The 57,671-nt window shown below is 45.0% G+C and carries 52 protein-coding genes and 4 pseudogenes (2 of these 56 cut by a window edge); 6 read left to right on the top strand and 50 right to left on the bottom strand.

Translation table 11 applies throughout. From position 1 onward, the window contains the following. From C400_RS0115380 to C400_RS0115360, 5 genes are all read right to left on the bottom strand, one after another. A protein-coding gene (locus tag C400_RS0115380; protein WP_017427512.1) for a dihydrolipoamide acetyltransferase family protein crosses the window boundary here: on the bottom strand, window positions 1-466 show its beginning. 917 nt of this gene lie to the left of the window's left edge; the window shows 466 of its 1,383 coding nt (coding positions 1-466); its start codon is at window positions 464-466; its stop codon lies beyond the left edge, outside the window. Window positions 467-555: 89 nt separating this feature from the next. Further along, window positions 556-1,542: an alpha-ketoacid dehydrogenase subunit beta gene (locus C400_RS0115375; protein WP_016822271.1), complete on the bottom strand. Its 987-nt coding sequence runs from the start codon at window positions 1,540-1,542 to the stop codon at window positions 556-558. Between the two features lie 2 nt (window positions 1,543-1,544). Then, window positions 1,545-2,573, bottom strand: a complete 1,029-nt coding sequence (locus tag C400_RS0115370; RefSeq protein WP_013371751.1) for a thiamine pyrophosphate-dependent dehydrogenase E1 component subunit alpha — start codon at window positions 2,571-2,573, stop codon at window positions 1,545-1,547. Window positions 2,574-2,713: 140 nt separating this feature from the next. Continuing rightward, complete coding sequence (gene lpdA / locus C400_RS0115365) at window positions 2,714-4,135, bottom strand: dihydrolipoyl dehydrogenase (protein WP_017427511.1); 1,422 nt, start codon at window positions 4,133-4,135, stop codon at window positions 2,714-2,716. Window positions 4,136-4,256: 121 nt separating this feature from the next. Then, window positions 4,257-4,490 (bottom strand): hypothetical protein, encoded by a 234-nt coding sequence (locus tag C400_RS0115360; protein WP_017427510.1) that lies wholly within the window; start codon window positions 4,488-4,490, stop codon window positions 4,257-4,259. A 208-nt stretch (window positions 4,491-4,698) separates the two neighbouring features. Between C400_RS0115360 and C400_RS0115355 the strand changes: the two genes are divergently transcribed. Together C400_RS0115355 and C400_RS0115350 are read left to right on the top strand one after the other, a co-directional pair. Next, a complete protein-coding gene (locus tag C400_RS0115355) occupies window positions 4,699-5,295 on the top strand; it encodes a thymidine kinase (RefSeq protein ID WP_026065459.1) in 597 nt (198 codons plus the stop codon). Between the two features lie 164 nt (window positions 5,296-5,459). Next, window positions 5,460-6,236: a sporulation protein gene (locus C400_RS0115350; protein ID WP_017427508.1), complete on the top strand. Its 777-nt coding sequence runs from the start codon at window positions 5,460-5,462 to the stop codon at window positions 6,234-6,236. A gap of 113 nt (window positions 6,237-6,349) precedes the next feature. On the opposite strand, the gene C400_RS0115345 is transcribed toward C400_RS0115350, so the two are convergent. From C400_RS0115345 to C400_RS0115180, 33 genes and pseudogenes are all read right to left on the bottom strand, one after another. Continuing rightward, complete coding sequence (locus C400_RS0115345) at window positions 6,350-6,757, bottom strand: hypothetical protein (RefSeq protein WP_017427507.1); 408 nt, start codon at window positions 6,755-6,757, stop codon at window positions 6,350-6,352. A 358-nt stretch (window positions 6,758-7,115) separates the two neighbouring features. Next, window positions 7,116-7,661 carry a hypothetical protein gene (locus C400_RS0115340; protein ID WP_017427506.1) on the bottom strand — a complete coding sequence of 182 codons (546 nt, stop codon included), beginning with the start codon at window positions 7,659-7,661 and terminating at the stop codon, window positions 7,116-7,118. A gap of 127 nt (window positions 7,662-7,788) precedes the next feature. Continuing rightward, window positions 7,789-9,489 carry a methyl-accepting chemotaxis protein gene (locus tag C400_RS0115335; protein ID WP_017427505.1) on the bottom strand — a complete coding sequence of 567 codons (1,701 nt, stop codon included), beginning with the start codon at window positions 9,487-9,489 and terminating at the stop codon, window positions 7,789-7,791. A gap of 246 nt (window positions 9,490-9,735) precedes the next feature. After that, on the bottom strand, window positions 9,736-10,485 hold the full coding sequence (locus tag C400_RS0115330; protein WP_017427504.1) for a class I SAM-dependent methyltransferase: 750 nt from the start codon (window positions 10,483-10,485) through the stop codon (window positions 9,736-9,738). Window positions 10,486-11,045: 560 nt separating this feature from the next. Further along, window positions 11,046-11,849 carry a sporulation transcription factor Spo0A gene (gene spo0A, locus C400_RS0115325; RefSeq protein ID WP_013371763.1) on the bottom strand — a complete coding sequence of 268 codons (804 nt, stop codon included), beginning with the start codon at window positions 11,847-11,849 and terminating at the stop codon, window positions 11,046-11,048. 217 nt (window positions 11,850-12,066) lie between these two features. Continuing rightward, window positions 12,067-13,227 (bottom strand): SpoIVB peptidase, encoded by a 1,161-nt coding sequence (spoIVB, locus tag C400_RS0115320; protein ID WP_016822280.1) that lies wholly within the window; start codon window positions 13,225-13,227, stop codon window positions 12,067-12,069. A 123-nt stretch (window positions 13,228-13,350) separates the two neighbouring features. Beyond that, window positions 13,351-15,069: a DNA repair protein RecN gene (gene recN / locus C400_RS0115315; RefSeq protein WP_017427503.1), complete on the bottom strand. Its 1,719-nt coding sequence runs from the start codon at window positions 15,067-15,069 to the stop codon at window positions 13,351-13,353. Window positions 15,070-15,127: 58 nt separating this feature from the next. After that, entirely contained in the window at window positions 15,128-15,577 is a 450-nt protein-coding gene (gene ahrC, locus C400_RS0115310; protein ID WP_013371768.1) for a transcriptional regulator AhrC/ArgR, read from the bottom strand. A 16-nt stretch (window positions 15,578-15,593) separates the two neighbouring features. Further along, window positions 15,594-16,070, bottom strand: coding sequence for a hypothetical protein (locus C400_RS0115305; protein WP_016822282.1), 477 nt, complete (start codon window positions 16,068-16,070; stop codon window positions 15,594-15,596). 154 nt (window positions 16,071-16,224) lie between these two features. Next, a complete protein-coding gene (locus C400_RS0115300; RefSeq protein ID WP_016822283.1) occupies window positions 16,225-17,076 on the bottom strand; it encodes a TlyA family RNA methyltransferase in 852 nt (283 codons plus the stop codon). A gap of 75 nt (window positions 17,077-17,151) precedes the next feature. Then, window positions 17,152-19,049, bottom strand: a pseudogene (dxs, locus tag C400_RS0115295) (1-deoxy-D-xylulose-5-phosphate synthase). 107 nt (window positions 19,050-19,156) lie between these two features. Continuing rightward, window positions 19,157-20,080, bottom strand: coding sequence for a polyprenyl synthetase family protein (locus tag C400_RS0115290; protein ID WP_017427502.1), 924 nt, complete (start codon window positions 20,078-20,080; stop codon window positions 19,157-19,159). After that, window positions 20,052-20,312 (bottom strand): exodeoxyribonuclease VII small subunit, encoded by a 261-nt coding sequence (gene xseB, locus C400_RS0115285; protein ID WP_013371773.1) that lies wholly within the window; start codon window positions 20,310-20,312, stop codon window positions 20,052-20,054. Before xseB ends, C400_RS0115290 begins: the two co-directional genes overlap by 29 nt. Further along, window positions 20,302-21,614 (bottom strand): annotated as a pseudogene (gene xseA / locus C400_RS0115280) (exodeoxyribonuclease VII large subunit). The gene xseB and the pseudogene xseA overlap by 11 nt, the downstream one beginning before the upstream one ends. A gap of 66 nt (window positions 21,615-21,680) precedes the next feature. Next, entirely contained in the window at window positions 21,681-22,538 is an 858-nt protein-coding gene (gene folD, locus C400_RS0115275; protein WP_016822287.1) for a bifunctional methylenetetrahydrofolate dehydrogenase/methenyltetrahydrofolate cyclohydrolase FolD, read from the bottom strand. A 37-nt stretch (window positions 22,539-22,575) separates the two neighbouring features. Beyond that, the gene (gene nusB / locus C400_RS0115270) at window positions 22,576-23,025 is read right to left on the bottom strand and encodes a transcription antitermination factor NusB (RefSeq protein WP_016822288.1); all 450 of its coding nucleotides are present in this window, start codon (window positions 23,023-23,025) and stop codon (window positions 22,576-22,578) included. 136 nt (window positions 23,026-23,161) lie between these two features. Beyond that, window positions 23,162-23,395 (bottom strand): DUF2273 domain-containing protein, encoded by a 234-nt coding sequence (locus tag C400_RS0115260; protein WP_016822290.1) that lies wholly within the window; start codon window positions 23,393-23,395, stop codon window positions 23,162-23,164. A gap of 15 nt (window positions 23,396-23,410) precedes the next feature. Further along, the gene (gene amaP, locus C400_RS0115255) at window positions 23,411-23,950 is read right to left on the bottom strand and encodes an alkaline shock response membrane anchor protein AmaP (RefSeq protein WP_013371778.1); all 540 of its coding nucleotides are present in this window, start codon (window positions 23,948-23,950) and stop codon (window positions 23,411-23,413) included. A gap of 73 nt (window positions 23,951-24,023) precedes the next feature. After that, entirely contained in the window at window positions 24,024-24,437 is a 414-nt protein-coding gene (locus C400_RS0115250) for an Asp23/Gls24 family envelope stress response protein (RefSeq protein ID WP_013310820.1), read from the bottom strand. Window positions 24,438-24,562: 125 nt separating this feature from the next. Continuing rightward, entirely contained in the window at window positions 24,563-25,906 is a 1,344-nt protein-coding gene (gene accC, locus C400_RS0115245; protein WP_013371779.1) for an acetyl-CoA carboxylase biotin carboxylase subunit, read from the bottom strand. A gap of 60 nt (window positions 25,907-25,966) precedes the next feature. Further along, window positions 25,967-26,458: an acetyl-CoA carboxylase biotin carboxyl carrier protein gene (gene accB, locus C400_RS0115240; RefSeq protein WP_016822291.1), complete on the bottom strand. Its 492-nt coding sequence runs from the start codon at window positions 26,456-26,458 to the stop codon at window positions 25,967-25,969. Window positions 26,459-26,596: 138 nt separating this feature from the next. Further along, on the bottom strand, window positions 26,597-27,418 hold the full coding sequence (locus tag C400_RS0115235) for a SpoIIIAH-like family protein (protein ID WP_017427501.1): 822 nt from the start codon (window positions 27,416-27,418) through the stop codon (window positions 26,597-26,599). 62 nt (window positions 27,419-27,480) lie between these two features. After that, window positions 27,481-28,122, bottom strand: coding sequence for a stage III sporulation protein AG (gene spoIIIAG / locus C400_RS0115230; protein WP_017427500.1), 642 nt, complete (start codon window positions 28,120-28,122; stop codon window positions 27,481-27,483). A 16-nt stretch (window positions 28,123-28,138) separates the two neighbouring features. Beyond that, a complete protein-coding gene (gene spoIIIAF, locus C400_RS0115225; RefSeq protein WP_017427499.1) occupies window positions 28,139-28,906 on the bottom strand; it encodes a stage III sporulation protein AF in 768 nt (255 codons plus the stop codon). A 38-nt stretch (window positions 28,907-28,944) separates the two neighbouring features. Beyond that, a complete protein-coding gene (spoIIIAE, locus tag C400_RS0115220) occupies window positions 28,945-30,135 on the bottom strand; it encodes a stage III sporulation protein AE (protein WP_017427498.1) in 1,191 nt (396 codons plus the stop codon). 12 nt (window positions 30,136-30,147) lie between these two features. Then, on the bottom strand, window positions 30,148-30,537 hold the full coding sequence (gene spoIIIAD / locus C400_RS0115215; protein ID WP_013371785.1) for a stage III sporulation protein AD: 390 nt from the start codon (window positions 30,535-30,537) through the stop codon (window positions 30,148-30,150). A gap of 8 nt (window positions 30,538-30,545) precedes the next feature. Then, window positions 30,546-30,749 carry a stage III sporulation protein AC gene (gene spoIIIAC / locus C400_RS0115210; protein WP_010345636.1) on the bottom strand — a complete coding sequence of 68 codons (204 nt, stop codon included), beginning with the start codon at window positions 30,747-30,749 and terminating at the stop codon, window positions 30,546-30,548. 12 nt (window positions 30,750-30,761) lie between these two features. After that, window positions 30,762-31,280 carry a stage III sporulation protein SpoIIIAB gene (gene spoIIIAB / locus C400_RS27920; protein WP_013371786.1) on the bottom strand — a complete coding sequence of 173 codons (519 nt, stop codon included), beginning with the start codon at window positions 31,278-31,280 and terminating at the stop codon, window positions 30,762-30,764. Then, window positions 31,273-32,267: pseudogene (gene spoIIIAA, locus C400_RS27915) on the bottom strand (stage III sporulation protein AA). Before spoIIIAA ends, spoIIIAB begins: the two are co-directional and overlap by 8 nt. A gap of 391 nt (window positions 32,268-32,658) precedes the next feature. Continuing rightward, on the bottom strand, window positions 32,659-33,912 hold the full coding sequence (locus tag C400_RS0115195) for an aspartate kinase (protein ID WP_013371788.1): 1,254 nt from the start codon (window positions 33,910-33,912) through the stop codon (window positions 32,659-32,661). Between the two features lie 196 nt (window positions 33,913-34,108). Next, window positions 34,109-34,666 carry an elongation factor P gene (efp, locus tag C400_RS0115190; RefSeq protein ID WP_013371789.1) on the bottom strand — a complete coding sequence of 186 codons (558 nt, stop codon included), beginning with the start codon at window positions 34,664-34,666 and terminating at the stop codon, window positions 34,109-34,111. A 33-nt stretch (window positions 34,667-34,699) separates the two neighbouring features. Beyond that, window positions 34,700-35,773 (bottom strand): M24 family metallopeptidase, encoded by a 1,074-nt coding sequence (locus C400_RS0115185; RefSeq protein ID WP_017427496.1) that lies wholly within the window; start codon window positions 35,771-35,773, stop codon window positions 34,700-34,702. Window positions 35,774-35,847: 74 nt separating this feature from the next. After that, window positions 35,848-36,438 carry a YqhR family membrane protein gene (locus tag C400_RS0115180; protein WP_016822299.1) on the bottom strand — a complete coding sequence of 197 codons (591 nt, stop codon included), beginning with the start codon at window positions 36,436-36,438 and terminating at the stop codon, window positions 35,848-35,850. Between the two features lie 265 nt (window positions 36,439-36,703). Here C400_RS0115180 and C400_RS0115175 point away from each other — a divergent pair, with 265 nt between their 5' ends. From C400_RS0115175 to C400_RS0115165, 3 genes are all read left to right on the top strand, one after another. Beyond that, window positions 36,704-37,705 (top strand): ABC transporter substrate-binding protein, encoded by a 1,002-nt coding sequence (locus C400_RS0115175; RefSeq protein WP_017427495.1) that lies wholly within the window; start codon window positions 36,704-36,706, stop codon window positions 37,703-37,705. Between the two features lie 268 nt (window positions 37,706-37,973). Further along, window positions 37,974-38,966 carry a DUF1385 domain-containing protein gene (locus C400_RS0115170; RefSeq protein ID WP_017427494.1) on the top strand — a complete coding sequence of 331 codons (993 nt, stop codon included), beginning with the start codon at window positions 37,974-37,976 and terminating at the stop codon, window positions 38,964-38,966. 7 nt (window positions 38,967-38,973) lie between these two features. Beyond that, entirely contained in the window at window positions 38,974-39,294 is a 321-nt protein-coding gene (locus C400_RS0115165; RefSeq protein WP_017427493.1) for a hypothetical protein, read from the top strand. A gap of 119 nt (window positions 39,295-39,413) precedes the next feature. Here C400_RS0115165 and C400_RS0115160 read toward each other — a convergent pair whose 3' ends face one another. From C400_RS0115160 to mntR, 3 genes are all read right to left on the bottom strand, one after another. After that, window positions 39,414-40,403, bottom strand: coding sequence for a patatin-like phospholipase family protein (locus C400_RS0115160; RefSeq protein WP_016822303.1), 990 nt, complete (start codon window positions 40,401-40,403; stop codon window positions 39,414-39,416). Window positions 40,404-40,498: 95 nt separating this feature from the next. Continuing rightward, window positions 40,499-42,241, bottom strand: a complete 1,743-nt coding sequence (locus tag C400_RS0115155; protein ID WP_017427492.1) for a family 10 glycosylhydrolase — start codon at window positions 42,239-42,241, stop codon at window positions 40,499-40,501. Between the two features lie 137 nt (window positions 42,242-42,378). After that, complete coding sequence (gene mntR / locus C400_RS0115150; protein WP_007430946.1) at window positions 42,379-42,804, bottom strand: transcriptional regulator MntR; 426 nt, start codon at window positions 42,802-42,804, stop codon at window positions 42,379-42,381. Window positions 42,805-43,056: 252 nt separating this feature from the next. Here mntR and splB point away from each other — a divergent pair, with 252 nt between their 5' ends. Beyond that, on the top strand, window positions 43,057-44,121 hold the full coding sequence (splB, locus tag C400_RS0115145) for a spore photoproduct lyase (RefSeq protein ID WP_017427491.1): 1,065 nt from the start codon (window positions 43,057-43,059) through the stop codon (window positions 44,119-44,121). Here the strand turns inward: splB and C400_RS0115140 are convergent. From C400_RS0115140 to adhE, 9 genes and pseudogenes are all read right to left on the bottom strand, one after another. Continuing rightward, a pseudogene (locus tag C400_RS0115140) lies at window positions 44,114-44,831 on the bottom strand (cytochrome c biogenesis CcdA family protein). The gene splB and the pseudogene C400_RS0115140 sit on opposite strands and share 8 nt — an antisense overlap. Before the next feature lie 168 nt (window positions 44,832-44,999). Next, window positions 45,000-47,018, bottom strand: coding sequence for a methionine--tRNA ligase (metG, locus tag C400_RS0115135; protein WP_017427489.1), 2,019 nt, complete (start codon window positions 47,016-47,018; stop codon window positions 45,000-45,002). 412 nt (window positions 47,019-47,430) lie between these two features. Beyond that, window positions 47,431-47,721: a membrane protein insertion efficiency factor YidD gene (gene yidD, locus C400_RS0115125; RefSeq protein WP_016822308.1), complete on the bottom strand. Its 291-nt coding sequence runs from the start codon at window positions 47,719-47,721 to the stop codon at window positions 47,431-47,433. 1 nt (window position 47,722) lies between these two features. After that, window positions 47,723-48,214, bottom strand: a complete 492-nt coding sequence (locus C400_RS0115120; protein WP_016822309.1) for a Fur family transcriptional regulator — start codon at window positions 48,212-48,214, stop codon at window positions 47,723-47,725. A 255-nt stretch (window positions 48,215-48,469) separates the two neighbouring features. After that, window positions 48,470-50,689, bottom strand: coding sequence for a copper amine oxidase N-terminal domain-containing protein (locus C400_RS0115115; protein ID WP_017427488.1), 2,220 nt, complete (start codon window positions 50,687-50,689; stop codon window positions 48,470-48,472). A 487-nt stretch (window positions 50,690-51,176) separates the two neighbouring features. After that, a complete protein-coding gene (locus C400_RS0115110) occupies window positions 51,177-51,605 on the bottom strand; it encodes a hypothetical protein (RefSeq protein ID WP_017427487.1) in 429 nt (142 codons plus the stop codon). A gap of 502 nt (window positions 51,606-52,107) precedes the next feature. Beyond that, complete coding sequence (gene pflA / locus C400_RS0115105) at window positions 52,108-52,866, bottom strand: pyruvate formate-lyase-activating protein (RefSeq protein ID WP_016822311.1); 759 nt, start codon at window positions 52,864-52,866, stop codon at window positions 52,108-52,110. A gap of 65 nt (window positions 52,867-52,931) precedes the next feature. Further along, on the bottom strand, window positions 52,932-55,193 hold the full coding sequence (pflB, locus tag C400_RS0115100; protein ID WP_016822312.1) for a formate C-acetyltransferase: 2,262 nt from the start codon (window positions 55,191-55,193) through the stop codon (window positions 52,932-52,934). Window positions 55,194-55,520: 327 nt separating this feature from the next. Then, a protein-coding gene (gene adhE, locus C400_RS0115095; RefSeq protein WP_017427486.1) for a bifunctional acetaldehyde-CoA/alcohol dehydrogenase crosses the window boundary here: on the bottom strand, window positions 55,521-57,671 show its 3' portion. It continues 462 nt past the right edge of the window; the window shows 2,151 of its 2,613 coding nt (coding positions 463-2,613); the start codon falls outside the window, past its right edge; the stop codon is at window positions 55,521-55,523.

Here is a 57,671-nt window from a genome sequence, read left to right as displayed (position 1 = left end):
GCACGTCTTTGCGAGTAATTCTTCCGCCCCTGCCTGTTCCTGGCACTCTGCTTAAGTCCACATTGTGCTCAGCAGCCAGTGTTTGGACCGCTGGAGAAAAACGTCCTCGCATGGACTGATCCGATCCAACAACCTGCTGGGATTGTGCTTGCACGTTGCTTTGAGATGCTGATGCCGCAGGTGCCGCTCCTGTTGGTGCTGTAGGTGCAGCCGACTTCGTCTGGATACGGCAAATCAACTCGCCTACCGCTACCGTCTGACCTTCCTCCGCCAACAGGTCACCCATAATGCCATCCAATGTGGATGGGATTTCAGCGTTCACTTTATCTGTAATGACCTCGCAAATTGGCTCAAATTGCTCTACTGTGTCACCAGGTTGTTTGAGCCATTTGGCAATTGTTGCCGATACGAGTGATTCAGCCAATTGCGGCATGGTCACGTCGTTCCATTGTGTTTGGTCTGACATTTTTTTCAACTCCTTAACATCATAGAAGGGCGCGTTTTATCGCTGCCCCACTACTCTTTTGGAATACTTTCGCCCGAATCTGCTCTATATTAATACATGGCGAGACGGCGCATGGCTTCCTTCACTTTATCCTTGTTTAACATATAAAACTTCTCCATTGGTGGACTGATCGGCATGGCTGGCACATCAGGAGCGCACAGACGCTCAATCGGTGCATCCAGTTCGAACAGACACTCTTCATTAATAATAGCTGATACCTCGGCACCGATACCGCCCGTTTTGTTGTCCTCATGAACGATTAAGACCTTACCTGTATGTCGTGCAGCCTCGATAATGGCTTCGCGATCCAATGGCTGGAGTGTGCGCAAATCCACAACATGTGCGGTAATGCCCTCTTCCTTCTCCAATTCCTCAGCTGCCTGCATAACAAAATGCAATGGCTGGCTATAACCAATGACCGTAATATCGTCACCCTCACGCAGTAGATTAGCCTTGCCGATTGGAACGATATAATCATCCTCAGGCACTTCACCCTTAATCAGCTTGTAGGATTTTTTATTTTCAAAAAACAGCACTGGGTCAGGGTCACGAATGGCCGCTTTCAGCAATCCTTTGGCGTCATAAGGTGTAAATGGAGCAACAATTTTTAGACCCGGTGTACCAAAAAAGATAGATTCCGGACACTGAGAGTGATACAAACCACCAAAAATACCGCCACCGATAGGTGCGCGGATCACCACAGGGCAATTCCAATCGTTGTTGGAGCGGTAGCGGATTTTAGCCGCTTCACTAATAATCTGATTCGTCGCTGGCAGCATGAAGTCCGAATATTGCATTTCGGCAATCGGCTTCATTCCGTACATTGCTGCACCAATTGCAACCCCTGCAATCGCCGACTCTGCCAATGGTGTATCCATGACACGTTGCTCACCGAATTGGTCCATGAGCCCCTTAGTCGTTGTAAAAACACCGCCTTTTACGCCGACGTCCTCACCTAATACAAAAACCGTTTCATCCTGCTCCATTTCTTCCTTCATAGCAAGACGTATCGCATCAATATATTCCATCATCGCCATAATTACCGACCCTCCCCATCGCTATCAGCATACACATGCAGTAGCGTATCTTCGGGCTTAGGAAAAGGCGCATTATCTGCATATTCAATGGCTTCCTTGACTTCGAGCAGCAGTTCGGCCGACAGATCTGCATCTTTGGCCTCATCCCAAATGCCGCATTCAATCAAGTAACTCTTCATGCGGGCTACGCCGTCCTTGGCCCAGTTCTCATCCACTTCCTCCTTGGTCCGGTAAGCCAGATCATTATCCGAAGTGGAGTGAGGGGACAGACGGTACATCATGGCTTCGATTAGCGTAGGACCTTCACCGCGGACAGCACGTTCACGTGCTTCCTTCACTGCGGCATATACGGCTAGCGCATCATTACCATCGACACGAATACCAGGGAATCCGTAACCCAATGCTCGGTCACTTACCTTGCCTGCCAACTGCTTATGAATCGGAACCGATATCGCATATTGATTGTTCTCGCACATAATGATGACTGGCAGCTTCTGTACACCCGCAAAGTTACAGCCTTCGTGAAAATCCCCCTGATTGCTGGAGCCTTCCCCAAACGTAACAAACGATACAAAATCCTTTTTCTGCATCTTGGCGGCCAGCGCTACACCGACTGCATGTGGAACCTGTGTGGTCACTGGGCTGGAGCCTGTCACAATACGCAGTCGTTTACTACCAAAATGCCCCGGCATCTGGCGACCGCCGCTATTAGGGTCATCTGCCTTGGCAAATGCCGACAACATCAATTCGCGCGGTGTCATGCCGACTGCAAGCACGAATCCGTAATCCCGGTAATAGGGAAGGAAATAGTCCTTTTCCCGATCTAAAGCGAAAGCTGCACCAACTTGTGCCGCCTCCTGTCCAATGCCGGAAACGTGGAAATTAATTTTCCCTGCCCGTTGCAGGAGCATGTTGCGCTCGTCAAATCTTCTTGCGAGCAACATATATCTGTACATATCAATTACTTGTCCGTGAGTAAGTCCCAGCTGCTCATGTCTGAAGCCAGCGTCTACAGCGCCTTTAGAACTCATTGAGGCACCTCCTTAAATGTCAAACATCCTACTTTCAGCACCTAGTACCATCTTGTCTTAAAACCTGGTACTAAACTCTGACTAACCCCATTATAATCCTTTTCGCCCCAAAAAGAAAAGTACCGATTTATTTGAAACGTTTATATGCCTATCGCTTGTCCATCGACTGCCAGCATCGCTTCTCCCAAAATCTCCGACAACGTTGGATGCGGATGAATAAGCTGTCCGACTTCCCACGGCGTAGCATCCAGCAATTGCGCAAGAGCGGCCTCGCTGATCAGATCCGTTACATGCGTACCGATCATATGTACACCGAGAATATCATTGGTTTGCTGATCCGCCACCACTTTCACGAAGCCGTCTCGACTACCGTATACTAGCGATTTTCCGATAGCTTGGAAAGGGAACTTCCCTGTTTTCACCTGGTGTCCACGTTCACGGGCTTCCTGCTCCGTTAAGCCGACGCTTGCGGCTTCAGGACGTGTGTAAATACACCGCGGAATCATATAGTTGGGTACGCTGTGAAACTCTTCGCCCGCCAAATGATGAACTGCCTGCAAGCCTTCATGACTCGCGGCATGGGCCAGTTGTAAGCCGCCGATGCAATCCCCGATGGCGTAGATATGTGGCTCATTTGTCTGCAAATGCTCATTAACCGAGATAAAGCCACGCTCCACGCGGATATCCGTATTTTCCAACCCGATATTTTCGACATTCGCCTGACGACCTACAGAAATGAGCAGTTTGGAAGCACTGAGGGTTTCGGTTTCTTCACCTTTTTGCACGTCAATCTGTACGCCTTCCTCATCCTTGCCGTAGGTTTCAGCCAACACTTGTGCCCCCGTCAGCACCTTGACACCACGCTTGGTTAACAAGCGCTGCATTTCACGCGAAACGTCCTCGTCCTCCGTAGGAATAAGTCGATTCGCGGCCTCAACCACCGTAACCTCCACGCCAAAATCATTTAGCATGGAAGCCCATTCCACGCCAATGACCCCACCACCCACGATAATCAGGGATGCTGGCAGGTTCTCCATAGTCAATGCTTCGTCACTGCTCAGAATAAATTCGCCATCTGGCTCCAGTCCAGGTAGCACACGCGGACGTGATCCTGTTGCAATAATGAGGTGTGCCGGAACAATCGTCTCCATCTCACCATCTTCTAGTTCCACAGCCACTGCACCGCTTTTAGGAGAAAATATAGACGGTCCAATCACGCGTCCCTTACCGCTAAGCACCGTAATTTTATTTTTACGCATCAAAAATTGAACGCCCTGGTGTAGCTGCTCCACAACGGCTTCCTTACGTTCCTGAACCTTGGGAAATACAAGCTGTGCTCCCGATGTCTCAATACCATATTGCGCACTTTCTTTAATCGTTGCATACACTTCCGCACTGCGCAGCAAAGCCTTGCTCGGAATACAGCCACGGTGCAGACAGGTTCCGCCAAGCTTGTCCTTTTCGATGATAACCACTTCCTTGCCGAGCTGAGCTGCGCGAATTGCTGCTACATATCCTCCGGTTCCTCCACCCAAAATAGCAACATCACAATGTATAGTCATGTTTCTCCTCCATTAACATTGATTATATATAGCTTATTGTACTCTCTTTATTTCACTGTACAAAATATAGCGTTTAGGCATAGGCTGCAAATCATCTACCTAATCTAGATATCTCTCCATATCATTCATACAGCGCATCTCGTAATTTGGTAGACATTCTTGGACTTTGTGCTGATTTGGCTCGTAACGCCTTGCGGAACGATTCATTTTGCTTGTTCAGAAGATCTAGCTCTGTCTCCAGCTCAATGATTAGCTCCAGAGCTTGCGGGCTGATCAGTCCTTGTTCCAGTAATGCTCTTCTTTTGGCACTATAATCCGTGTTTTTTTCGTCCATGCCTTCCACTCTTCCCTTCATTCCACTACGCTTCACCATATCATGCCCGCGGCGGCAGAGCAATGACGACCCACATTTACGTTTTAAGAATAGACATACAAAAACATGTCGAAAAACAATATATTTTCTCTAGTCTGTATGTGGCTCGTTATGGTAATCTATAATGGCGTTTTCTTTCGGAGATGAAGATTTACAGCGTAATGTACATGTTAAGAGAGGGGAATTCGCTTTGCCTACAGGACGAATTACGATAATTACAGGCCCCATGTTCAGTGAAAAATCCGGCGAATTAATTCGCCGTTGTCAGAAACTAATCCAATACGGGCATCGCAAGGTGGTCGCTTACAAACCAGCTGAAGATAACCGTTATGCTGAGGACGAAATTGTAAGCCGGATCGGATATCGGCTTCCCGCTATCTCTATTCCAAGAAAACTTACGGATGAGCTCGTTCAGCATATTTTGCAAGAAACGAAAGATGCCGATGTGGTTGCCTTTGACGAAGTCCAGTTTTTCAGTCGACATATTATGTCGCTCATACAAGAGTTAGCTTATTGCGGAAAGCATGTCATTGCCGATGGGCTGAATCTGGATTACCGAGGCAAGGAGTTTGGCTATGTCGGTGGTCTGCTCGCTATGGCGGATGACATCGAAAAGCTGACTTCCTTCTGCGCTGTATGCGGCAGTTCGGAAGCAGTATTTACACAGCGTATGGTCAATGGAAAACCTTCCACTGTAGGACCTATCGTGATGATCGGTGACTCTGAGGCTTATGAGCCTCGTTGTCGTAAATGTTTTATACCTCCCCATAAAGTGAACTGCGATTAGTAAGCTACATGGGCAGCAAACTCCATGCGCCTACTTGTTTTCCATTACTTTTTTCTTGCATTTTTTTGGAACGGTTCAAACTATTTCCCCGTATATCCGTTAAGCTGTACAAGTTTTTATTTTTTTGTGCATAATAACTATAAGATTATCGGGGGGACGGAATGATGAGTTTCTTTAACAAGATCTTAGCAAGTGCAGGAATCGGTTCAGCCAAAGTCGATACGTTGGTGGATCAGACTGTATATGTGCCTGGAGAAGAACTTAGTGGCATCATACGTATCAAGGGCGGTAAAATTGATCAGGAAATCGGCAAAATTGATATTGAACTCAAGACTGAATATATCGTAGAGCACGATGATAAAAAAACCGTCACCACCTGCTGCATTGCGCGGATCAAGGTATCTGATGGCTTTCATCTAAAGCAAGGACAGGAGCTTGAAACTCCTTTTTCCTTTAGGTTGCCTTTGGAAACTCCTGTTACTCATGCCAAACAGCCTGTCTGGCTGGAAACAGCATTGGACATTGGCATGGCTTTGGACCCGACCGATCGTGATTCACTCAAAATCGAGCCACATCCTTATATGAGTACGGTGTTTGAGGCGGTTCATCTGTTAGGCTTTCGATTCCGTTCCTCCACCTGTGAACGTCACCCCAAGCTTGGACGCGGTGTTCCATTCGTGCAGGAGTTTGAGTTTACGCCTGGCTCGGAGTATGCACGGGATATCGAGGAGCTAGAGCTGATTATGCAGTTGGAACCCGAGGGTGTCCATGTGCTTGTAGAAGTAGATCGTAGAGGCAGAGGCTTGTCCGGTTGGCTGGAAAATGCCTTTGATATGGATGAGCGTCATGCCTGGTTAAGCTTAAGCCGGGAAGAACTATCCTATGGACCAGATCATATAGCTGATGCGCTAGAGGAATTGATTGACAGGCAAATTCGCTAACAATGTAGTAAAACACTAACAAAAAAACTCCTAACCAATTTACTTACATACGGTTGGGAGTTTTTATTAATTATAAGAATTATTTGATGATGGTTCTCCATAGTCTGTATAGACTAAAGTGGCAGCATATCCTGTCTTTCCGCCTTATGCTTACACTCTTTACATACCCCATACAGCGAACCATTATCATCGGCATAAAAGGTTAATTTTTCTTCTTTTTTACAAAAGGAGCATTTTTGTTTACTCGTGCTCTGAATGGAGTCAGACAGTCCAAATCCAGCTTGGGCCTGAATATCTGCCGCTTTTGTATTCGCGCGTGTACCCGAAGACACTTTAGACTTCATTTCATTGCCAGTGCGGGATTGTCGGGCGGGCTTACGAGGGCGAAATTCAACAACATTACTGCCCCGATGTTCATCCGATTGTTGTTGATTGCCGCTACGTCCACGCCATGCCATAACAATCCAACCCAACACCACCAACAACACGCCGACGATCACCCAAGTCAGACTATTCCACATGCTCTCATCCCCTCTTTGCTTTAGAATCTTTTGCATCCATACCACTAGCCCGTTCAATACGATGACTTAGCCTATAACATATGATTGTATATATCCGTGTATACAGCCTCTATGTTGGTCATTCGATTGCTACCCATGTAAAAATCTACCCTCCAGTGAAACATCCGACTCGCCTCTTAACGAGACATTGATCATGTTAGGTAAAACATGTTATGCCGAGGAGTAGTTTGAGCCTTTTTACAAATTGTACATCATCCTTTTGAAAAACGATAATATCCACTCTATGAACATCGTGCTCCTTATCATAATGCTTATGTACTTCCCGATGATGAGCACAAAAATGTCTCAGATGGCTAAATTACTCCCCTTGATAATAAAAATCAATGAATCTTTTCGTCAACGGATTAAATTTATCAAAACGTTTATGATGTGGTAAAAAGCCTGACTTATGTACTTGTTCTGCTAGTGTTTCTACATGTTCAAATCGCTTGAAAAAGGGCAACGCGAAAATGTAGATATCTGCCATAATCTCTTGGATCACTCGTTCTCTTTCTGCTTCTGTGGACACAAGGTAATCCCTGTTGCCCGTATATTTCTTGGTTAGAGCGATCAACTCACTGTGAAAACAAGCCCCTGTACTATACTTCTTTTTTATACTTTTGGATTCCACAGTAATGTAAACTTTTAATGCACTATATTGGGTCGCGCCGAAACAAATTTCAAATATAAATTCCTTGTTTTCTTTTTTCAAAACTTTTCTGCTTTTCAGATATTTAAAATCATTCAAAAATGGTGTAGCTATGATTTTGTCTATCGCTAACTGACGCAGGTCGCTTGCTTTAAGTTCAGTTTTATTGTCCATGATATCACTCCAACCCAAAAGAATTTCCCACCATTGTATCATATCTTTCCAATTACAGGCTCCGCATATCTCCATCTTTTAATCGCAAATATATTTATTAAAAAATGAATAGAAAAAGCCGCTCACAGTAGAGCGGCTTTTCCCCTGAAATATAGAACCGGTATACGATTTATACTTTAAATTTACCAATTTGTCCTTGTAGGTCTTCTGCCATTTTGGACAGGTTTCTTGCAGAGGAAGCAATTTCCTCCATCGATGCCAGTTGTTCTTGAGTCGCAGCAGATACGTGTTGCGTCCCAGCTGCAGCCTCTTCAGCAATGGCTGAAATTTGTCTAACAAAGCCAACAATCTCATCGGTACTTGCAGACATTTGCTCCGATCCAGCAGAGACCTCTTCAATTTCACTGGCCACTTTATTAACGGTTTCCTGAATAAGCTCAAAAGATGCACCCGCATTTTGTACGACTTCCCGACCTGTCATGACATCTCGCCCATTGGACGCTACCGCCTCAATAGCATGCGAGGTATCCTTTTGTATCAATCCCACCAGCTCCGTAATTTGTTGAGCAGAATGAGCCGATTGTTCAGCCAACTTACGCACTTCACCTGCAACTACAGCAAATCCGCTACCGTGATCTCCTGCGCGGGCTGCTTCAATGGCCGCGTTCAGGGCAAGAAGATTGGTCTGACTGGAAATATTGGTGATGACATCAATAATCTTCCCGATTTCATCTGAACGCTCTCCCAATCCAGCCATAAGATCAGCCAAGCTATTCATAGAGTCATTCACACTATTCATTTGGACAACAGCCTGCTGGATCATCTGATTACCTTCAGCTGATTTGTGAGCCGCATCCTGAGCTGATGCAAAAACATTTTGCGCACGGATTGCAATTTGTTCTACACCGATGGACATTTCCTCAATAGCCTGGGACGATTTGGTCACCATATCCACCTGGTCACCTGTCCCTGTAGCAACTTCTTGCACTGTTTCGGTGATTTGCGCAGTTGCTTGGCTATTTTGCTCTGCGCTGGCCGTCAATTCCTCCGAGGAAGTGATTACCAGCTCGGTCGTACTACTTACAGACTGAATCAGTTGACGAAGATTTGCAACCATCGTATTAAAAGAATGAGCCAAAATACTAATCTCATCCTTGCCTTTCACGACAATGGCTTCCCCAGTAAGATCACCGGACGCAATGCTTTCAGCAGCACGACTGATGCGCAAAATGGGCTTAGAAATAATTTGGGCTATAATGATCGCCATGATCAATGCTAGGATAACGGCTGCAATACTCAAAACGATAACTAATTGTCTGCCTGAAATAAAGTTGTCAACAGCTTCTTTCGTAATCAGTTTTGATCCATCTGCATTCAACTTAATGAGCTGACTGATCATATCGTTTGAACTATACCATAACTTATAGGATTCTTGGTGAAGGATGCTTGATTGAGTGTAATCATTAGCTCTCCCTGCTGCAATCATTTCTGGTAACTTAGTCAAATACTCCGTATAAGTTTTGGAGAATTGTTCATACATTTCACGTTCCTTAGGAGTAGCAATTAATTTTTCGTATGTTTTTCGGCCTTCTTCAACTTTCTTTAAAACCTTATCATATTCGGCCTGAACCTTCTCCATTTCCTCCGTGTCACGTTCTACAATAATGTTTAATGAGAGCCGCTCTACATCAGATATATCACCATTTAGTGTTCCGAGGATGGTCACACTTGGCATCCAATGGCTATCAATTTCCATTGAAGTATCGCCTAACTTTTTCATTCGCGAGATCGATACTGTACTAATCACAACCAACAGGATTATTACCGCAAGGAAACCCAATAACAATTTTGTTCGAATGTTAAATTTCATATATTCGCTCCTTGTTCTCTTTATAATAGATATTATATCGACAAGAATCGACACATTGTTTATATCAAAATTAAAGAGAATTTCAGAACTGTTTACAAAAGGAAAATTTCTCTTCGTGATCGTTATATAATGATTGACGCTTATTTTATAAACCGCGTGAGAGTATTATTTTTCGTCCATCCAATTCATCCGTTAAAGCATTGCAAGCAAAAAAGAGATATCCCAAAGCGGGTATCCCTTTATGTTTTACTTCCTAGCTATAATCATAAATCGTTCTGCATTTGTCCTAATTCCTTTTGGAGTTTGGTTGTCCAGAATGAATTGTTGGAGTATTTCAAAATCCATTTGTTTTTGTCCAAAGTCAGGAATAATGGGAGTGTGTTTTAAAAGGAAAACTAAGTCTGCAGGAGTCTGATAATATTCGGTTGCATTAAATTCGAATGACTGAATGTCGTTAAAGCCCGCTTCATTTAGTTCTGTAATACATTGAGTTTTCAACGAATCTTTCTTATTACCCAATGCCTGCCCTCTTCCAAACGCTTCTTTAATGTTTAATTTGTCATTTTCGCTTACTTGCTGTGTTAAAAATATACCACCCTTAACTAACACCTTAACTATTTCTTTTGCACAGAAGCACGAATGTCGAGAAGAGACTACATTAAAGAATTCCCTGGGAAAATTCAGATTTTCAGCATCCATCTGTAGAAAACGAACATTCGCTATATCAGATTTGATAGAGTTCTTTGTTGCCGTTTCAATCATTCCAGTAGATTGGTCAATCCCGACTAAAAGTAATGCAGAATTCGCCATTGCTAAAATAGCTTCCCCACCACCCGTGCCGATATCAAGCAATATGTCCGACTTCTCACACGTCTTTGATACTTCATTGTAGAAGTCCCATTTTACTCCTTCAGAGATATATTTCACATTACTGAAATCCCATCCGTTGGTTTTTCCAACCTTATCATAAAACTCTTTATATTCAATTGATTTCATTTTTATCCACCTTCAAATAAGATAATAAACTACAGAATGGCAAACCGAATTTATTCAAAATTTTAGTTTTGTAGTCAACAGGGTAGACTTCCCCCTTAACAGCTGGCACGCGTTTTTTTCCAGCCCGGAAACTAAATACTTCGAACAATATGGAAAGACATCCGATTCACCTCATTTGAAAGTTTGCTTTAATTATATTTCTAATCAGGCATACCAATCAAGAATGATTCGTCGCTAAACTTCTTTGCCCCCTTCTCCTATATGGAGTAGCGTATATCCACTAGAATTAAAGCCCTCCTTAGTGTTAGAGACTTAGTTTAAGGGTAGCAGACAGCAGTACAGGTAGAGGCAAATAGATTGTTAGGTTAAAATTCAAAATTGTTCGTAAAAAAATACCGCTTATTTATCGGTCTGGATGAACCAATAAACAAGCGGTATTTGCTGGTTTTACAATTCAAAAGTTTATTCGTTAAGGACAGTTGTTTTGGAGATGACTAACCATCCCTTCATTTTAACATTGACAAATCTCAAAGCGGAATCCATTAATCATCCTGATCCTTTCAGGACACCTTATTCTCAATCCGCAATTTGTCTGCGACCATCGCTATAAATTCTGAGTTCGTTGGTTTGGACTTGCTGATATTAATAGTGTAGCCGAACAGGTGAGAGATGCTGTCGATATTTCCACGGGTCCATGCTACCTCAATAGCATGACGAATGGCGCGTTCTACGCGGGATGCCGTCGTTTTGAACTTTTCGGCAATTGCCGGATATAGGGTTTTGGTGATGGCTCCCAAAATTTCGATATTATTGTACACCATCGTAATGGCTTCGCGTAGATATTGATAGCCCTTGATGTGAGCTGGTACACCAATCTCATGGATGATAGCCGTGATGCTGGCATCCAGGTTTTTCGTCTTACCCATAGGCACAACGTTGGACCGCATAGATGAAACGGTTACCGGGCTGTTGCTGACTAATTGCGGTCCTACCAATTGGCGTATACGGTTAGCAAGCACTTCCATATCAAACGGCTTCAAAATATAATAAGATGCCCCGAGTTGAACGGCCCTTTGTGTAATATTTTCTTGACCGAATGCAGTCAGCATAATGATTTTCGGTTGTGGAGTCAGGTTCATTTCTCTCAAACGCTCCAATACACCGAGACCATCCAGATGAGGCATAATAATATCTAAAATAAGTACATCAGGTATGTTGCGGGATTCTGCGATGCGTTGGAGTACTTCTTCACCATTGAAGGCGATTCCTGTAACTTCCATATCCTCCTGATCGGAAATATATTCAGCAAGCAAATTCGTAAATTCCCGGTTGTCGTCAGCCAACAATACCTCAATTTTTTGCAATGTACTTCCTCCTTAGTGAGTGTTATTCCATTGGGACATCTGTTTGCATTAAATAAATATTTCTTGTCGGAGTATATGATTTCGACATCGAATTATGAATTCCTTCTGTCGAAAATTATTTTTATTTATTTTTTTTATAAATTCAATTATAATTGAATTTTTATCTTGCAAATCTGAGTTATTCCTCTCCTTTTCGACAAAAAAAATCTTAAGGCCACTAGCTCGCCTTAAGATTAGAGGATGACTTCAAGCTCAATTTATTATGCATGATTCCTGCGTCACGCAACATCCATTCGATAAAACATCCGTAACCTGATTTAGGATCATTAACAAATACATGCGTTACAGCTCCGATCAGCTTACCATTTTGGATAATCGGACTACCACTCATTCCTTGCACGATTCCGCCGGTCTTATCTAATAGCTTTGGATCTACAACCCGAATCACAAGCCCTTTGGTTGCTGGTTTATCCTGCTGAGAAATGTGTACAATTTCTGCCTGAAAACGCTGAATTTGTTGACCTTCCAGTACAGTCAAAATTTCTGCTGGTCCTTCTTTTACTTCATTCGCAAGTCCCACCGGAATGGGCGTCGAATACAATCCATTTTGCGGCTCATCTGACATTTTCCCAAATATTCCAAAGCTCGTATTTCGTTCAATATTTCCTAAGATCCGATGATCCTTGAGAAAATGAGCACGTTTCTCTCCGGGTTCCCCACTCTGGCTTTTCGCAATTGACGTCACATTGGATTGCACAATCTCTCCGCTGCCCACGACAATGGGAGTTTGAGTATTCATATCAGTAATTACATGACCCAAGGCCCCGTAAACCCCCTGATCCGGTGCATAAAACGTTAATGTACCTACGCCTGCAGCCGAGTCTCTAATATATAACCCGAGCCGCCACGCTTTATCCTCTTGATCATATGCTGGGGTTAACTTAGTGGAGATCGTCTGTTCGCCTCGACAAAGCGTGATGTCAAGCGGCTTTTTGTTTTTACCTGCCTCGTCCACGGCTTCCGCTACCCTGGCGAGACTATTGAGGGGTTTGCCGTTCATGTGTGTAATACGGTCCCCTAGACGAATACCAGCTGTCTCACCAGGTGACACCTTACGATCATTGCTTTCCTGAATGATATGGTGACCAACGACAAGCACTCCTGAAGATTTTACTTTGACCCCGATCGTCTGGCCCCCTGGGTATACTTTCAAATCGGGAACCACGCTTTCCTGGGTTGTTTTCATGCTTTTAGAGCCGAACAAATCCAAAGAAGCTTGTAGAGGCAGCGCTGCTTGCACATGCTGAGCGTTACCGAGAGAACACATAAGAAAAACAAGCAAAAGACCGAGCAATTTGATCCTGGAGAAAAAATTCAATGGCTGTCACGCTCCCTTTGCTTCTTTCGCTTGACGAGTAAAGGTGGTCGCCAATTGCGTACCTATAAGGTAACCTTGCCCCCAGGCTTTTATAACTGTTAATCATTACGCCAGCCGCTCTTTTCAGGCTTTCTTTCCTTCCGCCAAATTCAGCATTTCCTGTGCGTGATGCAATGTTTTTTCGGTAATTTCTACGCCGCCCAGCATCCGTGCCAATTCCTTGACCCGACCTTCCTCCGTTAGTCCCTCAATTTGAGTCATGGTTCGTCCGTCATGCACATTTTTTTCAATCAGGTACTGATGATCTGCCATACACGCCACCTGCGGCAAATGAGTAATGGAAAACACCTGACAAACGGAAGACAAACGATACAGCTTCTCGGCTATAGACTGAGCTGCACGACCACTTACCCCGGTATCCACCTCGTCAAAAATGAGCACCGGTATTTGATCATGACGCGCAAAAATACTTTTCATTGCCAACATAATACGTGATAACTCACCACCAGAAGCGATTTTACCGAGTGGGCGAAGTGGCTCACCTGGATTGGGCGAAATCAGAAATTCCGCATTATCTATCCCTTGCTTGGTAGGTCGTACCTTTAGACCCTTATATTCATATCCCCGTGGATCTTCAATTGGATCAATGCGTACCTTGAGTGACGTTCTTTCCATTTGAAGATCTTTTAATTCCTGCTCTACTTGCTCTGCAAGCTCTTCGGCACAAATTTCACGCGCTTCTGTAAGCTCTTCAGCAATCTCCAGCAAATCCGAAAGCAACTCATCCCGCTTTGCAATGAGCTGCTCCAGCCGCTCATCTTTATTTTCCAACAGATCGGTTTCCTGCTCAATACGGCTATAGTATTCCAAAATCTGTTCTATACTATCACCATATTTTCGCTGTAGTCCGGTAATTTGATTCAAACGTTGCTCCACCTCATGCAGCTTGCCCGGATTAAATTCAATATCCTCACGATAAGAACGTAATTGAAACGCTGCATCCTCCAACTGATAGAAAGCAGACTGAATCTGCTCCGCAATGGGCTGAAGACTTTTACTATCATAGCTCTGAACATCATTTAATCTGGACAACACGTTATTGACCGTATCCAGCCCGCCTCTGCCACTTAACAGCTCATATGCTCCTGATATTCCATCCATCATTTTCTCACTATGGGATAGCTTGACCCGTTCCTCTGCCAATAATTCATCTTCACCCAATTTTAATTCTGCCGCAGCGATCTCTTCCAATTGGAAACGATACATGTCCAATAGCTGATAAGCCTTTTGACTGGAGCTTTGCAATTCCCTTACTTCTTTTTCCGCTTTGACAAAAGCATTGTAGCGCTCCCTGTAAAGCGCTTTGACTGGACCGATGACTGAATCACCGAACGTATCCAGCAGCGCCAGATGTCGATCTGCACGCAGCAAGCTTTGATGCTCATGCTGCCCATGAATATTAACGAGTTGCTCACCTACCTCACGCAACATCGTTAAATTAACCATCTGACCGTTAATTCGAGATGAACTTTTCCCTTGAACCGTAAGTTCTCGACGAATCAGTAAATGCTCTTCTGGGTTAGCCTTAATCCCTTGTTCCTCCAACGTACTCCAAACGGGATGTTTGACCGGCAGTTCAAACAAGGCCTCCATTTCTGCTTTATCACAACCGTAACGCACAAGATCAGCAGAGCCCCTGCCGCCCGCAATCAGCCCAAGTGCGTCAATAATAATGGATTTACCAGCACCAGTTTCCCCGCTCAATACATGAAATCCTTTATAAAAATGAACATCGACAGCCTCTACGACTGCCAAATTCCGTATAGACAAAGTGACCAGCATCGTTCTTTCACCTCTATGATGTACAAATTAAAACGCCTAATATGCGTAGCCTTTATAATTAGGAAATGTAGCCCATAAGACGATTCACGATAGTTTCACTGTTTTCTTCCGATCGGCAAATAATCAAAATGGTGTCATCCCCGCTAATCGTACCCATGACTTCAGACCATTCAATATTATCTAATAAAGCAGCAATCGAGTTAGCTGTTCCTGGCAGGCACTTCATCACAATCAGATTGGTTGTGTAGTCAATATGCAAAAAGTTGTCAACCAATGTACGTTTCAGTTTCTGCGTCGGATTGTAACGCTGATCTGAAGGCATCGAATATTTATATCTGCCGTCGTCCATTGGGACCTTTATGAGCAGCAGTTCTTTGATATCCCGGGATACAGTGGCCTGGGTGACCTGAAAACCAGCCTCACGCAATGCTTCAACTAGATCATCCTGCGTTTCAATCTCATGTTGTGAAATAATTTCCCTGATTTTAATATGTCGTTGACCCTTCATATAATCCTCCTATGGATTAACCTTCATATTCCTCTTCTTCGAGGTCTTCCACTAATGTAATAAGGCGAATACTTTTCTCGTCCGTATCAACGTACAATACCCCCGCACAACCCGGATAGAGCAGCAAATAAGGCATAAGCCTGTCCCGTAAATCAGGACCGTTCCACTCCATAGGTTTCTTGCGGCGTGACGTTTTGACCATATATGTCGAACCGTTACGTACAGCTACGTAGTCAATAAACAAACGGCTATACACGGTATGTCCATTCACTTTAAAAGCAAGCGGTATTTTCATTTTCCCGCCCACCACCTCATATCCTGCTTCCTCCAGTTGGTCCACAGCAGGTCCTTCGTTCAAATCCTCATTAATCGGTATCGTTTTTAGCACAAGCGGTCCCGGCTCCTTTAACCAGGCACGCAGGCTATAAAAAGCCCATATCCCTAATATCACCCCGATCACAGTGATGATAACCGTATCGTATCGCGTGTCCATGAACCGATCACCTCATGGACATATTCTAGGACATGACGCAAAATTCCTTTTCATCTGTACATCCATTATAGGCGAACGTGAGTTCTACAAGCAATCCCTCACACCAAAAAGAGGTTCTCTTAAGTTCACAGAACTCATGGAGAACCCCTGAATGTCACTTACGCGATGGGCCATTATTAAAAGTCTGACCTGCTTCCTGAACAGTTCGTTCAATCAGTGGACTGTAATCCATCTTCTCCAGCTGCGATTCTGCGGCCGGGAGCCCATCCAAACGCCAATGCGCTAAAAATTCAATATTTCCTTCGCCGCCTGTAATCGGGGAAAAGGCCAAGCCTTGCAACGTAAGTCCAAGCTCATGTGCAAACATCAAGATGGTCTGCAACACTTCTTTATGCGTAGCAGGTTCTCGAACCACGCCAGATTTCCCAACCTTTTCGCGACCAGCTTCGAATTGAGGCTTGATTAGAGCTACAATATCAGCAGGTTGATGCAGCAATGCAAGCAATGGCGGCAAAATAATTCGTAACGAAATAAAAGAAACATCAATACTTGCGAAATTAGGCACAGGACCACTCAAATCCGCAGGTGTCATATATCTGAAATTCGTTTTCTCCATAACGCATACACGCTCATCATTACGAAGTGACCAATCCAGCTGATTATACCCCACGTCAATGGCATACACGTACTGAGCTCCATGTTGAAGCGCACAATCCGTAAAACCTCCGGTTGATGAACCGATATCTAGCATCGTCCTGCCCTTCATATCCAGCTCGAATTGACGGATGGCCTTTTCGAGCTTCAACCCTCCACGGCTTACATACGGATGCACCGAACCTTTAACTTTAAGCTCACTGGAACGTGGTACCTTCATTCCCGCTTTCTCGATCCGTTCACTGTCCGCCAACACTAAACCTGCCATGATCGCGGCTTTAGCTTTTTCGCGGCTTTCAAAAAAACCTTGTTCTACAAGCAATACATCAATGCGTTCCTTCGGAACAGACATGTTAATCTCCCTTTAGGCAGCCAGGCTGCTCTTGTCATACTTTTTATAAAATCATGTTGTTTACTTTAAGTTATCCTATACAGATTGCCCCATGCCATATGCTGGCTCAGCGGACCACTTACGCAGCTTTAAGCACACAGCTTCAACGGTAAGTCCCACTTCAGCGCGTTGCTCTTTGATGGAGCCGTGCTCCACAAACAGATCGGGAATCCCCATTAACCGCACCTGTGCATCTTGTATTTCTTCTTTGGCGTAAAATTCCAGTACAGCACTACCCAAACTTCCTGCTTCAGAAGCTTCTTCCAATACGATCAGCTTCGTATGCTGGCGGGCCAGCTCACGCAACATCTCCTCATCCAAAGGCTTGAGGAAGCGAGCATTTACAACGCCCACTTGCATACCCTCACGTTTCATCGCCTCCGCAGCCTCTGTCGCCACTTGGAGCATCGGTCCTGAAGCGATTACAGCGAAGCCCTCACCTTTACGCAGAAGCTCCCAACTGCCGATAGGAATAACCCGCAATTCTTTATCCAACGGCACGCCAACCACATTAACACGTGGGTAACGATAAGCAATTGGACCGTCTTCGTAGTCAAGTGCTGTTTTCATCATATGGCGGAGCTCATTTTCATCCTTTGGCATCATAAGCACAAGATTCGGGATATGACGCAAAAATGCTACATCAAACACGCCATGATGAGTTTCACCGTCAGCACCAACAAAACCAGCACGATCAATCGCGAACATCACGTTGGCATTATGACGACAAATATCGTGCACAATTTGGTCATATGCACGCTGCATAAAAGTGGAATACACCGCAAATATCGGCTTCATCCCTTCCATTGCTAACGCTGCACACATGGTTGCAGCATGCTGCTCAGCAATGCCGACGTCGATCATACGTGTAGGAAACTCTTTACTAAAAGGTACTAGTCCTGATCCACCAGGCATTGCAGGGGTGACCGCAATGATGCGCTCATCCTGTTCAGCCAGCTCAATCAGCGTTCTACCGAAAATTTCCGTATACATCGGATTGCCTACAGCTTTGAGTACCTGACCTGATTCAATTTTGTATGGACTGATGCCGTGCCACTTGTGTGAATCGGCCTCCGCAGGCTTATAGCCTTTACCCTTGGTGGTTACGACATGCACTAATACAGGGCCGGTCACGTTATCAGCCTGCTGAAAAGTCTCAATTAGCTTGGACAAATCATGTCCGTCCACCGGACCAAGATACGTAAATCCCAGCTCTTCAAACAGCACACCTGGAACCATCATATATTTAAGACTGTCCTTGACGCGGCCAGCCGATTTGGCAAGTTTACCGCCTATAGCGGGTATTTTTTTTAGCAAAACTTCCAGCTCATCCTTTGCCCGCAAATAGTGACGGTCCGAGCGAATTTTGCTCAAATAATTATGCATGGCTCCTACATTCGGGGCGATGGACATTTCATTATCATTCAGAATGACCATTAAATTTTTACGTTCATGACCAATATGGTTTAATGCTTCGAAGGCCATGCCCCCAGTCAACGCGCCGTCTCCGATCATTGCAATAACTTTATTGTCCTCGCCCTTCAAATCACGTGCCAAGGCCATCCCCATTGCAGCCGAAAGGGAAGTGCTGCTATGTCCAGCTTCCCAAACATCATGCTCGCTCTCGCTTCTTTTTACAAAACCACAAAGTCCATCACGCTGACGAAGTGTATCAAAACGATCCATTCGCCCTGTCAATATTTTGTGCACGTAGCTTGGTGCCCAACGTCATAAATCATCTTGTCCTTTGGACTGTTATAGCAATAATGCAGGGCGATCGTGAGCTCAACCACTCCCAGATTCGATGCCAGATGCCCCCCAGTCACGGACAGCTTCTCAATCAAAAAGCTCCTGATTTCCTCGGCTAGAGAAGCCAACTCCTCAACCGACAGTGATTTCAGATCGCCTGGTTGCTTTATGTGTGGAAGCAGCACGCATATCTCCCCGCTTTCCTTCAAGTTTGTGTGTAAAGTTAACAAGTATTATATCACACTTTTGGACTGTGCTTAAACGCAGACAAGTCAAACCAGTTCTAACGCTACTAATGATCACGCTTCATCAGGTAATCCGCTATCTCCAGCAAGCGTGAATAATCGGGAATACCACCTTCTGCAATCACTTTTTTGGCAGATGCTGTGAGTTCCTCCACTTGTCGTAGAGATGCGTCCATACCAATGAAATACGGATAGGTAACCTTCTCCTGTTCAACATCACTCTGCGTTTTTTTCCCCATTTTGCTTTCATCGCCTATGAGATCCAATATATCGTCCTGAATTTGAAAGGCCAAGCCCAGATCTCGTCCAAAGCGGCGAAGTGCCTCTAGTTGACTCTTGTCTGCCCCACCAATCCGTCCACCTGCCAAGAGTGAGAAAATGATCAAATCAGCCGTTTTGTGAAGGTGGATATATTCTAGTTCCTCGATCCCCGTCATTCCCTGCTCGCCCGACATATCTGCGACCTGTCCACCTACCATGCCTCTGGCACCGCTCATTTCGGATAAATCCTCAACTATGGACAATAGCGCGTCGGAAGAAACCCCGTGACGACGACCCGCCTGCACGATGCTATAAAATGCATGGGTCAGCAAAGCATCGCCCGCAAGAACAGCAACCGCCTCGCCGTATACCTTATGATTCGTCAGCTTTCCTCGCCGATAATCATCATCATCCATCGCCGGCAAGTCATCGTGAATGAGGGAATACGTATGTACCATTTCTACCGCACATGCTACTGGCAACGCCGTTTCCCTGCTTCCACCAAATGCTTCCGCAGCGGCGATCACAAGCAGAGGCCGCAGCCGTTTACCGCCTGCGGTCAGTGAATAGTTCATAGATTCTCGAAGAACATCTGGAATGTCCCAATGCGCCGGAAACTGCTCGGTCAATGCAGACGAAACTGCATCCGCCGTCACAGTCAAATATTCCTTGAACGACAGTCTATTCAAGCCCTTCACCGCCGTTTTCATCCAATCCACCGCCGAAAGGCTTCTTGCGCAAATCTCCATCCTCTTCCACGATCATTTCAATTTTACGTTCGACCTGTTCCAGCTTCTGACTGCAAAGCTGAGACAGCTTCATCCCCCGCTGGAACAAATCAATGGCTTGCTCCAGAGGAACGTCTCCATGCTCCAGTTGTCCGACAATTTCTTCAAGAGCGGCCATGGCCGCTTCAAAATTCAATTCCGCTTCATTCGCCACCGTGCTTCGCGTCCTCCTTCATTCCCCATACTTGACAGTCTAACTGTCCGTCACTCACTTTTATCTTGATAGAATCTCCCGGTTGTACATCTTTGAGCGACTTGATTAGCCGTTTCTCCTGCTCATCGTATACCAAGCTGTAGCCTCGGGCCATGACTTTGAGCGGACTCAGCGCATCCAGCTGACGAATTCCGGTATGCAGCTGCTGCCGCCCCGTTTTTGTGATCGCACGCATCGCAGACTCCAGCTGACGTTGTGCCATATCCGTCTGCTTGCGCGCCGAACGAATTTGTTCACGCGGATTAAACCGCTCTAGTACCTGACGCATACGCGCGTTTTTCTCTGCGTTTAAGCGTGAACGGTTAGCCGCTGCGCGGATCAGACGCTGATGCAGCATGTCCATCCGCTCTGCATGCTGGAGCATGTAGCGGCGCGGATGCAGCAACACTGGCGAACGCCGAAGCCTCATCAAGCGTTCACGACTGGCTTCCAACCGCTGCCTAAGGGCATTACGCAACCGCTGCTCCCGCTGAAGCAGCTGATCCCGAAGCTCTCCCTGATGAGGCACAGCCAGCTCAGCTGCTGCGGTCGGCGTCGCTGCGCGTAAGTCAGCCACAAAATCGGCAATGGTAAAATCCGTTTCGTGTCCAACGGCCGAAATCACAGGAATGACCGATGCGTAAATGGCACGCGCAACCGCTTCCTCATTAAAGGCCCACAGTTCTTCTAAGGAGCCACCACCCCGTCCGACGATCATCACCTGAACCTCCTGCATACGATTCATGCTTCAATTGCCTTAACGATCGAGGGGGCAGCACCTTTTCCTTGCACAAGAACTGGATACAACACGATTCCAGCCTGCGGGTATCGCCGTTGAAGTGTCGTGATAATATCACGCACAGCCGCTCCGGTCGGTGACGTAATTACGCCAATGGTCGCAGGGTGAGCAGGGAGATTCCGTTTGCGAGTGGTATCAAACAGCCCTTCTGCATCAAGCTTTTGTTTGAGTTGTTCATAAGCCAGATAAAGGCTGCCTATACCGTCAGGCTGCATTTGAGTCGCATAAAATTGATATTGACCATCCCGTTCATACACGGATACGTTTCCCCGGGCGATAACACGCGTACCTTCTTTCGGTACGAAAGGGAGCCGTCTATTATGAGTTGCAAACATAATCGAACGTATGCGGCTCCCCTCATCCTTGAGCGTAAAATACATGTGACCACTCGAATGATGCGTAAAGTTAGAAATTTCCCCGCGTATCCATACATCAGACAGCACCTGATCGGATTCCAGTTTCATCCGGATATAGCGATTCAGGTCCTGTATAGAATAAATACGTTGTTGTTCAGCCACAGGCAGCTGCCTTTATGCCAAACCGTGCGACCGCTTGGCCGCTACGAGCGTATTTTGCATCAGCATTGTAATCGTCATTGGGCCTACTCCGCCGGGAACAGGCGTAATCGGACCGGACACTTGCTTTACGCTCTCAAAATCAACGTCACCCGCCAGCTTTCCGTTCTCCAGACGATTCATTCCCACATCGATAACTACTGCACCCGGCTTTACATACGAAGCATCGATGAAATTGGCTTTGCCGATGGCAACGACCAAAATATCCGCTTGTTTACTGAGCTCGGCAATATTCGCTGTACGAGAGTGACACATCGTAACCGTAGCATTTTCACGCTGCAGCAATAATGATACAGGCTTGCCCACGATATTACTGCGACCAATAACAACTGCATGTTTACCAGCTATTTCTACTCCAGCGCGTTTGATTAACTCAATGACTCCAGCGGGAGTGCAAGGCAATAGGCTATCATCGCCGATGACCAGATTCCCTACGTTTACCGGATGAAATCCGTCAACATCTTTCTCCACTGCAATCGCGTCAATGACAGCTTTTTCCTGAATATGCTTTGGCAATGGCAGTTGCACCAAAATCCCATGGATATTACTTTGATGATTCAGCTTATCCACCAGTTTCAGTAATGCTTCTTGCGAAGTATCTGCCGCCAATCGATGAACCTCAGAGTAATAGCCGAGATCATGACACGCCTTTTCCTTATTTTTAACATACACCTGAGAAGCAGGATCTTCGCCTACCAGTACAACAGCCAGTCCGGGTTGAAAGCTGTGTTCTTTCAAACGAATGACCTCTTGCTGAATGCTTGCCCGAATATCCTGAGAGATTTGTTTACCATCAATGATCGGTGCTGACATGTTTAACCACTCCCCAACCTGATTCAGTAGTCTCTAATTAAAAACGTGCTTTCAATTGCTCCAGCTCTTGTATCACTCGTCCCAGCACACCATTAACAAATTTACCCGATTCCTCGGTACCAAAGTGCTTCGACAACTCAATTGCTTCATTGACTGCTACCTTGGCTGGAACATCCTCGCGGAAAATCATTTCATATACCGCAAGCCTCAAAATTTGACGATCTACACGTGAAAGTCGGCTGATCTGCCAGCCTTTCAGGTAATCCGCCAACAGCCCGTCAATCGCTTCCTTGTGCTCCCATGTGCCACGCACATGCTCCAAAACATACGCTCTTAACACTGCCGAGTTTTTAATTACGACTTCGGCTTCGTTTTCCTCAGCCGCTTCCTGAAGCAGCATGTCCACAGCTGCCGCCGCTTCCACTTCATTCATTTCCATATGGTACATACTCTGTACCGCTAATTCCCTCGCCAGACGTCTTTTCATGCCCTGCCTCCTACGCTTACCTATATCTATTTTTCATTCTAACCAATTTCCACAAAAAAACCTGTGAACGCATCCTCCAAAACCGTTGGGCGCAAATAAGCTACAGCTGTATTTTGGAGAACACGTATCACAGGGTTCATTTAAAAGGACGCCAACGCTGCGACAACCATTCGCTCCATTCTTTCCAAGGGAAGAATGGACCAAGCGCTGAATCGCTACGTCTTCCTAGCGTATATCCGATGAACACCATCAATGCAAAGAACAACATATTCCAAAAGCCTGCCCACAAGTAAATAAAACCGAAAAAAATACCGGCCGTGATCCCCATGATCCGGCCCTTGTAACTTCCCCATATTTCTTTCCAGGGCATCAGGGAAAATCACCTCTATTCCACACGACTCTTAAAGCTTGGTGACTGAGAAACATTAGCGATGTACACCGACACATTGGATACTGGAATTCCTGTAATCTCTTCCACATGGTCGTGTACCCCCTTTTGTACCTCGGAGGTTAACACCGGAATGGAGCTTTCCCCGTCAACAATCGCCCGAATCGTAATATCAAGTCCCGATTCCAACACACGAACGCGTGCTTTCAGATCCTGCATCCCGCGAAATCGGGAAGCCGCTTTGAGGCACAGGTTTTCGATGGTATCCACCGAAATCTGAATATCACCGTATTCGGTTCGCTGATCAATAGAATGCTGTACGGTTTGGTTCCGTCGAATAGAGATATAAAAAACCCGAAGACTCAATAACAACAGAACTCCTGCAATAATCAAGCTGGTAAACCACACCACTCGCTCATCCTCAATACTTAAAACATACGGAATGGCCCCGCTCAGGAGGAGGATGGCGAGAATGGAGATAATTCCGATACTTAAGCTGTACAAAAACAGCAGAAGTCTGTCCATAACTTTAGCCACGAAACGCACAGCCTCCTTAAATTAGAGTAAACCCTCGACCCATAAGGGTCGGGGGTTTGTACAAAGTATCGCTCTATTTAACCCGTCCGGCGCCCAGCACTTCCGGCTCTTCTACTTTTTCAGCATTTTTGAATTGAACATCGTGAATTTGCACGTTCACTTCTACCACGTTAAGACCTGTCATGTTTTCAATGGAACGCTTAACATTATGCTGAATAGCAGCAGCCACCTCAGGCAGACGGTTACCATACTCAATAATGACGGAGACGTCTACAGCAGCTTCACGCTGTCCGACTTCCACTTTTACACCTTTAGATAAATTTTTGCGGCCTAGCAGTTCGGCAAATCCGCCAGCAAATCCGCCACTCATTCCCGCAACGCCCGGCACCTCAACGGTAGCCAGTCCGGCAATGACTTCAATAACTTCCGGGGCAATTTGAATCTCCCCAATTTCTGTACGTTCGAATTCGGTTGGCACTGTGCTCATACCTTCAACACCTTTCGGTCAAAATAAGTTTCATTCCAGCTTTGGATATCAAAGCAGACATGCTCACTTATTATCCATACTATATCATTTGGCGTTCATTATGACAAACTGAGGAAATATACCGATTAAACTTCGTTTTCCTCCAAAAATTTAATATCAAAATCGCCTTCAATAAAGGTCGGATGCTCTAGTAAGCGCTGGTGAAAAGAAATCGTTGTGGGTATGCCCTCAATAGCAAACTCAGCTAAAGCCCGCTTCATTTTGGCAATCGCCTCCTGCCGTGTAGGCGCCCATACAATCAGCTTGGCAATCATAGAGTCATAATAAGGAGGAATGCTATAACCTGGATAAGCAGCGCTGTCTACCCGCACTCCAGGACCGCCCGGAGGCAGATAAAATCCGATTTTACCCGGTGCAGGCATAAAATTACGATCCGGGTCCTCAGCGTTAATACGGCATTCGATTGCCCACCCATTAATCGTGACTTCTTCCTGCGTAAAGGAAAGCGGATGCCCTTCAGCAACCGAAATCATTTCTTTAATCAGGTCTACACCGGTAATCATTTCTGTTACTGGATGTTCTACCTGAATACGTGTGTTCATTTCCATGAAATAGAATTTATTGTCCGGACCAAGCAAAAATTCAAGCGTACCTGCGCCAGAGTATTGAACGGCCAAAGCTGCACGAACAGCTGCCTGTCCCATTTCTTCACGAACATCCTGCGAAAGTACTGGACATGGTGCTTCCTCCAACAACTTCTGACGACGACGCTGAACAGAGCAGTCCCGTTCACCCAAGTAGGCAACATTACCATGCTTGTCCGCTATGATCTGTATTTCCACGTGTTTCATACCTGTCAGATATTTTTCCAGATACACGCCCGCATTGCCAAAGGCCTTCTGCGCTTCCTGCTGAGCAGTCGTGATTTGCTGGATAAGATTATCCTCATCTTCAGCGATACGAATACCTTTACCACCACCACCTGCTGTGGCCTTGATAATGACCGGATATCCGATATCACGTGCGATACTGATTGCATCCTGTACATCCTCAACCAGTCCGTCTGAACCTGGAATAACCGGAACCCCGGCATCCTTCATGGTCTGCTTGGCTACAGCCTTATCTCCCATTTTGTTAATTGCTTCAGGAGAAGGTCCAATAAACGTAATATTGCATGATTCGCAAATTTCAGCGAAGTCTGCATTTTCCGCCAAAAATCCGTAACCTGGATGAATGGCATCACATTCAGTCAATGTAGCAACACTCATCAGGTTCGTAAAATTAAGATAGCTGTCCTTAGACAACGTCGGTCCGATACAGTAAGCCTCATCTGCGAGACGCACATGTAACGAATCCTTGTCAGCTTCCGAATAGACGGCAACTGTCGAAATATTCATTTCGCGGCAAGCGCGAATGATACGAACTGCAATTTCTCCACGGTTCGCGATTAATACTTTTTGAAATGTCATGACTTTATCCTCCCTGGGAGCAGTCTTGCCGAACCCTCAAAAAGGGGTCAAACAAGCTTTTCACTCCGGTTTCACAAGGAACAATGGCTGGCCATACTCAACCAACTGTCCGTTTTCGGCCAAAATTTCCACAATTTCGCCCTTCACTTCAGCTTCCAACTCGTTCATCAACTTCATCGCTTCAATGATACATACCGTTGTTTTATCGCCTACTTTACTGCCGATACTCACATACGGAGCCGTATCCGGGGATGAAGAACTATAGAAAGTGCCTACCATCGGAGATACGATTTTATGTAGATTGCTTGCATATTCCTTTGGTTCCCCAGCAGTTGCATGTCCAACATCGGACTGTACTTGTGGATTCGGAATTGCAGCTTGTGGCGCCACTGTATAAGCAGGTGCTGTTACAGGAGCCTGTACCGTAACGATCTCGCTTTTACCCGGTTTACGGATCATGAGGCGAGTTCCTTCATTTTCAATTTCAAGCTCATGCACAGACGTTTCATCCACCAGCTTGATCAATTCCTTAATCTCGCTTAATTTAAACATCTCTATTAATCACTCCTTCAGCATTTTGCCGGTTGCTGATAACATTTTTGAAACAGCTTTATGTATTATATCACAATCATTAAAAATAGAAAGAGCCCGGGATTGTGCAGAAATCCGGGCTTTTTCGCGTTTTTTGTCTTATTGTGTAACATACTGGACACTGATCTTGTCCTGCGTTACGTTTAATTCCTTCATGACTTTATCGACAATCGTTACCGCTTGCTTAGCATCCAATTTTTCACTCAGAACCACTACTTTGTATTTATCAGCATCTTCCTCGCGAACGACTGCATTGGCGAATTGCTGCTGCAGTTCTTCTTCGATGCCGGTAATTTTGGCCTGTTTATCTTCAAGTACATGCAATTCCTTTTGTGCCTCTGCGGCTTTCTGCGGTGTACTATCATTCATTGCCGTAGTCAGCTCGTCATTTTTCTTTTGATTTTCCACATCCCGCTCCAGTAAATAGTTGTCAATCACAGCTGCCGCTGTTGGTTGGGCTGCTTGTTCGTTTGCTACTTGATCAAGTACCTGCTTGTCGGTTTTGGCGCTAGAAGCTGCTTTGTCATCACTTTTAGCTGTCGTGTCTGTCTTAGCTGTAGTTGTGTTTTGATCGGATGCAGTCGATTCAGTAGCAGGAGCGGCGGCTGTGTCTTTATCACCTTTGGATGGTTCTGTTGCTGGATCAGTTGTAGAAGCTGTGTCCTTTGTGGAAGTCTCTGCCGTTCCGTCAGTTACTTCTCCATTGGTTACTACTTCATTTACTTTCAGTTCGTTCATTTGTTCTTCTGCCTTTGTCGTTGCTTCCTGTGCAGCATCCTGTTTAACCTTGCTCACCTGCTCGCTGTCCGCTACTGGCGGATTCGCCGGACTTGAGTCCTCCGTAAACAAATAATATGCAGACAGTACCACCATTAAACTCAGCATGGACACCAGCCAAACGGTTTGTCTTTTATTATTCATGTTCTGTCCTCCATATTCATAAGTGGTTTGCAATATTAACTTCTTTGTTCCCCAATTCCATATTATCCCTGCTTACGCGGAACGACTGATATTTTGTATGAAGGTACGTTTAGTCCCTTCTGCACAGCATCCACAATGAGCTGCTTCACCGTAGGGTTTTCTGCCCCCATAGCCACAACAAGCACTCCCCTTACCTGTGGTTTTACTTTTTTGGTAACAATCGGGGTGTGCTGACCGCCCGATGATTCATAGGTGACAATCTCACCATCGCGTGTATATTGAGTAGTGTGCCTTTGTCCACCATTGGCGTCCGACTCGTTATTTTCTTCCTGCATGTCCTTCACATTCCGTTGAACGATCACTTCTTCGGTAGAATCTACCGTAACCATGACATCGACGGTTCCTACGCCAACAATCTGCTCCAGCATCTGTTTCATATTATCCTCAAAAGCCTTCTCGATTCCGGCAAAGGAACTGTCCTCACCTACCGTTGTTTCTAACGCAGGCTCATTTTTCATTACGCCAGGCGGTTCTCTCCCTACGTTTTCCGGGTCGACTTTTTTCACATTAACGAATGAATTAAAGAGCATAATCGCTACACCGATAAGGCCAAGAATAAGTAGCCAACGAAATGAATTGAACCTTTTCGCTCCGTCCCCCCCTCCACCCATCCATTGCTCCAGCTTTTCCCTCCATTTGCCCATTTCGGTTCACCTCCTGTTACCATTCATGTGTTCCATCCTGCGAATTAATCACCTGAACATGTGTGCTGTCGATCCCCCATTTTTCACGTAGAATTCCTGTGATTAAACCAAAAGCTTTCTGATCCGCAGATTTGCCATTCTCTGTGGTTTCGTCAGGACTACGATCATCTTCTCGCGTTCCTTCATTATGATTAGAGGGTTTTGACTGTGTCGGCTCCACACGAATATTCACTGTCTTTTCAGCTACAGGCTCCACCACAACCGGCTTGATATCTGTACCCGGCGGGACCTTTGTGTTTTTTTCTTTTTTTGCCTTCTGCTCCGCCAATTTGACCACTACTGACTGAACACCCGTTCCTGCCTCTAGCCCCGACTCTTTCTGCTGAATCTGCGCAAGGGTCACCTGGACCGACTGAATTGCTAACCCAGTGTACTGCTCCAATTGCCCTTTCATTTCCTTAGCTACCTCTTTGCCTGCCCATTGCATGGAGCTTTGTTCCTGCTGTTGCTTTAGCTGTTTGCCTTTGGCTAAGATCTCTTCCAATGTCGGTTCCCTATTACCTGTCTCTGCCTGGCGTTGCAGATCCAATGCTCGCCCCAGAACCTCTGAGGGACTACTGCTCAGCAAGCGCACAATCGGAGACAGCAATGTCAGCAAAACAAGCAGGCTGAGTACGAGTTTGACATACCTTTCCATAGATCGGCTCGGTAAGATCATATCGACAAAAGAAGCCAGCAGCACGATTAGCACTAGTTCCTTGAGCCAGCCTCCCAGCCAGTTCACGTCACTCGCCTCCCTCTCGTTGGATTATGTGCATGTATTCACCTCATCATGACTGTCATGTTGCCTGCTGCGAGCATGACGGTAATCGCAAGGAAGGACATTAATCCCACTGCCGCCAGCGCCGCAAAAACATAAATCATACTCTTGCCGATGGCATCCAAACATTCCACAATAGGCGTATCTCCCAAAGGCTGCATGATTGCTGCGGTCACTTTATAAATGAGGGCTAGTGTCAGAATTTTGAGAGCAGGAAAAGCACACAGGAACAAAATAATGATGACTCCCACAAGGCCGATGGCATTTTTAACGAGCAGTGATGCCGAAATGACCGTATCCGTCGCATCTGCCAGCGCCTTGCCTACCACCGGAACAAAGCTACCTGTAATATATTTAGCTGTACGGATTGTTAATCCGTCAGTAACCGAAGAGGTTAATCCCTGTACCGAAATGACTCCTAGAAAAATAGTCAGAAGCACTCCCAGCACGGCAACACCCGCGTTCCGCAGTAGATCAGCTAACTGGGTCAGCTTGTATTTGCCCGTGAGCGAGTTGACCAAGTACAGCACAGCCGAGAAGAACAGCAGCGGGAAAACAAGCGTATGAATAACTGTTCCGACCGTGTTGATCATAAATACAATCAGCGGGTGGGTCACCGAAACGGTGACAACGTTACCCATCGAGGCCAACATGGTAAACAGCAAGGGCAACATCGCCATCATGAAATGAATCATGCTGTCAATTGCTTCTTTGGCATAACCAATCGCTACACTAAAGCTATTAATCGCCAAAATGATAATGACCATGTACACGATAGCGTAGGCAACTTTGCTGACCTGCTTGCTTTCAAAAGCGCTTTGCAGCGTTTCCAGCACCATACTCATAATGCTGAGCATGACGATGGTGACGAGCAGCTTGGCATTCACCCGGATTTCATGGATGAAAAAATCAGCTATGGCCATCAACACACCTTTTATGCTGAATCCTTCACCACCCGGAAGCAGCATGTCCATGAAAGAAGGCGTTTTCTGGTCAGGGAAAAATCCGCCGTATTGCTTCATGAGTCCGTCCCAATAATGTTCAACATCATCTTTGGGCATTTGCTCCGCCTGTTGTCTGATCCATTCGTTTGTAGGTGTATCTGCGAAGAGGACCGCAGCCGAGGCGCACCAGAGACATAGCAGCAAAATCACAATAACTTTGAGATTCGGCATGCCCCCCAGCCTTTTCATGGCATCACCCCCTCAGGCGGGCATCAGCTTCAGAATGGTATCAATAATAATGCTGATAATCGGGATTGCGAGTACCATGATGAGTACCTTTCCAGTAAGCTCTATTTTGGAAGCTATACCGTCTTGCCCCGCATCCCGTACGATCTGTGCTCCGAATTCGGCAATATAAGCGATACCGATTATTTTTAATACGGTTTTAAAATAAATCATGTCCATACCTGAGGACCTGGCCAGTCGCTCCAGCACGGCAACCACAGATCCGATCTTGCCAATCAGCAGCAAAAAAATGACGATTCCCGCAGCTGTTGCAATCAAAAAGGCAAACATCGGCTTCTGTTCCTTGATAACTAAGATGAGGACTGTGGCAACGAGGGCGAAGCCCACCACTTGAATGATTTCCATGTGTTCACCTACTGAAAAAGAAAAATAGATTTGATCTCTTGCAGAAGGTTATCCAACATTCGCACCACCATGAACAGCACGACAACGAAACCGATGACCGTCACCCAGTGGGCCATGTCTTCCTTGCCCATTTGCTTTAGTACGGTATGAATCATAGCGATAATAATGCCAATTCCGGCAATCTGGAAAATTGCGTTCACTTCTAAATTCATTCGAGCACCCCGCTAATAGATCAAAATGACGATCAATGCTCCGATCAGCAGTCCCAGGCTTCTGCTCATACGCTCGTATCTCACCTGATCTGCCTGCGCCTGCGCTTCTTCATGGGATAACTGCTGGATGGTCAGCGCAATGTGCTTGATCTGGTCTTCACGGTCGCTGGTTCCAAGGCTGTAAGCAAGCTGACGCATCGCTTCCTTCTCGGCCTGCTTCATAGAGGAACGGCTCCACGAGACTTCAATCGCTTTATGCAAGCTTTCTCTGGCGGTCAGGCCAAAAGAGGGGTGCATCCAGCGTGAGGCTTGCTGAAACAGAGAGCGCAGCGGCTCTCGCAAGGGCTCTCCAGTCTTGGCGAAAGCATCTGGTAACGGAGACACCCCGTAAGAAACCTCGGTGGTCAGTCTTTGCAGTGCGAGAATTAACTCTCTGATTTGCCGCGGCCTCATGGCAAATTGTCTTGCCCGCTGCCAGCCTGCCAGTGTGGTGGCTAGTATAACCAAGACAGCTCCCAGCAGCTTAAGCATAGGAGATGCCCCCGTTCTGCCTTCTCCAGGCAGTGTCAGCCTGCGCTGCTTGGCATCTGCCAGCCGAAAAGAGACGCCCCGGCTCGTCCGCTCCAGCATGACATAGAGCTGGAACAGCTCCTGTCCTGTAGCTAATCCGGCAAAGGCAGATCGGCTCGCCATTTCAGCCACATCACGACCATGTGCGGAAGCAATGACTGCGATGCCTGCATGAAGCGCTTCACGTACCGCTTCCGCATCTTCTGGCCGCCCGATTTCATCCACAATCAGGACATCCGGTGACATCGAGCGAATCATCATCATCATACCCTCCGCTTTCGGACATCCGTCCAATACATCGGTGCGAGGTCCGACATCAAAGCCGGGGATGCCCTTATGGCTACCGGCGATCTCAGAACGTTCATCTATAATGCCCACCTTAAGTCCATTTCGTCGCCCTCCGTTGCTTTGCATCCCTCCGTAACTCAGTTGTCGAGCCAAGTCCCTAAGCAACGTCGTCTTGCCATGCTGAGGCGGTGACAAGATGAGCGTATGCCGTATCATTCCGGATTTTCGATCCGCTACATAAGGCAATATCCGATCAGCTATGCCAGGAATGGCCCGGGCAATTCGTACGTTAAAGCTGCTTATATCCCTCAAATGCTCTACTCGCCCTCGGTTAAGCACAGTTCTCCCTGCCAAGCCAACACGATGACCGCCAGGGATGGTAATAAACCCTTTGCGAAGCTCCTCTTCCATGGTGTACAGGGAATGATTACTGATAAAATCCAGCAATCGGTGGGCATCCTCGCGGTTAGGCTTATAGGCTTCAACAGGATTCAAAGTCAGCCGACCAGCAGTCGTTACAAAATGATGATCACCATTCGCATTAACTTCCAGCGGCCTTCCTTCCCGGACCCGAATTTCTTCCAGTTGCTTAAATACCGTTTCTGGAAGCCTTCCGAGTATACCGTGCAACGGTTCCGGAAATAACTCCAGCCATTCCATACCAGTGCCGCCTCCTCACAGTTGTCCTTTTTCTTTAAGACAAGTCTATGGCTGACTCTCGCTTTTTATGCCGAAAATATATTGAAAATCCAGTCGAACCTTTGATCACTCCTATCCATGCTCAGCGGACCTTTCCCCGCTCATTCAAGCACCTTTCCCTGCTTTGTATAATAAAAAAAAGACTCCCTCGATGCCTTGGTGGCTAAGGGATACCCTTAAATAAAAAAGCTAGATTTACAGCAAAAAGAGGCTGTTCCACAGTCTATCTCTCACTGATGGAACAACCTCTTAACCTACTGCTGTATTCTATGATTTATCAATCTATAAATAGGGAACGTATAATTTATCGACCTTTCCCCGTCATAGCATTTCTCTATATCAATTGATGTTATTAACGACGGTCTTTAGGGCCGCCTACAAACGCTTGCTCCTCGGTATCCAGATTATAAGCTGTATGCAACGCTTGGATAACCTCATGAAGCTTTCCAGCTTCAATTACACACGATACCTTGATTTCGGATGTGCTTACCATTTTAATGCTAACGCCTTGCTCGGCCAGCACGGCAAACATTTGTGCTGCAACACCCGGGTGGCTAACCATACCTGCACCTACTATGGAGACCTTCACCAAATTTTCCTCAGACGTTACTTCACGGTATGGAAGCTCCCCGCGAATACCTTCCAGCGTCTTAAGTGCAGCTTCACGATCCGTTAGAGCTACCGTAAAGGAGAAATCTGCTTTTCCAGCTTCAACCCCGCTCTGTACAATAATGTCTACATCAATTTTGGCTGCTGCCAGTGTTCCGAAAACTTTTGCCAGTACACCAGGGATATCTGCAACGCCCAAAATACTGATTCTTGCTACATTTTTATCATATGCAATTCCACTGACTACAACGCCTTGCTCCATTACTGCATCCTCCTTTACGACTGTTCCTTCATTATGGTTAAAACTGGACCGCACAATCAACGGTACCCGGTTATGTTTGGCATACTCTACCGCACGGGGATGTAAAACAGCCGCACCTAAATTGGCTAATTCCAGCATCTCATCATAAGAAATTTCTTTTAGCTTACGTGCCACTTTCACAATCCGTGGATCTGTTGAATATATGCCGTCCACATCCGTGTAAATTTCACAGGCATCCGCTTGAATTGCCGCCGCCAGCGCAACGGCCGTCGTATCAGACCCACCACGTCCCAGCGTCGTAATATCTCCATCTGCAGACATCCCCTGGAAACCTGCTACAACAACAATCTTGTTGCTACTCAGTGCATCCAGCACACGCTGAGGTTGAATATCCGTAATCCGAGCCCGACCAAAGTCAGATTCAGTACGGAAGCCTGCCTGCCATCCCGTAAACGATACCGCTTCATGACCCAGCTGCTGAATAGCCATCGACAACAATGCGATTGAAATTTGCTCGCCTGTCGTCATCAACATATCCAACTCACGTGCAGGCAACTGCTCATTTAATAATTTGGCCTGGTCAATCAATTCGTCTGTTGTGTCTCCCATTGCGGAAACGACCACTACACATTGATGCCCTTCACTCTGTTTCTCAACGACGCGTTTTGCCACGCGTTTCATGCGCTCCGTATCACCGACGGAACTGCCTCCGAATTTCATGACATACAAAGACAACGATATTCACTCCCTCAGACTCAACAGTATGTAACCTTGAGATGGCACCAAACGATTTGAACGTGACATCCTGCGGCATAACTTTAGTACAGTATAATACGAAAGTGCTGTGTGGAGCCAATGTTTTTTAATATTCGTACATATAAAAATATCCCCTGCCCTTAATAAGGACAGAGGATACCGGAAAATGTAAATTCTATGCGCGAGACATGTATTTGCCGTCACGAGTATCAATTAACAATACGTCATCTTGGTTAATAAACAGAGGAACTTGAACATTCAAGCCTGTTTCCAGTTTGGCATTTTTGGTTGCACCTGTAGCTGTATTCCCTTTAATACCTGGTTCTGTTTCAATTACTTTGAGTTCCACGCTGGTAGGCAGGTTGATACCCAGGATTTCTCCGTTGTAGCTTATGATATTTACATTCATGTTTTCTTTCAGGAAGTTAAGCTCCCATTTCAGCTGATCGCTGGACAATGTAAATTGATCATATGTTTCGTTGTCCATGAATGTATGATCGTCTGCACTAGCATACAGATAAGATACACCACGATTTTCGATTTGCGCCCGGCCGATTGTTTCACCCGCACGGAATGTACGTTCAACCGTATTACCATTACGCAGGTTTTTCAACTTGGAGCGTACGAATGCTGCGCCTTTACCTGGTTTTACGTGTTGAAAATCCAGAACTGTAAAAATATCTCCGTCTACCTCGACGGTCAAACCTGTTTTAAAATCATTAACGTTAATCACTAAAATACCCCTCCTACAGGACTGTTATCGTTATTAAACGACTGTAAATTCTTTGCTCGAATGCGTTAATACTTTGATGCCGTTATCTGTAATAACGATATCATCCTCGATCCGTACACCGCCCAATCCAGGCACATAGATACCTGGTTCGACCGTTACAACCATGCCCGGCTCCAGAATATCATCACTTGCCTTCGACAGACGTGTAGATTCATGCACTTCAAGACCCAGACCATGACCTGTACTGTGTCCGAAATTGTCTCCATACCCATGGCTAGCAATAATATCCCGGGTCAGCGCATCCGCTTCACGGCCTGTCATGCCCGGCTTAATATGTTCGAGTGCGTGAAGCTGCGCCTTAAGTACAATATCGTAGATCTCGCGCAACTGAGGCGCCAAATCCCCTTGTGTAGCCACTGTACGGGTCAAATCGGAGCAGTAGCCATCCAGCAACGCACCAAAATCAAACGTAATCAGCTCACCTGCTTGTACTAACTTTGCACTGGCTACTCCATGAGGCAATGCCGAACGAACTCCGGATGCCACAATCGTGTCAAATGAAGAAGAAGTAGCTCCCTGCTTGCGCATGAAGAATTCCATTTCCAGATCCAGCTCACGCTCGCTGACTCCTGGTTTGATGTAAGGTAAAATGTGTGCAAATGTAGCATCTGCCAAATCCGCTGCCCGTTGCATCACTTCGAGCTCTTCCGCATCCTTGTACACCCGCAGCTTTTCCACAATGCCCGATACCGGAACCAGCTTAATAGGTGACAGATCTTCGCTATAAGCTTTATGTGTCGCAACAGTTACATCATCCTGCTCAAAGCCTGTTTCGCTAATCTGATGGGAAGACAGCAATTCTTTTACTGTTTCCATGACCTGCGCAGCGTGCTGCACTACCGTAAAGCCTTGGGCTTGTTCGGTCGCTTGTGTCATATAACGAAAGTCAGTCAGCAAATAACTATGGGATTCTGTAATCAGCACATAGCCCGCTGAACCTGTGAAGCCTGTCAAATATCGACGATTGACAGGGCTAGTAATCAGCATAGCCCGCAGGTTATGCTCGCCCAGCGCCTGCCGCAACTTTAGCACCCGGTCATTCTTCATCTTCATTCCGCTCCCCTCTGTCAAATAACCAAATGCTATTTTAACACAGGGGATAGGCGCTTGAGAAGTTTTTGTTACGTTCTGTCCCCAGCCTTCTCAGGCTCGCGCATTCTTTCATCCGTATACTCGACAGCAACGGTATATCCGATAAATAGTCCCCACAGTATAAATACGCAAACTTCTGTATATATGGAATTCCATGTTAATCGATAAGGAGGGTTCATCATCCCTAACTTAGGGCCTGTTAACACAAATAAAATAACCCACCAAATCAGACCGTATATAATACCGGGTATAGGGCCATTAAACCTACGCAAAATCAGGGTGTACACCAATGACGCTACCACGGACAATGCAATAAAAAACAGCAACCCCACCAAATGCCCTGCCATGGTGTTCATGAACGAATGCTTGAAAAACGGCTCTGCCAGAAAGCCAGGCGCCACTACTGTAAAGTGCAGCGTATAAAACAGCCAGCGCAGCAATCCCCAGAGCAAACCCGCAAAAAAACCCAGCTCAAGTGCAAAGGGAATGAGCGGTGTATGTACTTTGCCTGACTGTTGTCTGCCTCTGCTACTGTTGTCATTATGATTACGTTGATCTTGAGATTCACGGGACTGTTCCTGATCATGACCTATTTTCGGTATAGAGTAAGTTTCACTCATGTGGTTGGATCTCCTTTCAAAATGAATAAATTTTCTCATGGTAAGGACTCATTGTTATAAGGAAAAGCATGTGTACTTCCACCAAATTCGTGCCTATCCATTTTGAGAGGTAGTATGCTCCAATGGGGAGCAGTTTAACAATGAAGTCGAAGAGTGGATTTAATAATCTTTGCATTGACAAAATTTCAATCCTGTTTCATAATATATTAATGAAAATGATAATCATTATCATTTTATAATACGTTTATACAGGAGAACGCAATCTATGAAAAAGGAATTTATCGGATTCTTATTGTTACTGACTTTTATGCTCACACTGGCAGGTTGTGGAGCAACTGACAATGCTGCAGATAAAGGTCAGACAACTACGTCGGGTAGCAAACCCACTGAAGCAGCGACCGGTCCTGTGACAGTAAAGCATAATCGTGGTGAACTCACGCTTGACAAGCCCGCGCAGCGTGTCGTGGTGCTTGAATGGACATTTACGGAGGATTTGATTGCATTGGGCGTTCAGCCAGTTGGTAATGCGGACAATGCCAACTATAAGGTGTATGTGACTCCAGAGGCGGCTCTGGACAGTAACGTGGTCGATGTCGGTACACGCAACGAGCCTAATTTGGAGGCGATTGCTTCATTAAAGCCGGATCTCATCATATCCAATTTTGATGGGAATGAAGCAATCTATGAGCAACTCAAGGCCATCGCACCGACGATTGAATATAATCTGAACGATGGTAACGGCTACGACTATGATAAGATGGTGAAGATTTTTAATAGTATCGCAGTCGCTCTTGGAAAAGAGGATAAAGCTAAGCAGGTGCTTGCCGATCTGGATCAGCATTATGCCGAAGCCAAACAAAAGCTCGCCGCTGCAAACAAATCGGATTTCCATTTTATACTGACACAGGCTTTTACTTCGCAAAATGCAGCCAGTCTGCGTATGTTTTCAGATAATTCAGTCGTTGTGGGAACACTGGCGAAGATCGGTTTGGTTAACGATTGGAAACCGAGCAAGGTTGAATCGTATGGCTTTTCAACGGTTGGCATTGAAGCTCTGTCAGCCGTTCAGGACAGCAACTTTATCTATATTGTGCAGCCAGACGATAATGTTTTCGGCTCATCTATGAAAAACAATTCTGTTTGGAATGGTTTGAAATTCGTCAAAGAAAAACGTACTTATCCGTTGGCCAGTACAACATGGACGTTTGGCGGCCCGGTCTCGTCAAAGGGACTGGTGGATGAGACTGTCGGGGCAATTACGCAATGAATTTGATCTGGCGATTCCGTCTGATTTTATAACTGGCGATAATAAGCATTTATGGGGGCAGTCTGACCGCTCTCATAAATGCTTTTTTAAACCTATGGCATGATATCTCCCCACACTACAAGGATTTCCATCTTCTCCGTTATGATTAAATTTCCTTTTCGAATGATAAAATTAGCAGGTCACTCCATCCCATTTTCGTCTAACTAGATATTCCCTTCCAAATTCGATACAATATACAAAAAAGTATGTATTAAGAGAGGTGAGACGGTTGTCACAAGCATCCAAGCCTGTGAGCTACGGCGGTCAGGCAGTCATTGAAGGTGTCATGTTCGGCGGCAAGCGTGTCAATGTCACGGCAGTTCGCCGCAAATCTGGCGAAATCACATATTTGGAAGTACCACGTAAGGAGCAATCCTGGGTGTCCAAATTCCGCAGAATTCCGTTATTGCGGGGGATTGTCAGCATCATCGACTCCAGTGCCAAGGGCACCAAGCATTTGAACTATTCAGCCGATGCGTATGCTGATGATGAAGTAGATCCGGAAGAACGCGCTGAACAAAAGAAAAAAGAGGAATCCCGTTGGAGCCTGAGCATGATGATCGGCGTGGCTGCGGTCGGTATATTGTCCTTCCTCTTTGGCAAAATTGTATTAACCCTGGTTCCGGTTGTTATGGAGAGTTTCCTGTTTGGCGGCTTGTTTCACAACCAGATTTTGCATAATCTCGCTGAAGGAGCTATTAAGCTGATTTTGCTGCTCGCTTATTTATGGGGTATTTCCCAAACTCCGTTAATTAAGCGACTGTTTCAATATCACGGCGCGGAGCATAAAGTGATTACTGCATTTGAAGCTGGGGAAGAACTGACTCCAGCCAACGTACAAAAATATAGCCGACTGCATTATCGCTGCGGTAGCAGCTTTATTATGCTCACCGTGATTATCGGGGTACTCGTCTACTCCCTGTTTACCTACGATAATCTGTGGGAGCGCATGGGGCAACGTCTTTTACTGCTTCCGATCGTATTGGGTCTTTCTTTTGAATTTCTCAAGCTGACCAATGCACTTCGGGAAATTCCAGTGCTTCGTTATCTAGGTTACCCCGGCCTATGGCTGCAGTTGCTTACCACCAAAGAACCGACCGATGATCAAGTGGAGGTATCGATTGCCTCATTTAAGCGTATGCTTGAATTGGATGCTGAGTTAGAAAATGTACCTGTAAAGGAGACTCTCAACAGTCCGGTCCTTGATCCTTTGAAAGGATGAGTGAATGATGTACAGACATGCCGTTATTTTCTGGCTTACCCTTGCTTTGGGCGCATATGGAATTGTAGATATGCTATGGAAAGGTAGCTGGGGCTTTCTCATTAGTTTACTAATCCCCATCTTTATTTTTGCAGTTATATTTCTGCTGTACAAATACCAGCCAGGACAACGCAAGCGAACTCCCAAAGTTAAGCCCTCTGTGCGCACCATGACCAAAACAGCCAGTGCACGTAAACAGCAGACTACAAGCAAACGCAAAGCGTATCCTTTTCATGTCATTGAGGGTTCCAAGGGCAAAAATGAAGAGGAACAACCTAAATATCATTAATCATTATCAACCTTTAAAATGTAGCACAAAGGAGCCATCACCCGTGTTTTGCAATATGACCGGGAAGAGGCTCCTTTTTTACTTCCTTTGAAAATACTTCAACTGCCAGTAAGTGGTGTTTATTTCATGGCGTACATGGTATCTTTCATCAATTGATACTTACTATACTGCTGCTGGTAAGAAGTGATGCTCCATTTGTGGAAAAAAGCTTCTCCTGCCTGCACACCGGAAGCATACAACAAATCACTTTGCTCTGGTGAAATGCTGAATTGGGCAGTGCGGATACCCAAAGTTGGAATTTTAATGGTCCGATACCGATTCTCCTGCTCAATATACCGTTCATCATGTGCCGATAGCATGGTATCAAAAATAGCCTGCAGCATGGTCAATGGGCCTCGTATATAAGAAACCTTGGTCTCCGTCCCTGTTTTGCCCACCATTTGAAATCCTACCGTTGGAATCGTTTTGGCCTCACGTTCATTGACAGGCTCATCAAAAAGCCATAGAGGCAGATTGCTGAGTAAGGCTCCATCAACAACAAATACAAATTGCTGGGAAAAGGTTTTTCCCTTGGCAAGTGCAGAATCAAGTCTTAACATAACAGGATCAAAAAAATAAGGGATACTCGTGCTCATCCGAATGGCCTTGGCTACCTCTAGTGAAGAGGGGTTTATACCAAAACGTTTGATATCCTCAGGAAGCACCAAAATGCGTCCATTCGTAATATCTGATGCAATAATGCGCAGCTTGCCAGGAGGTAGATCCGCGAATGTACGCACTCCTTTAGCTAGTAACAGCTCGCGTACCCAATGCTCTAGTGCCTCTCCTGAGTAGAGCCCTTTTTTAAGAAAGATACGTGCTGCTGGCCCAACCCACTTAATATTGAACACTGGAGAACGTCTTAACAACTTGACCAAGGGAGTTTTCTCAATTACGGCTTTCATTTCATCCGCCGTATATCCCGCAGCCAATAAAGCAGCTACAATAGCACCTGATGATGTACCAGCCAAACGATTGAATACAATATCATGCTCTTCCGCAGCCTTAACTGCACCCGCCAGCGATATTCCCTTAACCCCTCCACCCTGGAACACAGCATTGATCAGCATAGATCAAAAAACCTCCGTTCTCTTGGGAGTAAGCAGTTCTACTGCTTATGTATGAGAACGGAGGTCCATATAGAACCTAAATGATCCAATTTATATCATAATTGATAATAATTTTGAAGAAGTTGAATGAGTCCGTATGGATTTTTCCGCAAATGCTGTGCACTAAAATAAATATCCCCTTTGACCTGCTTATAATTCTCGTTCAGTTCAAGCTGCTTAATTAACTCTTGAGCGGATTGCCATCCTTTTTCAGGGGTGCCGATTTTATAAGGGGAATGGCCAATATACAGCTTAACATCTGAATTTTTGACCTCATTGGACCACCATGCGACAAGCTTGTCATATCCAGCTGCTGGGAAACCGATACTCCAGTAAATTTGTGGAGCTACATAATCAATCCATTCTTTGTTAATCCAGGTTCTTACATCTGCAAATGTCGTGTCATACGCAGTAACGCCTGCCTTGGTGTCTGAACCCGTTAAGTCCTGAGACTTGTTGCGCCACACGCCAAAAGGACTAATCCCGAATTGAACTTTCGACTTGCTGGCATGAATGCTTTTACCCAAATCGCGAACAAAACTATTTACATTATCTCTCCGCCAGTCACCTTTGTTAGAGATTTTGTTGGCGTTATATGCTTTGAATGTCGCATCATCATCAAAAGTCCCGCTGTAAGGATAAAAATAATCATCCAAATGGACACCGTCAATATCGTATCCGTTTACGACCTCCATAATCGCAGCAATGACATGCTGACGTGCAGCTGGAATTCCAGGATTGATGTACAACTGGCTACCATTCTTAACAATCCAATCCGGATGTTGATTAGCCACATGGTTTGCTGCCAAACCGCTAGTTGTTCCTGTAGAATTAGCACGGAACGGATTAAACCAGGCATGGAATTCCATCCCCCGCTTATGTGATTCACTAATCATAAATTTCAACGGATCATAGCCTGGATTTTTACCCTGGGTATTCGTTAAATACTTGCTCCATGGCACAAGATCAGACGGATAAAGCGCATCCCCGCTGGCACGAACCTGAACAAATACCGCGTTAATGCCCATACCCTGCAAATCATCGAGCATTTTTGTAAACTCCTGCTTTTGCTTCTCGGAACTGCTTCGTGCAGATGAAGAAGGCCAGTCTCCATTAATGGTGGAAATCCATGCTCCACGCATAAAGGTTGTAGCCTTCACCTGAGCCACATTTCCCTGTGAGGAACCTGAACCTTCCTCATTAGTAGAGGTTGACGGTGAGGTAACAGCGTCCTGTCCATCCTCCTTGGCTCCCTGATCGGTACTAACACTCTCCTGATTGCCAGATGCTGAGTTATTTGATGTTGAGCTGCTGTTTCCCACAGAAGTACTCCCACCAGTAGAGGAACCTTCTTTACCACTGCTTAACGTAATGACCCGCTCTGAGGCTTGCCAGTCTACTTTTAACCCCAACTCTTCCCCAACAAAACGCAGTGGTACCATGACTCTCCCACTTGACATACGCGCAGATGCGTCCAATCGAACCGACTTGCCATTCACAGTAGCGCTTTGTGCACCATTATCCATAGATATATTTTTGTTCTGTGCTGTAATCGTTACCGTACCAGACGATGCCGACCAGTTGACCTGTGCGCCTAATCCCTCACTAATCACTCGCAAAGGAACCATCGTGACATTCGCGCCCTGTACAATGTACGGTGACGCATCACTTTGCAGGGACTGTCCGTCCAATATAATCTCAATCTCACCAGTTGATGCCGCTTGAACTCCAGGCACGATGGCAGTCTGTACTGCTAAGAGTAGACCCGCAACCATGAGCCCTATTTTCTTCCGATTCATATCTTTATAATCCTCCGCTACCCCTGTTAATTTTAACCCCTATCTTGTCCTGCTATATAATGGATAGACGCTAATAACCAGATATTTGTTGCGGTCAGGAAAATAAAAAAAAGCATTGTCCGTAAGGACAGATGCTTTTAGGAATCCCCACTCAATTCCTTGTGTATGTCATGAAGCTGGCGCAAGCGATCTTCATCTCGGCGGAAATATTCAACCAATGTCTCGATACGTGTGATGGAATCCCAGCTCAAATGGTGTTCAATACCTTCCACATCTTTATATATTAGGTCCTTGTCAACCCCAATCATATCCAGAAATTGCTCTAGTAACTGGTGGCGGTCAACCAACCGTTTGCCGACCTTTTTCCCTTTCGGTGTCAAAATCAGTCCCCGATACTTCTCATATACAAGATAATCGTCCTTATCCAACTTCTGAATCATCTTGGTGACGGACGAAGGATGCACCTCCAAACCCTCTGCGATATCCGAGACACGAGCATATCCCTTCTCATCGATCAGTTGGTAAATGCGCTCCAAATAATCTTCCATGCTTGGCGTTGGCACTTGTTTCCCTCTTTTCTGTTATTGAACGGGCGCTTACCGCCTTCATTTCCTGCATTAAACCTACTATGTAATGATACATGTTATCATCGCTCATTGGCAAGTCTCGTCCCTCCACTCACATCTATTGCCACGATTTGTTCAATTTAAGCAGGGTACACTAATGTTGTCGCCCCTGTATCGTTACTTTCTGCGGAGATGCTTTAGAGTTGGACACCAGAGCACAGAGGATTTATTTCGAAAGGAGCGTTAGCCATGTCTACGCTTGAGCGTACTCCTGTCCAAATCAGAGGAACCAAGCCATTCATGCCTGATCTGGTGTTTTTTGAACCAGACGCACTAAATTATCCCAAAGGCCAGCGTATTATGGATTGGGTCAAAGCCAAGGATATTCCGTATCGTATGACGACCTCTCACAACCGAATTACCAATTTACCAGGTGAAACTGAAGTTGAAAAATACCGAATGGCAAAAAAGACACTGGTTGTCGGCATCCGTAAAACATTAACTTTTGACCAATCCAAGCCCTCTGCCGAATATGCCATCCCTATTTCGACTGGTTGCATGGGGCACTGTCACTACTGTTATTTACAAACAACCTTAGGAGCAAAGCCGTATATTCGGATCTATGTCAATACTGACGATATCATATCAGCAGCTAAAGCCTATATCGAGGAGCGGGCGCCTGAAATTACTCGTTTTGAAGCAGCTTGTACCTCTGATCCGGTTGGTTTGGAGCATATCACTGGATCACTTGGAGACTTGATTCGTTTCATGGCAGATGAGGAATTTGGCCGACTTCGTTTTGTTACAAAATATCATCATGTTGATCCATTGCTGGATATTAAACATAATGGCCATACTCGCATCCGCTTTAGCATTAATTCCGATTATGTTATTAAACAGTTTGAACCTGCAACTTCGCGCTTTGAGGAACGTATTGAAGCAGCGGGCAAAATCGCACGGGCCGGTTATCCGCTGGGGTTCATCATCGCACCCATCATTTGGTATGACGGCTGGGAAGAAGGATACGGAGAGCTGCTGCGTAGATTGGGAGAAACCTTGCCCCAGCATGCTACGAAGGATCTGACATTCGAATTAATTCAGCATCGCTTTACCAAAACATCCAAAGCTGTTATCGAGAAACGTTACCCGAAAACCAAACTGGAAATGGACATAGAAAAACGTAAAAAAAAATGGGGCCGCTGGGGCCAGAATAAATATGTTTATCCCGATGAACAGCAAAATGCACTACGGGAGTTTATCACAGAACGCATTTTTGAACATTTTCCTTTAAGTCGTATCGAATATTTCACATAACCAGCATCCAATCCGGGGTAATCCGTTGTAAAAAAAGCGTAACATCTGTCATATGATCCGTTACCAGCAGACCGCCAGTGATCACAAGCAGCATGCCACCTATTTGGATAAGGATGGAAGTATAACGGGACGATAACTTAACAGAGCCTGCCAGCAAAGCCAATACAAAAAACGGAATCGCAAAACCAAGTGCGTAGCCAGTAATCAGCTTGAACCAAATGTGATGCTCTACTGCCGCCAAAGCGATAATAGCTGTTAGCATAGGACCGATACAGGGTGACCAGCCTGCCGCAAACCCAATTCCGATTACAAAGGAACCGGCGTAACCGGCAGGCTTCCATGTCCAGCGCAGCTTATGCTCTCTCATTAGAAATAATGGACGCACGAAACCAAGAGATACCAGACCCATGAGTATAATAAGTAGCCCCGCTACGACTCTTAGCGTATCCCCATAATTGGCAAACCATTCTCCAAGCAACCCGACACTTGCCCCCAGTGAATAAAAAAACAACCGAAAAGCCTAATACAAAAGCAAGCGTGTGTCCCATCGTACGATAGCGAACCTCTGCCCTGTGCCGTCCTTCAGCCAGTTCACGTGCCGACATTCCTGTTATATACGATAAATAGGATGGATATAGTGGCAAGCAGCACGGTGAAAAAAAAGAAACCAGTCCAGCAACGATGGCCAACCCGGCGTTGACATCTGACATCATCATTTCCTCCCACCTGTCTTAGTGAACACGCAGAGCAAATACAAGCCCTACCTACTAAAACATACGTATAGACAGAGAAAAATATGATACAAGCCAAAAAGCGTATGCCTGGGAGAATAATATCCAAGCATACGCTTTTTACGTTCTTTTATTTTATATAGCCTCTTATTTTACAATCGCACCATTTGGCATACCATCCGGTACAGTGGCCAATGTAAGCTGATCCCCATGTGATGCTGCCAAAATCATACCCTGCGACAGCTCACCCCGAAGTTTTACTGGCTTAAGATTGGTCACACAGATCACCTTACGCCCAATGATATCCTCAGGTGTATAAAACTTCGCAATTCCTGATACCACCTGTCGCTGCTCATAACCAAGATCGAGCTGAAGCTTCAATAGTTTATCGGCCTTCTTCACAGGCTCACAGGCAACAACCTGGGCAACGCGCAGTTCTACCTTGGCAAAATCCTCAATGCCAATCTCTTCTTTCGGCTCCGGTGCTTCCTGGCTCGCCTCAGATGCATTCAGCGGTTGAGCTTGTGTGGCAGCTTCCTCCGGTTTCTTACCTCCAGTCATTGCTTCTACGATAAAAGCAACCTCTTGCTCAGAGTCCAGACGGGGGAAGATCGGATTACCTTTGACCAACTGCGTTCCTTCTGGAATACGTCCAAATTGCTTGCCGCTATCCCATGTAGTCAGCTCCCCTTGACGAATACCGAGTTGTTCCCAAATTTGATGAGGTGCACGCGTCAAGAAAGGCTGAAGTAAAATGGAAGCAATACGTAAGCTTTCTACCAAATGCACCATAACAGATGCCAATTCGCGACGTTTTGCCTCATCCTTAGCCAGATTCCAAGGTTGCGTCTCGTCAATATACTTGTTGCTACGGCTAATAAATTGGCTAATCGCCGTTAAAGCCACGGAAAATTCCATGTTTTCCATAGCTTCTTCAACTTTACTATAAGTCGATGTTGCCATATCTACCAAAGCTGCGTCGAATGAGGTTACATTGGCTTCATAAGCGGGAACTTTGCCGTCAAAATATTTGTCTACCATCGCTACCGTACGATTCAACAAGTTGCCCAGATCATTGGCTAAATCCGAATTTACACGATCTACAAAACTTTCAGGTGTGAATGTTCCATCCGCTCCAAATGGCACCTCGCGCAGCAAGTAGTATCGAAGTTGATCCAGACCATAACGGTCAATCAACGTTACCGGGTCTACCACATTGCCTTTAGATTTCGACATTTTGCCATCTTTCATGAGTAACCAACCATGTGCAAATACTTTTTTAGGCAACGGAAGGTCCAGTGCCATCAGCATGATTGGCCAATATATCGTGTGGAATCGTACAATCTCTTTACCTACGATATGCACATTTGCTGGCCAAAATTTATCGTACAGCTCAGTATTAGAAGAGCCATACCCCAAGGCAGTGATGTAGTTAGAAAGTGCGTCAATCCACACGTATACGACATGCTTCGGGTCCCCCTTGACCTTAACACCCCAGTCAAAAGTTGTACGGGAAACAGCCAGATCTTCTAACCCCGGCTTGATGAAGTTGTTAATCATTTCTTTTTTCCGGGATTCCGGTTGGATAAACTGCGGGTTCTCTTCATAAAATTGCAGCAACCGATCAGCATACTTGCTCATGCGGAAAAAGTAACTCTCTTCCTTGACCAGTTCTACAGGGTGTCCACTATCCGGGCTCTTACCTCCAGTTACATTACCTTCAGCGTCCTTCACGACGTCAACGAGTTGAGTTTCTGTGTAGTAAGTCTCGTCAGGAATGCTGTACCAACCTTCGTATTCTCCCTTATAAATATCGCCTTGTTTTAATAAACGATCAAAGATTTCCTGTACGACAGCCTTATGACGTTCCTCCGTAGTACGGATAAAATCGTCATTGGAAATGTCGAGCTTCCGCCACAGGTCTTGAATACCTGCCACGATGTCATCTACGAAACGTTGCGGCGTTTTGCCAGCTGCACTTGCCTTTTGCTCAATCTTCTGGCCATGCTCATCCGTTCCTGTCAAATAACGAACCTCATAGCCCCGTAGCCTCTTGTAGCGAGCCATCGCATCACCCGCTACCGTCGTGTAGGCATGTCCTATATGGAGCTTGTCACTGGGATAATAGATCGGTGTTGTAATGTAAAATGTGTTCTCACTAGACATGTATGTTCCTCCTGTTTTGTTCACGACAGCAAAAGATTTGCTACCATGATAGGTACTCCAATTCATGAATTCGACACAAATTGGGCACAAAAAAGACCCCCGTCCCTATGGGACGAGAGTCACCTCACGCGTTACCACCCAAATTCCCTGTACCCTCGCAGAATACAGGCTTCACCGGTCACATCTGACCGCCCATTAACGCTGGATCACGCCTCCTCCTTACGATTGCCTCCTGAACATAGCTTCACTGTGGCAAATACGCTCGAAAAAGGTTCCTCCAGGACCATATTCAGGCTTCACTCCAGACCGGTTTTCAGCTAACTCCGGCTCTCTGTACTGGACGACTTACCTTACTCATCCCTTCACAGGAAAACAATATTAACCAAAATATAACCAAATCGGCATGGCGCTGTCAAGTCAGACCCTTCTCGGTGTGGGTAACCAAACGATCTTTGTCAGACTGATCTAACCCCTTTTTTGCAGGAGGGACCAAATCTACACCGCCGGGATGAAATGGATGGCATTTAGCTATACGCTTTGCAGCTAGCCATGAGCCTCTGAGCGCACCATGCACTTCTACCGCCTCTAGCGCATACGCCGAACACGTCGGATAGAACCTGCAGGTAGCCGGCTTTAATGGTGAAATGTAAGCACGATAAAACTGAATCGGAGCCTGTACCACTCTGCGCGTGGTGATTTTCATTTCAGTAGCCCCCGTGGCTGTGAGTGTGACTGCTCGTCTGTTTGAAACCCCCATCCGAATTACTCTCAGTATGCCCATTCTTCTGCTGACAGTCTTTGCAATAACCAAAAATTTCAAACTTATGCTCGACGATTTGGAATTGATCTGTTGTATCTGTCATTTGCATTGGACAAAAAGAAATCGGCAATGTTTTCTGACAGCTCAAGCAAATCATATGGTGGTGGTGATGATGTTCATTACAGCTCACCTTGAACTTCATCCCATCCTCAAAAGATACCTGCTCCAGTACACCCAATTCCTGCATTACACGCAGATTGCGATATACTGTATCAAAGCTAAGTCCGCTGTACTTCTTACCCATATATTCATAAACGTCTTTAGGGGACAGATACCCTTCATTCTCGGAAAATAACGTGGCCAACGTCTTGCGTTGATCTGTAATACGCAGCCCCTGAGCGGACATCGTTGCGATAATCTCATCCTTTGTCAGCATGCGTTTCACCCTCCCCTGTCTATAGTTTCAGGTTTTCTGATGCAGGCTTAGGCTTGCATCTATTCATTATACCACGATTAAAGTCAATATTATAAGAGATATTCACGCTACTCATAAGAAAAAGACGTTCTCCAGTGCTGCAACCAAGTTCGCAACGGGAGAACGCCTATATCCTGCAAGTGACATCGACTTTTAAAACGGTGAATGATGAGACTCAAGTGGTCTATACCGGTAAACAGCACCGATTATTTAAAATTAGTTTTTAATAGCTGGTAAAGGCATAACTACTACGGAAACCGGCAGATTACTACCAGCAGCTGCAGTGAAATACATCTCTACACTTTCTTCGATATGACCTGTGCGATACAGCACACTCATCTCATTCGGAGCCCATACAGCACCATTTGTCGGTATGCCCACAACCTGATTGTTCACCATCGCATAGCCGGAATATTCGCCTCCACGCGGGTTGAACGCAATCAGTGAATACGGCGCTACATGGTCCAACTTAACCTTATATACAACACCAAAGTTACCAGCATTAGAAGCAGAGGAGCCGTCCAGACCGTCGGTACCAATCAGGTTCGGGTCTACCTTATTATCACCAAGAACGATACGTTGAGCTGTTTTACCAACTTCTTCGGTAAAATTGAGCGAGATATCCGAATTCGCGTATGTTCCACGGTTATGAATACCGTCCTTAGGCAGTTTTGCCAGTGTAGGCAGTACAGTCATTGGATCTGCATTTGCATCCACCATAATGACCGTATATTGGATTGGCTGATCCGTGTATAGATCGGACAAGAGAGAAATGACTTGTTTTTGTTTCATTTTTTTCTCATTCAAATCCTGCAAAATAATACGGCTTTCGCCTGGATTCAGAACCGTACTAGAACGTTTGCTTCCATCTATCATAGACTGAAAATATTTTTGAATTGAAACTTTTCCCGCAGCTGTAGCAAATTCAGATGGTCCAGCAAAGCCTGAATTTTCGACATTAATATTGGTAGGCGTGATATTGTTGTTGGTCGCAATCACATACATCTTTACATCTCTACCCGTTTCATTCACATGATGGACAAGAATACGGGTACTGCCTGATCCGGTTTCCTGATATACGATACCATCCTGGAACACACGTTCCGGGCTGTTGGCACGAATCAGAAGACGTGGCGAAGATGTACTAGTCAAAGGAATGGTAGGCATTGTAGGCACCTGACTGCCATCTACACTGTATTTATCGCCATATGGCGTGAAAATTTTATTGAAATCATCTTCGTTGTATAGCAGTTCATTCGTAATTTTAATTGTTTCACTTTTGGTACCTGTTGCGCCATGCTTATCAGTCACGGTCAGTGTAATGGTTACATCACCTGGCTGGAAGAAGGCAAGTTTCTTGTTCTCCCAATCACGCTTAGTGATCGCATTCTCATCGTCAGTACTCAGGTCGGTAATGGTAATTTTTTCACCCATCTTGTACTCTTTTTTATCCGTTGTAAACAGAGCTACCGGCGGCTGGTTTGGCGGTCTTACTGTAATTGTTACTGAGTAAGGATCACTCCAGTTCCCAGCAGAGTCAAGAACGGAATAGGTAACTACATATGTACCCGGCTCCTGAAATACGTCCTGCTTACCTTCCCAACGTTGGTTCACAATCGGAAGACCTGTAGGAGAAGATTCCTTGGTCAAATACGTAACTTGAGTTTCACCCGCATAGATATCTTTTTGTTGAACCGTGAAAGAAGCTTTTGGCTTCTGATTCAAATCCATGATAACTTGTTTAGTTGTATTATTCACAGTATAAGGAATATTTAAGGCCTGCGTAATCGAGGTCAACGGTACCATAAATACGTTCTTTTGTTGGAAAGCCGGTCCCTTCATTTGTCTAGCTTCACCGTTAACCGTATAAACTTTGCTGTCTGTTTTGAAGCGTAGGACATTTGTTCCTTGGGTGATTACGGTTTCTTTGGTGGCAGTGTCATAACTAAACTGCAATCCGACACGGCTGACAAGAGAACGGATAGCTACATAGGAAACTCCGTCTTTGACTGTCATCGGCTGAGTTGCCGTATATACCTGTCCGTTTTGTTCCATTTTAGCACTGTTCAAATACAAAATCAGTTGATTCGCATTCATGGATGTTGGAGCTCCACCAGGATTGGTGATCGTTCCGTCTCCACCGTATACATCATTGGTTACGTTCGATCCGTTAGTGGTATCTGTAGGCAGCCCAGTCAATGGATCATTGGATACACCCGTGTTATCAGGTGTTACCGTATTAGCTGGTGTGCTTGTTCCATTTTGATCTCCGATACTATTCTGAACGCCGGAATCAGCAACATTGGTCGTCTGCTGGGCGCTAACCGAATCGGTGGATTGAACGCTTGTTGATGCTGCTTCTGCTCCTACAGGGGCTACTGCAGCCACCTGAGCTACCGCCAAGGCGGTGAGCATGGTCCATTTCTTGAAATTCATTGTCTGTCTCCTTCTATCCCCAAATTATTATCATTCCCGTGAAAAGTCATACTATTAGACGCGACAGTTGTCAAAAAGTTTCTGGAAATTTTGACGATCATGAAAAAAAGGGAACTTTCTCCTGTGATTGCAATAAACGAAAAGAATTATCCCTTAATACATTAAAAATCTACTAAATAAATAGGCTATTAGATTTAAAGATTTGGCTTCCGATCTTGCTAATTTATTTCGTCATAAAAAGTCCTCTATTGGAATAATCTCTTTTTATTAAGCTAATTTTTGTTCATAGGTGCTTTATTTAAAACTCTCATCTTATCAACTTGTAACTAGAGAGTATGGCATTTATGAATGACTGGAATATGAAAATTAACCATAAACAAAGTGAAACAATTACTTTATCGTTAGGTAGTAGTCCTCTCTTTGTGAAAAGAAAAGGTGCCCCAAGTCATCAAATCGACTTTGGGCACCCAATAAAAATGGTCATTAATCAAGGCCAAGTTAGAGAATAAGTTCCGTTATTATTATAAGTTTGAACACGAACTGTATGATAACCATATAAACCACTTACATGAAAACTAGATCCTTCACTAGGATTTCTATCACGCTGGTAGACATGTCTACCGTTACTATCATAAATATCAATACTATACAAATCTGAACTACTTGAGGCCGTATAAATCTGTACATCCAAAGACCCATTTAAATAAATAGATGCAGAAGTTTGACCCAGTTGATATGACCTTGATCCTTGAGGTGTAACTACACTTTCATTTGTTAATGTTTGTTCAATAACCGATTGTGAACTCGTGTTTGAGTTCATATTTTCTTTAGCATAGGTTAGTTGAGTAGGTACAAAACTTAAAGATAAAGTGAGAGCTGAGAGAGCAGTTAAACCTAGCAGCTTAGATTTTACCATGTTTCTTGTCTCCTTTTCTTTTATTATAATTTACAAATTCATAGTACAATAATTAGGTGAAAAAGTAAACATTTTTTTCCTTATTATTATATATATTGTTGTTTTATAATAAAAAATTCATAAAATATTGAAAATTTCAATAAAACAAGACTATTATGATTCTCTTCAGTTTCAGTAGCATAAATTTTATATTTATTTACTGTATATACTTCGACCGAAAGTTCGTGCTGTGAAATCTAAGTACATATTTTAGTAAATTTTCATTGTATCTATCAACGTTAATCAGGTACTGAAAATTACCTTTAAATACAAGAACTTAGATAACAATGAAACGTTTTTCTGAAAACTAAGAAGTGAGCAGAGCAAGAACAAGCCGATTCAAGTCGCAGCCTAAAAAAGTTTTTTATCTTAAATATTTCAAGACAAATTAAAACAGCGTGCACCGTTTAATACTGGTGCACGCTGTATACTCATTTTTTGCTTTGCAAAACTTACTACAACATTATGATGGATGACAAGCAGTATCCGTTCCTGCAGTCTCCAGACGACCCTCTTCAATGAGCCGGTAAGCACGTTGAACTTCTTCATCTGTAGGAGACGGAACTCCCTCCAGCGGATATGCCTTACCGAGCATTTCCCATTTGTAAACACCCATTTGATGGTAAGGTAAAATTTCGAATTTCTCGACTCCGTTCAACGTTCCAATGAACCGTCCCAAATTGAGTAGATCTTGCTCGTCGTCATGGATACCCGGTACAAATACGTGTCTAATCCACATTTTTCGCCCTTGCTCAGACAACCAGCGGGCCGTACTTAGCATACGATCGTTGGATTTGCCTGTAAGCTTAATATGCTTGTCGTTATCAATGTGTTTAATATCTAGTAGTACCAAATCCGTTACGTCCAGTAGATCATGGATACGACCTGCATCATTAAAGCCGTTACTGTCCAATGTCGTGTGCAAATTCCAGCGACGTTTCACTTCTTTGAACAACTCTGCTACAAAATGAGCTTGTAATGTCGGTTCTCCACCGGAAACTGTTAATCCGCCTCCCGAAGAACGGTAATAGGCTAAATATGGTTCAATCTCAGCCAATACTTCTTCTAACGTCATCGGATTACCTTCATTTAAGGCCCAAGTGTCCGGATTATGGCAATATTGACATTTCAACAAGCATCCTTGCATAAAGAGCACGAAGCGGATGCCGGGACCATCTACGGTCCCGAAGGTTTCCAATGAGTGTATGTGACCTTTCAACATGTTGCATCATCCTTCCCGCATCCGCTATGCGTGCGTCAGTGTATTATATGATACGTAAAACTTATTTACATTGTACCGTGGAAAGTACGGTTAATAACATCCAATTGTTGCTCACGAGTCAGCTTGATAAAGTTAACAGCATAACCGGAAACACGAATCGTAAGTTGTGGATAGTTTTCTGGGTGTTCCATTGCATCCAACAGTTGTTCACGAGCAAACACATTGACATTCAGATGATGTGCGTGGCTTCCAAAGTAGCCATCCATCATCGAAACAAGGTTTGTTTTGCGTGTTTCTTCTTCTTTACCCAGTGCTTTAGGCACGATGGAGAAGGTATTCGAGATACCATCTAAGCTGTGTTCATAAGGCAATTTGGCTACGGAACTCAGAGATGCCAGAGCGCCTTTTTTATCACGACCATGCATTGGGTTTGCACCTGGTGCGAACGGTTCGCCTGCTTTACGTCCATCAGGTGTTGTACCTGTTTTCTTACCGTATACCACGTTGGAAGTAATGGTCAGTACAGATTGAGTAGGAACCGCATTACGATAAGCTTTATGTTTGCGGATCATGCTCATGAAGCTTTCTACCAGTTCTACAGCGATAGTATCTACGCGGTCATCATTGTTACCGTAGCAAGGATATTCGCCTTCGATTTCAAAGTCAACAGCAATTCCTTTTTCGTTGCGAATTGGTTTAACTTTTGCATATTTAATGGCGCTCAAGGAGTCGGTAGCAACTGACAGACCCGCAATACCACAAGCCATGGTACGAAGAATATCACGGTCATGCAACGCCATTTCAATGCGTTCGTAGCTATATTTATCATGCATATAGTGAATAACATTCAAAGTGTTCATGTACAGTTTTGCCAGCCATTCCATCATAGGTTTGAAACGGCTTAACACTTCTTCGTAATCCAGCACTTCGCTTGTAATAGCTGGGAATTCAGGTCCTACTTGAACGCCGGATTTTTCATCCTTACCGCCGTTAATGGCATACAGTAGAGCTTTTGCCAAGTTGGCACGAGCGCCAAAGAATTGCATTTGTTTACCGATTCTCATAGCGGATACACAACAAGCAATACCATAATCATCGCCGTAGATTGGACGCATCAAATCGTCATTTTCATATTGAATGGAGCTAGTTTCAATAGAAACTTTTGCACAATATTTTTTAAAGCCCTCAGGCAGTTTTTCTGACCACAGTACAGTCAAGTTAGGTTCTGGAGCAGGTCCTAAGTTGTACAGTGTGTGCAAGAAGCGGAAGCTGTTTTTGGTAACACGAGTTTCTCCAGTGACAGACATACCACCAATGGATTCTGTTACCCAAGTTGGGTCACCACTGAACAGTTCGTTGTAGTCAGGTGTACGCAGGAACTTAACAATACGCAGTTTCATAACAAAATGATCGACCAGTTCCTGAGCTTGTTCTTCGTTCATCGCACCTTCCTCAAGGTCACGTTGAGTATAAATATCAAGGAATGAAGATACACGTCCCAAGGACATTGCTGCACCATTTTGTTCTTTAATCGCTGCAAGATATCCAAAATATACCCATTGGAAAGCTTCTTTTGCATTGTTAGCTGGTTTAGAAATATCAAAACCGTGCTCAGCAGCCATTTGTTTCAATTCATTCAAAGCACGAATTTGTTCAGAAATTTCTTCACGCAGACGGATTACGTCTTCTTCCATGGAATCAACTTCAAGGCTTTTCAATTGAAGTTTTTTATCTTGGATCAAGAAGTCTGCACCATACAGAGCTACGCGACGATAGTCACCGATTATACGACCACGACCGTATGCATCTGGCAGACCAGTAATGATCCCAGCTTTACGAGCTGCTCTCATTTCATCTGTATAAGCATCAAATACACCTTGGTTGTGTGTTTTACGGATATGAGTGAAAATGTCAACAATGCTTTGTGGCACTTCAAAACCATAGGCTTTACAAGCATCGATCATCATTCGAATTCCACCAAACGGCTGCAAAGAACGTTTGAATGGAGCATCTGTTTGTACGCCGACAACTTGTTCTTTGTCCTTGTCCAAATAGCCTGGTTTATGTGAAATAATGGTGGATGGCGTATTTACGTCTACATCAAGAACGCCGCCGTTTGCCAACTCTTTTTTAGTAAGATCAGATACAATTTCCCACAATGCAGTTGTATTGGCGGTAGGACCAACCAAAAATTCTTCATTGCCAACATAAGGTGAGATATTTGTTTCAATAAAATCGTTGACGTTAACTTCTTTAGTCCATTTTCCTTTTTTAAAACCTCTCCAGCCAGATTGTTGCTCTTGTAATTCTCTCTCAATCACCGACATGTAAATCCCTCCAAATTGTTTGGTCTTCCGGACTTGTGATTTTTTTCACGTTTAAACTATTTCTTGAGCCCGGCCTTTTCACCGATGCCTTACGCTCAGTGTCGGGACCTTTCTTACACTCTTATTGTAGAATAATGATAGAGTGTAGTATGTGACAAAAATCACAATATGAGTGATTTTTGTCACTTTATTTTCCCTAGCTTCACGCGTATACCTCTAGCCTTGCCGTTCACCTCCCTTCCCAAACCAAGAGGCCCTCTATATAGAGAGCCTGCATTGGTATTGTATAGGAAAATGCTTAGTTACAAGCCTCTTCATACTATTATATTATTGATCAAAGCGTCCGTAGAAGGCATTACGGTATACATCAGCCAATTCAGTAACCAGCGGCAGCTTTGGATTTGCAGTTGTACATTGATCCTCAAAAGCGCGGTCAGCCAAATAATCTACACGTGATTCAAAGTCTTTTGGATCGAAACCAAGTTGTTGGAACGATTCCTCGATACCGAGTGTTTTGTTCAACTTACGGATCGCGTCAATTAAGCTGTTAACCCCTTCTTCAGTGGTACGTGCAGGCAGTCCCAGTATGCGTGCGATTTCTGCATAGCGCTCATCTGCAACAAAGTGCGAATATTTAGGGAATGATGCAAATTTTGTCGGTTTTTTCGCATTGTAGCGAATAACGTGCGGCAGCAAGATAGCATTCGTGCGGCCATGCGCTGTATGGTATTGTCCGCCCCATTTATGTGCAAGACTATGGTTAATACCTAAGAATGCATTAGCAAACGCCATACCTGCAAGTGTAGAAGCATTATGCATTTTTTCGCGAGCCAGCTTATCAGCAGTCAGAGCCGATTGCTCCAGGTATTGGAATACCAGTTGAATAGCTTTAATTGCCAGACCATCTGTGTAATCATTGGCCATTACAGACACATAAGCCTCGATAGCATGGGTCAGAACGTCCATACCTGTATCGGCTACAGCAGTTTTAGGCAGCGAATATACAAACACAGGGTCAATAATTGCCACATCAGGAGTCAACTCATAGTCAGCCAGCGGGTACTTCGTGTTGCCCAGGTTTTTGTCCGTAATAACTGCAAACGATGTAACTTCCGAACCTGTACCCGAAGTTGTAGGGATAGCCACAAATTGTGCTTTTTGACCCAGACGTGGGTACTTGTAAATCCGTTTACGGATATCCATGAATTTTTGTTTTAAGTTATTGAAATCAGTATCCGGATATTCATAGAACATCCACATGCCTTTAGCAGCATCCATTGGCGAACCGCCGCCGAGTGCGATGATGCAATCCGGTTGGAAACGTCTCATCATTTCAGTACCGCGCTCTACCGTAACTGTCGATGGATCTGGCTCTACTTCGGAGAACACTTCAATAGCAACCGGTGTTTGACGCTGGTGCAAATAATGGATGACACGGTCCACATATCCGAGTTTCACCATCATAGGGTCAGTGATAATGGCTACACGTGTGATATCAGGCATTTTAGCAAGATACTGTGTCGAATTTTTTTCAAAATAGATTTTGGAAGGTACTTTGAACCATTGCATATTCACCGTCCGTTTCGCCACCCTTTTCACATTAATCAAGTTAACTGCAGATACGTTCGACGAAGTCGAGTTACGACCGTACGAACCGCAACCAAGTGTCAACGAAGGAAGGTTGGTGTTGTAAATATCACCGATTGCGCCATGTGTGGAAGGTGCATTTACAATGATACGTCCTGTTTGCAAACGGTCTGCGAAGCGAGCAATAACATCCTCATCTTGCGAATGGATTGCTGACGAGTGACCCATACCGCCGAACTCTACGACTTCAGCAGCACGTTGGATACCTTGCTCTGCATTTTTTACTTTGTAGCAAGCCAATACCGGACTCAATTTTTCCGCAGATAATGGGAATTTGGTTCCTACTCCTTCAATTTCAGCGACCAAAATTTTGGTTCCTGCCGGTACTGTAATACCGCTCATTTCAGCAATTTTTACAGCAGACTGGCCGACAATGGCCGGGTTCACTGCACATTTTTCTACATTCATAGCTCCTTGAGTGAGCTTAGCTGCCTCTTCTTTATTTACAAAGTAGCAACCATTAGCAATCATTAATTTCTTCACTTGCTCGAAGATAGGCTCTTCAATAATTACAGCTTGTTCCGAAGCACAAATCATACCGTTATCAAAAGATTTAGAAAGGATAAGGTCGTTCACGGCCTGTTTGATATCGGCTGTTTTCTCAATAAAGCAAGGTACGTTACCAGGACCTACGCCAAGTGCAGGTTTACCACAGCTATAAGCTGCCTTAACCATGCCTGATCCACCAGTTGCCAAAATCAACGCTACATCAGAGTGGTTCATCAGTACATTTGTTTTATCCATCGAAGGTGCTTCAATCCATTGAATACAATCCGCTGGAGCACCATGTTTAACAGCTGCTTCAAGCAAGACGCGGGCTGCTTCCGCACT

Source organism: Paenibacillus sp. ICGEB2008 (assembly GCF_000307675.1).
GTDB classification, from domain to species: Bacteria; Bacillota; Bacilli; order Paenibacillales; family Paenibacillaceae; genus Paenibacillus; species Paenibacillus polymyxa.
Note: the sequence above shows the minus strand (reverse complement) of the source record. Positions and strands in the feature narration are given on the sequence as shown.

What these genes read in the sequence shown, in the direction of transcription:
- spoIIIAC (WP_010345636.1), bottom strand. Translation starts at nt 30,749, where the DNA reads ATGAATTTAGAAGTGAACGCAATTTTCCAGATTGCCGGAATTGGCATT.
- accB (WP_016822291.1), bottom strand. Translation starts at nt 26,458, where the DNA reads ATGTTTAAATTAAGCGAGATTAAGGAATTGATCAAGCTGGTGGATGAA.
- C400_RS0115235 (WP_017427501.1), bottom strand. Translation starts at nt 27,418, where the DNA reads ATGAATAATAAAAGACAAACCGTTTGGCTGGTGTCCATGCTGAGTTTA.
- C400_RS0115330 (WP_017427504.1), bottom strand. Translation starts at nt 10,485, where the DNA reads ATGAAATCAATTGAATATAAAGAGTTTTATGATAAGGTTGGAAAAACC.
- folD (WP_016822287.1), bottom strand. Translation starts at nt 22,538, where the DNA reads ATGTCAGCACCGATCATTGATGGTAAACAAATCTCTCAGGATATTCGG.
- C400_RS0115120 (WP_016822309.1), bottom strand. Translation starts at nt 48,214, where the DNA reads ATGCTGACAAAGGATGAGATTATCGCAACGATGTCCGCTCAGGGGCTG.
- C400_RS0115155 (WP_017427492.1), bottom strand. Translation starts at nt 42,241, where the DNA reads ATGAATCGGAAGAAAATAGGGCTCATGGTTGCGGGTCTACTCTTAGCA.
- metG (WP_017427489.1), bottom strand. Translation starts at nt 47,018, where the DNA reads ATGTCTAGTGAGAACACATTTTACATTACAACACCGATCTATTATCCC.
- C400_RS0115375 (WP_016822271.1), bottom strand. Translation starts at nt 1,542, where the DNA reads ATGGCGATGATGGAATATATTGATGCGATACGTCTTGCTATGAAGGAA.
- C400_RS0115335 (WP_017427505.1), bottom strand. Translation starts at nt 9,489, where the DNA reads ATGAAATTTAACATTCGAACAAAATTGTTATTGGGTTTCCTTGCGGTA.
- C400_RS0115250 (WP_013310820.1), bottom strand. Translation starts at nt 24,437, where the DNA reads ATGAGCACAGTGCCAACCGAATTCGAACGTACAGAAATTGGGGAGATT.
- ahrC (WP_013371768.1), bottom strand. Translation starts at nt 15,577, where the DNA reads ATGAAGGGTCAACGACATATTAAAATCAGGGAAATTATTTCACAACAT.
- C400_RS0115340 (WP_017427506.1), bottom strand. Translation starts at nt 7,661, where the DNA reads ATGATACAATGGTGGGAAATTCTTTTGGGTTGGAGTGATATCATGGAC.
- C400_RS0115370 (WP_013371751.1), bottom strand. Translation starts at nt 2,573, where the DNA reads ATGAGTTCTAAAGGCGCTGTAGACGCTGGCTTCAGACATGAGCAGCTG.
- recN (WP_017427503.1), bottom strand. Translation starts at nt 15,069, where the DNA reads ATGCTGGTCACTTTGTCTATACGGAATTTGGCAGTCGTAGAGGCTGTC.
- pflB (WP_016822312.1), bottom strand. Translation starts at nt 55,193, where the DNA reads ATGTCGGTGATTGAGAGAGAATTACAAGAGCAACAATCTGGCTGGAGA.
- C400_RS0115350 (WP_017427508.1), top strand. Translation starts at nt 5,460, where the DNA reads ATGAGTTTCTTTAACAAGATCTTAGCAAGTGCAGGAATCGGTTCAGCC.
- accC (WP_013371779.1), bottom strand. Translation starts at nt 25,906, where the DNA reads ATGACATTTCAAAAAGTATTAATCGCGAACCGTGGAGAAATTGCAGTT.
- C400_RS0115160 (WP_016822303.1), bottom strand. Translation starts at nt 40,403, where the DNA reads ATGCTGATCAATGCTGTGTTCCAGGGTGGAGGGGTTAAGGGAATATCG.
- lpdA (WP_017427511.1), bottom strand. Translation starts at nt 4,135, where the DNA reads ATGACTATACATTGTGATGTTGCTATTTTGGGTGGAGGAACCGGAGGA.
- C400_RS0115110 (WP_017427487.1), bottom strand. Translation starts at nt 51,605, where the DNA reads ATGGTAAAATCTAAGCTGCTAGGTTTAACTGCTCTCTCAGCTCTCACT.
- splB (WP_017427491.1), top strand. Translation starts at nt 43,057, where the DNA reads ATGTCTACGCTTGAGCGTACTCCTGTCCAAATCAGAGGAACCAAGCCA.
- nusB (WP_016822288.1), bottom strand. Translation starts at nt 23,025, where the DNA reads ATGAAAAGACGTCTGGCGAGGGAATTAGCGGTACAGAGTATGTACCAT.
- C400_RS0115305 (WP_016822282.1), bottom strand. Translation starts at nt 16,070, where the DNA reads ATGGACACGCGATACGATACGGTTATCATCACTGTGATCGGGGTGATA.
- pflA (WP_016822311.1), bottom strand. Translation starts at nt 52,866, where the DNA reads ATGTTGAAAGGTCACATACACTCATTGGAAACCTTCGGGACCGTAGAT.
- C400_RS0115180 (WP_016822299.1), bottom strand. Translation starts at nt 36,438, where the DNA reads ATGAGTGAAACTTACTCTATACCGAAAATAGGTCATGATCAGGAACAG.
- C400_RS0115185 (WP_017427496.1), bottom strand. Translation starts at nt 35,773, where the DNA reads ATGAAGAATGACCGGGTGCTAAAGTTGCGGCAGGCGCTGGGCGAGCAT.
- C400_RS0115360 (WP_017427510.1), bottom strand. Translation starts at nt 4,490, where the DNA reads ATGAAGGGAAGAGTGGAAGGCATGGACGAAAAAAACACGGATTATAGT.
- C400_RS0115300 (WP_016822283.1), bottom strand. Translation starts at nt 17,076, where the DNA reads ATGTCTGTTCCGAAGGAACGCATTGATGTATTGCTTGTAGAACAAGGT.
- spoIIIAE (WP_017427498.1), bottom strand. Translation starts at nt 30,135, where the DNA reads ATGAAAAGGCTGGGGGGCATGCCGAATCTCAAAGTTATTGTGATTTTG.
- C400_RS0115175 (WP_017427495.1), top strand. Translation starts at nt 36,704, where the DNA reads ATGAAAAAGGAATTTATCGGATTCTTATTGTTACTGACTTTTATGCTC.
- spoIIIAG (WP_017427500.1), bottom strand. Translation starts at nt 28,122, where the DNA reads ATGGGCAAATGGAGGGAAAAGCTGGAGCAATGGATGGGTGGAGGGGGG.
- C400_RS0115260 (WP_016822290.1), bottom strand. Translation starts at nt 23,395, where the DNA reads ATGCCCTGGAAAGAAATATGGGGAAGTTACAAGGGCCGGATCATGGGG.
- spoIIIAD (WP_013371785.1), bottom strand. Translation starts at nt 30,537, where the DNA reads ATGGAAATCATTCAAGTGGTGGGCTTCGCCCTCGTTGCCACAGTCCTC.
- spoIIIAB (WP_013371786.1), bottom strand. Translation starts at nt 31,280, where the DNA reads ATGCTTAAGCTGCTGGGAGCTGTCTTGGTTATACTAGCCACCACACTG.
- C400_RS0115115 (WP_017427488.1), bottom strand. Translation starts at nt 50,689, where the DNA reads ATGAATTTCAAGAAATGGACCATGCTCACCGCCTTGGCGGTAGCTCAG.
- C400_RS0115290 (WP_017427502.1), bottom strand. Translation starts at nt 20,080, where the DNA reads ATGAAAACGGCGGTGAAGGGCTTGAATAGACTGTCGTTCAAGGAATAT.
- C400_RS0115165 (WP_017427493.1), top strand. Translation starts at nt 38,974, where the DNA reads ATGTACAGACATGCCGTTATTTTCTGGCTTACCCTTGCTTTGGGCGCA.
- C400_RS0115345 (WP_017427507.1), bottom strand. Translation starts at nt 6,757, where the DNA reads ATGTGGAATAGTCTGACTTGGGTGATCGTCGGCGTGTTGTTGGTGGTG.
- yidD (WP_016822308.1), bottom strand. Translation starts at nt 47,721, where the DNA reads ATGAAAATCACCACGCGCAGAGTGGTACAGGCTCCGATTCAGTTTTAT.